48 protein-coding genes (2 of these 48 only partly in view) are annotated in these 56,515 nt (G+C 70.7%); 20 read left to right on the top strand and 28 right to left on the bottom strand.

The window, feature by feature from the left end:
• A protein-coding gene (locus GA0070561_RS11775) for a septum formation initiator (RefSeq protein ID WP_091399571.1) crosses the window boundary here: on the bottom strand, window positions 1–292 show its 5' portion. The gene continues 227 nt to the left of window position 1, outside the view; the window shows 292 of its 519 coding nt (coding positions 1–292); it begins with the start codon at window positions 290–292; its stop codon lies off the left edge, out of view.
• 102 nt (window positions 293–394) lie between these two features.
• Here GA0070561_RS11775 and GA0070561_RS11770 point away from each other — a divergent pair, with 102 nt between their 5' ends.
• The 4 genes from GA0070561_RS11770 (at window position 395) to GA0070561_RS11755 (ending at window position 3,575) form a co-directional block, all read left to right on the top strand.
• Window positions 395–1,090: a response regulator transcription factor gene (locus tag GA0070561_RS11770; protein WP_091399570.1), complete on the top strand. Its 696-nt coding sequence runs from the start codon at window positions 395–397 to the stop codon at window positions 1,088–1,090.
• Window positions 1,087–2,373, top strand: coding sequence for a sensor histidine kinase (locus GA0070561_RS11765; protein ID WP_091399568.1), 1,287 nt, complete (start codon window positions 1,087–1,089; stop codon window positions 2,371–2,373). The genes GA0070561_RS11770 and GA0070561_RS11765 overlap by 4 nt, the downstream gene beginning before the upstream one ends.
• Window positions 2,374–2,401: 28 nt before the next feature.
• Window positions 2,402–2,956 (top strand): DUF5872 domain-containing protein, encoded by a 555-nt coding sequence (locus GA0070561_RS11760; RefSeq protein WP_091399566.1) that lies wholly within the window; start codon window positions 2,402–2,404, stop codon window positions 2,954–2,956.
• A gap of 106 nt (window positions 2,957–3,062) precedes the next feature.
• Window positions 3,063–3,575: a PepSY domain-containing protein gene (locus tag GA0070561_RS11755; protein WP_091400203.1), complete on the top strand. Its 513-nt coding sequence runs from the start codon at window positions 3,063–3,065 to the stop codon at window positions 3,573–3,575.
• A 103-nt stretch (window positions 3,576–3,678) separates the two neighbouring features.
• On the opposite strand, the gene GA0070561_RS11750 is transcribed toward GA0070561_RS11755, so the two are convergent.
• The 5 genes from GA0070561_RS11750 to GA0070561_RS34515 all read right to left on the bottom strand — a co-directional run bounded on the left by GA0070561_RS11750 (window position 3,679) and on the right by GA0070561_RS34515 (window position 9,630).
• On the bottom strand, window positions 3,679–5,571 hold the full coding sequence (locus GA0070561_RS11750; protein WP_091399565.1) for an ABC transporter ATP-binding protein: 1,893 nt from the start codon (window positions 5,569–5,571) through the stop codon (window positions 3,679–3,681).
• Window positions 5,572–6,123: 552 nt separating this feature from the next.
• A complete protein-coding gene (locus GA0070561_RS11745) occupies window positions 6,124–7,374 on the bottom strand; it encodes an HNH endonuclease signature motif containing protein (RefSeq protein WP_091399563.1) in 1,251 nt (416 codons plus the stop codon).
• Between the two features lie 210 nt (window positions 7,375–7,584).
• A complete protein-coding gene (gene trxA / locus GA0070561_RS11740) occupies window positions 7,585–7,932 on the bottom strand; it encodes a thioredoxin (RefSeq protein WP_091399561.1) in 348 nt (115 codons plus the stop codon).
• Window positions 7,902–8,294 (bottom strand): MerR family transcriptional regulator, encoded by a 393-nt coding sequence (locus GA0070561_RS11735; RefSeq protein ID WP_091399559.1) that lies wholly within the window; start codon window positions 8,292–8,294, stop codon window positions 7,902–7,904. The genes trxA and GA0070561_RS11735 overlap by 31 nt, the downstream gene beginning before the upstream one ends.
• Before the next feature lie 130 nt (window positions 8,295–8,424).
• Window positions 8,425–9,630, bottom strand: a complete 1,206-nt coding sequence (locus tag GA0070561_RS34515; RefSeq protein ID WP_208603739.1) for a chitosanase — start codon at window positions 9,628–9,630, stop codon at window positions 8,425–8,427.
• Between the two features lie 285 nt (window positions 9,631–9,915).
• On the opposite strand from GA0070561_RS34515, the gene GA0070561_RS11725 reads away from it, so the two are divergent.
• Window positions 9,916–10,539 (top strand): hypothetical protein, encoded by a 624-nt coding sequence (locus GA0070561_RS11725; protein ID WP_091399557.1) that lies wholly within the window; start codon window positions 9,916–9,918, stop codon window positions 10,537–10,539.
• 46 nt (window positions 10,540–10,585) lie between these two features.
• On the opposite strand, the gene GA0070561_RS11720 is transcribed toward GA0070561_RS11725, so the two are convergent.
• Window positions 10,586–12,211: a glycoside hydrolase family 43 protein gene (locus tag GA0070561_RS11720; protein WP_091400199.1), complete on the bottom strand. Its 1,626-nt coding sequence runs from the start codon at window positions 12,209–12,211 to the stop codon at window positions 10,586–10,588.
• A 242-nt stretch (window positions 12,212–12,453) separates the two neighbouring features.
• Between GA0070561_RS11720 and GA0070561_RS11715 the strand changes: the two genes are divergently transcribed.
• On the top strand, window positions 12,454–13,434 hold the full coding sequence (locus GA0070561_RS11715; RefSeq protein ID WP_373861684.1) for a LacI family DNA-binding transcriptional regulator: 981 nt from the start codon (window positions 12,454–12,456) through the stop codon (window positions 13,432–13,434).
• Between the two features lie 36 nt (window positions 13,435–13,470).
• Here GA0070561_RS11715 and GA0070561_RS11710 read toward each other — a convergent pair whose 3' ends face one another.
• Entirely contained in the window at window positions 13,471–14,178 is a 708-nt protein-coding gene (locus GA0070561_RS11710) for a SanA/YdcF family protein (protein ID WP_091399553.1), read from the bottom strand.
• 520 nt (window positions 14,179–14,698) lie between these two features.
• Window positions 14,699–16,033: an extracellular catalytic domain type 1 short-chain-length polyhydroxyalkanoate depolymerase gene (locus tag GA0070561_RS11705; protein ID WP_091399552.1), complete on the bottom strand. Its 1,335-nt coding sequence runs from the start codon at window positions 16,031–16,033 to the stop codon at window positions 14,699–14,701.
• A gap of 427 nt (window positions 16,034–16,460) precedes the next feature.
• Between GA0070561_RS11705 and GA0070561_RS33560 the strand changes: the two genes are divergently transcribed.
• On the top strand, window positions 16,461–16,616 hold the full coding sequence (locus tag GA0070561_RS33560) for a hypothetical protein (RefSeq protein WP_167362375.1): 156 nt from the start codon (window positions 16,461–16,463) through the stop codon (window positions 16,614–16,616).
• 224 nt (window positions 16,617–16,840) lie between these two features.
• Entirely contained in the window at window positions 16,841–18,901 is a 2,061-nt protein-coding gene (locus GA0070561_RS11700; RefSeq protein ID WP_091399550.1) for a cellulose binding domain-containing protein, read from the top strand.
• Window positions 18,902–18,949: 48 nt separating this feature from the next.
• Here GA0070561_RS11700 and GA0070561_RS11695 read toward each other — a convergent pair whose 3' ends face one another.
• The 4 genes from GA0070561_RS11695 to GA0070561_RS11680 form a co-directional block, all read right to left on the bottom strand.
• Window positions 18,950–21,301 (bottom strand): VWD domain-containing protein, encoded by a 2,352-nt coding sequence (locus GA0070561_RS11695; RefSeq protein WP_091399548.1) that lies wholly within the window; start codon window positions 21,299–21,301, stop codon window positions 18,950–18,952.
• Window positions 21,298–21,900, bottom strand: a complete 603-nt coding sequence (locus GA0070561_RS11690) for a hypothetical protein (protein ID WP_091399546.1) — start codon at window positions 21,898–21,900, stop codon at window positions 21,298–21,300. The genes GA0070561_RS11695 and GA0070561_RS11690 overlap by 4 nt, the downstream gene beginning before the upstream one ends.
• A gap of 159 nt (window positions 21,901–22,059) precedes the next feature.
• The gene (locus GA0070561_RS11685) at window positions 22,060–22,311 is read right to left on the bottom strand and encodes a hypothetical protein (protein ID WP_091399545.1); all 252 of its coding nucleotides are present in this window, start codon (window positions 22,309–22,311) and stop codon (window positions 22,060–22,062) included.
• A gap of 259 nt (window positions 22,312–22,570) precedes the next feature.
• Window positions 22,571–25,375: a M14 family zinc carboxypeptidase gene (locus GA0070561_RS11680; protein WP_091399543.1), complete on the bottom strand. Its 2,805-nt coding sequence runs from the start codon at window positions 25,373–25,375 to the stop codon at window positions 22,571–22,573.
• 175 nt (window positions 25,376–25,550) lie between these two features.
• On the opposite strand from GA0070561_RS11680, the gene GA0070561_RS11675 reads away from it, so the two are divergent.
• Complete coding sequence (locus GA0070561_RS11675) at window positions 25,551–25,907, top strand: effector-associated constant component EACC1 (protein ID WP_244166200.1); 357 nt, start codon at window positions 25,551–25,553, stop codon at window positions 25,905–25,907.
• Between the two features lie 57 nt (window positions 25,908–25,964).
• On the opposite strand, the gene GA0070561_RS11670 is transcribed toward GA0070561_RS11675, so the two are convergent.
• A complete protein-coding gene (locus GA0070561_RS11670) occupies window positions 25,965–27,308 on the bottom strand; it encodes a glycoside hydrolase family 18 protein (RefSeq protein WP_091399539.1) in 1,344 nt (447 codons plus the stop codon).
• 145 nt (window positions 27,309–27,453) lie between these two features.
• On the opposite strand from GA0070561_RS11670, the gene GA0070561_RS11665 reads away from it, so the two are divergent.
• Window positions 27,454–28,338: a bile acid:sodium symporter family protein gene (locus tag GA0070561_RS11665; protein WP_091399538.1), complete on the top strand. Its 885-nt coding sequence runs from the start codon at window positions 27,454–27,456 to the stop codon at window positions 28,336–28,338.
• Window positions 28,339–28,397: 59 nt separating this feature from the next.
• On the opposite strand, the gene GA0070561_RS11660 is transcribed toward GA0070561_RS11665, so the two are convergent.
• The 4 genes from GA0070561_RS11660 to GA0070561_RS11645 form a co-directional block, all read right to left on the bottom strand.
• Window positions 28,398–28,817 (bottom strand): PPOX class F420-dependent oxidoreductase, encoded by a 420-nt coding sequence (locus GA0070561_RS11660; protein ID WP_030337921.1) that lies wholly within the window; start codon window positions 28,815–28,817, stop codon window positions 28,398–28,400.
• An 85-nt stretch (window positions 28,818–28,902) separates the two neighbouring features.
• Complete coding sequence (locus tag GA0070561_RS11655) at window positions 28,903–29,358, bottom strand: pyridoxamine 5'-phosphate oxidase family protein (RefSeq protein WP_091399536.1); 456 nt, start codon at window positions 29,356–29,358, stop codon at window positions 28,903–28,905.
• 11 nt (window positions 29,359–29,369) lie between these two features.
• The gene (locus tag GA0070561_RS11650; protein WP_091400198.1) at window positions 29,370–29,996 is read right to left on the bottom strand and encodes a VOC family protein; all 627 of its coding nucleotides are present in this window, start codon (window positions 29,994–29,996) and stop codon (window positions 29,370–29,372) included.
• A gap of 96 nt (window positions 29,997–30,092) precedes the next feature.
• Complete coding sequence (locus tag GA0070561_RS11645) at window positions 30,093–30,503, bottom strand: VOC family protein (protein ID WP_091399534.1); 411 nt, start codon at window positions 30,501–30,503, stop codon at window positions 30,093–30,095.
• A 69-nt stretch (window positions 30,504–30,572) separates the two neighbouring features.
• On the opposite strand from GA0070561_RS11645, the gene GA0070561_RS11640 reads away from it, so the two are divergent.
• Window positions 30,573–31,466, top strand: a complete 894-nt coding sequence (locus GA0070561_RS11640; protein ID WP_091399532.1) for an NAD-dependent epimerase/dehydratase family protein — start codon at window positions 30,573–30,575, stop codon at window positions 31,464–31,466.
• Window position 31,467: 1 nt separating this feature from the next.
• Here the strand turns inward: GA0070561_RS11640 and GA0070561_RS11635 are convergent, their stop codons facing one another.
• Window positions 31,468–32,565 carry a glycoside hydrolase family protein gene (locus GA0070561_RS11635; RefSeq protein ID WP_091399529.1) on the bottom strand — a complete coding sequence of 366 codons (1,098 nt, stop codon included), beginning with the start codon at window positions 32,563–32,565 and terminating at the stop codon, window positions 31,468–31,470.
• A gap of 194 nt (window positions 32,566–32,759) precedes the next feature.
• Window positions 32,760–33,713 carry an AraC family transcriptional regulator gene (locus GA0070561_RS11630; RefSeq protein WP_167362374.1) on the bottom strand — a complete coding sequence of 318 codons (954 nt, stop codon included), beginning with the start codon at window positions 33,711–33,713 and terminating at the stop codon, window positions 32,760–32,762.
• A gap of 224 nt (window positions 33,714–33,937) precedes the next feature.
• On the opposite strand from GA0070561_RS11630, the gene GA0070561_RS11625 reads away from it, so the two are divergent.
• From GA0070561_RS11625 to GA0070561_RS11610, 4 genes are all read left to right on the top strand, one after another.
• Window positions 33,938–35,479, top strand: a complete 1,542-nt coding sequence (locus tag GA0070561_RS11625; protein WP_091399525.1) for a flavin-containing monooxygenase — start codon at window positions 33,938–33,940, stop codon at window positions 35,477–35,479.
• Window positions 35,480–35,594: 115 nt separating this feature from the next.
• The gene (locus GA0070561_RS11620; RefSeq protein ID WP_091399522.1) at window positions 35,595–36,794 is read left to right on the top strand and encodes a low temperature requirement protein A; all 1,200 of its coding nucleotides are present in this window, start codon (window positions 35,595–35,597) and stop codon (window positions 36,792–36,794) included.
• Window positions 36,795–36,952: 158 nt separating this feature from the next.
• Window positions 36,953–37,849 carry an acetyltransferase gene (locus tag GA0070561_RS11615; protein ID WP_091399519.1) on the top strand — a complete coding sequence of 299 codons (897 nt, stop codon included), beginning with the start codon at window positions 36,953–36,955 and terminating at the stop codon, window positions 37,847–37,849.
• A 75-nt stretch (window positions 37,850–37,924) separates the two neighbouring features.
• Complete coding sequence (locus GA0070561_RS11610) at window positions 37,925–38,890, top strand: alpha/beta hydrolase (RefSeq protein ID WP_091399517.1); 966 nt, start codon at window positions 37,925–37,927, stop codon at window positions 38,888–38,890.
• A 147-nt stretch (window positions 38,891–39,037) separates the two neighbouring features.
• On the opposite strand, the gene GA0070561_RS11605 is transcribed toward GA0070561_RS11610, so the two are convergent.
• Complete coding sequence (locus GA0070561_RS11605) at window positions 39,038–40,126, bottom strand: aldo/keto reductase (RefSeq protein ID WP_091399514.1); 1,089 nt, start codon at window positions 40,124–40,126, stop codon at window positions 39,038–39,040.
• Window positions 40,127–40,258: 132 nt separating this feature from the next.
• Between GA0070561_RS11605 and GA0070561_RS11600 the strand changes: the two genes are divergently transcribed.
• Both GA0070561_RS11600 and GA0070561_RS11595 read left to right on the top strand, forming a co-directional pair.
• Window positions 40,259–40,870 carry a TetR/AcrR family transcriptional regulator gene (locus GA0070561_RS11600; protein ID WP_091399511.1) on the top strand — a complete coding sequence of 204 codons (612 nt, stop codon included), beginning with the start codon at window positions 40,259–40,261 and terminating at the stop codon, window positions 40,868–40,870.
• Between the two features lie 213 nt (window positions 40,871–41,083).
• Complete coding sequence (locus tag GA0070561_RS11595) at window positions 41,084–42,733, top strand: ABC-F family ATP-binding cassette domain-containing protein (RefSeq protein ID WP_091399509.1); 1,650 nt, start codon at window positions 41,084–41,086, stop codon at window positions 42,731–42,733.
• A 207-nt stretch (window positions 42,734–42,940) separates the two neighbouring features.
• On the opposite strand, the gene GA0070561_RS11585 is transcribed toward GA0070561_RS11595, so the two are convergent.
• The 4 genes from GA0070561_RS11585 to GA0070561_RS11570 form a co-directional block, all read right to left on the bottom strand.
• Window positions 42,941–43,534: a DUF305 domain-containing protein gene (locus GA0070561_RS11585; RefSeq protein ID WP_091399504.1), complete on the bottom strand. Its 594-nt coding sequence runs from the start codon at window positions 43,532–43,534 to the stop codon at window positions 42,941–42,943.
• A 71-nt stretch (window positions 43,535–43,605) separates the two neighbouring features.
• Window positions 43,606–44,520, bottom strand: a complete 915-nt coding sequence (locus GA0070561_RS11580; RefSeq protein ID WP_091399502.1) for a DUF1996 domain-containing protein — start codon at window positions 44,518–44,520, stop codon at window positions 43,606–43,608.
• Between the two features lie 236 nt (window positions 44,521–44,756).
• The gene (locus tag GA0070561_RS11575) at window positions 44,757–45,416 is read right to left on the bottom strand and encodes a C39 family peptidase (RefSeq protein ID WP_091399499.1); all 660 of its coding nucleotides are present in this window, start codon (window positions 45,414–45,416) and stop codon (window positions 44,757–44,759) included.
• A 767-nt stretch (window positions 45,417–46,183) separates the two neighbouring features.
• The gene (locus tag GA0070561_RS11570) at window positions 46,184–48,067 is read right to left on the bottom strand and encodes a Xaa-Pro dipeptidyl-peptidase (protein WP_091399496.1); all 1,884 of its coding nucleotides are present in this window, start codon (window positions 48,065–48,067) and stop codon (window positions 46,184–46,186) included.
• Window positions 48,068–48,393: 326 nt separating this feature from the next.
• Here GA0070561_RS11570 and GA0070561_RS11565 point away from each other — a divergent pair, with 326 nt between their 5' ends.
• The 3 genes from GA0070561_RS11565 to GA0070561_RS11555 all read left to right on the top strand — a co-directional run bounded on the left by GA0070561_RS11565 (window position 48,394) and on the right by GA0070561_RS11555 (window position 52,999).
• Window positions 48,394–51,735 (top strand): S8 family peptidase, encoded by a 3,342-nt coding sequence (locus GA0070561_RS11565; protein WP_091399493.1) that lies wholly within the window; start codon window positions 48,394–48,396, stop codon window positions 51,733–51,735.
• A gap of 128 nt (window positions 51,736–51,863) precedes the next feature.
• Complete coding sequence (locus tag GA0070561_RS11560) at window positions 51,864–52,511, top strand: DUF998 domain-containing protein (RefSeq protein WP_091399490.1); 648 nt, start codon at window positions 51,864–51,866, stop codon at window positions 52,509–52,511.
• Between the two features lie 44 nt (window positions 52,512–52,555).
• Complete coding sequence (locus GA0070561_RS11555) at window positions 52,556–52,999, top strand: DUF1801 domain-containing protein (protein ID WP_091399486.1); 444 nt, start codon at window positions 52,556–52,558, stop codon at window positions 52,997–52,999.
• 10 nt (window positions 53,000–53,009) lie between these two features.
• Here the strand turns inward: GA0070561_RS11555 and GA0070561_RS11550 are convergent, their stop codons facing one another.
• From GA0070561_RS11550 to GA0070561_RS11540, 3 genes are all read right to left on the bottom strand, one after another.
• Complete coding sequence (locus GA0070561_RS11550) at window positions 53,010–53,504, bottom strand: DUF2231 domain-containing protein (protein WP_141710360.1); 495 nt, start codon at window positions 53,502–53,504, stop codon at window positions 53,010–53,012.
• A 92-nt stretch (window positions 53,505–53,596) separates the two neighbouring features.
• Window positions 53,597–54,823, bottom strand: coding sequence for an SGNH/GDSL hydrolase family protein (locus tag GA0070561_RS11545; RefSeq protein ID WP_091399479.1), 1,227 nt, complete (start codon window positions 54,821–54,823; stop codon window positions 53,597–53,599).
• Window positions 54,823–56,515: the 3' portion of a glycosyl hydrolase family 95 catalytic domain-containing protein gene (locus tag GA0070561_RS11540; protein WP_208603738.1), read on the bottom strand. It continues 716 nt past the right edge of the window; the window shows 1,693 of its 2,409 coding nt (coding positions 717–2,409); the start codon falls outside the window, past its right edge; its stop codon occupies window positions 54,823–54,825. The genes GA0070561_RS11545 and GA0070561_RS11540 overlap by 1 nt, the downstream gene beginning before the upstream one ends.

Genomic DNA, 56,515 nt, shown 5'->3' with positions numbered 1-56,515 from the left:
AGCTGGCGCTCGGTGCGGGGCCCGTCGTGCCCGGCGCGGCCGAGGCGGTGCCCGTCGTGCCCGGCGCGGCCGAGGCGGTGCCTGTGGTGCCCGGCGGGGCCGAGGCGGTGCTCGTGGTGGGCGCCGGCTCCGGTGCGGCGAGCGCCCGCTCGATCTCGGCCTCGCTGCGCACCCCGCCCGGGGTGCCGGTGAGGCTCTCGCCCACCAACCGGATCGCGCCCAGGCCGATCACTGTGGCGATGGCGGCGGTGGCCACCCAACCGGTGGCGACGAGGATCGAACGACGGCCCATCCCCTGACTATCCCCGATCCGTCCTTGTCGTTTGCACATCCGTTCGCTAAGGCGTGGTTAACGTGCGCCGCGCTGCCAACCGCAGCGGTTAGCCTGCCAGCTGTGGCCCGCCTGTTGCTCATCGAGGACGACCTGACGATCCGTACCCCGCTGATCCGGGCCCTGCGCGAACGCGGCCACGCGGTGGCGGCGGCCTCGACCGCGATGGCCGGGCTCCGCGACGCGCTGGAGGACCGACCCGACCTCGTCGTGCTCGACCTGGGCCTGCCCGACCTGGACGGCCGCGAGCTGCTGCGGATGCTGCGCGCGGTCAGCTCGGTGCCCGTCATCGTGGCCACGGCGCGTGACGACGAGACCGAGATCGTCCGGGTGCTCGACGCGGGCGCCGACGACTACGTGGTCAAACCGTTCACCGCGGCGCAGCTCGACGCGCGCGTCCGGGCGGTGCTGCGGCGCGGCCCTTCCGGCGCCGACGGGCAGGTCCCGGCGCTCGTCGTCGGCGGGCTCCGCGTCGACCCCCGGGCCCGGCAGGTGACACTGGACGGGGTCGCGGTCGAGCTGACGCCCCGCGAGTTCGACCTGCTGCACCACCTCGCCGGCCGGCCGGGTCAGGTGGTCACCAAACGTGAGCTGCTCACAGAGGTGTGGCAGATCCCGTACGGCGGTGCCGACAAGACCGTCGACGTGCACCTGTCCTGGTTGCGTCGCAAGTTGGGGGAGAACGCCCAACAGCCCCGCTACCTGCACACCGTGCGTGGTGTCGGGGTGCGTCTCGAAGCCCCGGCGGCGCAGCCGTGAGGGCACGTCTCGCGCTGCTGGTCGCCGCGGTCAGCGTCCTCACCCTCATCGCGTTCCTGGTGCCGTTGGCGCTGCTGGTCCGCACCGTCGCCGAGGACCGGGCCACCGTCCGGGCCACCGCCGACGCACAGAGCCTGGTGCCGGTCGTCGGCACCGCCGACGCGGCGACCATCCGGCTCACCGTCGAGCAACTCGCCGCGGAGTCCGGTCGACCGGTGAGCGTCTTCCTGCCCGACGGCACGGTGCTCGGCGCCCAGACACCGCGTACCCCCGCGGTGGCCCTCGCCGCGCGCGGACAGAGCCTCACCGGCGAGTCGGCGGCCGGCCGGGAGGTCGTCATCGCCGTGCAGGGTCGGGCGGACGGCACCGGGGTGATCCGGATCGCGGTGCCGCAGCACGAGCTGACCGCCGGGGTCACCCGGGCCTGGCTGGTGCTGGCGCTGCTCGGCGTGATCCTCGTGCTGATCGGGCTGCTGGTCGCCGACCGGCTGGCGCGCACCCTGGTCCGGCCGATCAGCGACCTCTCGGCCGTCTCACACCGGCTGGCCAACGCCGAGCTGGACGCCCGGGTCACGCCGGCCGGCCCGCCCGAGCTGCGCGAGGTGGCCGGTGCGCTCAACCATCTCGCCACCCGCATCCAGGTGCTCCTGGTGCAGGAGCGCGAACAGGTCGCCGACCTGTCCCACCAGCTACGTACACCGCTGACCGCGTTACGGCTGGAGGCGGAGTCGTTGCGTGACCCGGACGACGCCGCCCGGATCACCGCCGCCGCCGACGGGCTCGAACGCGCGGTCACCGGGCTGATCCGGCAGGCCCGGTGGCGGCACGCGCCGGCGCAACCGGCCTCCTCGGACGCGGCCGCGATCGTCGCCGACCGGGTCGCGTTCTGGTCGGTCCTGGCCGAGGACACCGGCCGGGCCGTCACCCTCGACCTGACGCCCGGCCCTCTTCCCGTCGGTGTGGCCGCCGACAACCTGACGGCGGCCGTGGACGCCCTGCTCGGCAACGTCTTCGCGCACACCCCCGACGGGACGCCGTTCGCCGTCCGACTCGCCCGTGAGGCGGGCGAGGTGGTCCTCACGGTCGCCGACGAGGGCCCGGGCATGCCCGCCGGGGCGATCCGGCGGGGCGCCAGCGCGGCCGGGTCCACCGGCCTCGGCCTGGACATCGCCCGGCGCGCCGCGCAGGCCGCCGGCGGTCGACTGGAGTTGCGGGCCGGCCCGCAGGGCGGTGCGCAGGTGCTGCTCCGGCTCGGGCCTCCGACGTCGCCGCGGGACGCATAGCCGCTGCGGTGCCGGGTAGCTGCCAGTTATGGCGCGGTATACGAAACCCGAGCTCAGAGAGCAGATCAAGGAAGAGGTCAAGGCTTCCGACAAGGGCGGCCGGCCGGGGCAGTGGTCGGCGCGCAAGTCGCAGCTGGTCACTCAGGAGTACAAGAAGCGCGGCGGCGGATTCCTGGGCGAAAAGGACGAGCGGCAGAAGTCCCTCCAGCGCTGGGGCAACGAGAAATGGCAGACGAAGGAGGGCGATACCCGTGCGCGCAAGGGCGCCACGACGAGTCGCTACCTGCCCAAGAAGGCCTGGGAGGAGATGTCGGAAAATCAGAAGCGCGCGACCGACACGAAGAAGCGCGAAGCGTCCCGCTCCGGCAAGCAGTACGTCGCCAACACCGGGCCGGCCAAACGGGCGCGTCGGGACGCCACCACGGCCGGACGGATGACGGAGATGTCGGTCGCGGAGGCGGCCAAGCTGGTCCGTGGCCTCGACACGCGCCAGCTCAAGACCGCGCTGCGTAATGAGCGCGCCAGCAAGGACCGCAAGACGCTCGTCCAGCGCCTCGAAGCGGAACTCAACCGGCGCGGCTGACCCGGCCCTCGACCGCCTTAACCCGCCCTTAGCGTCCGGACAGCGCGGTGCTATCCACATCTGGCCGATCCTCGAAGTCGACAACCGAGGAAAGGTGGACACCACGATGAAGCGCACCAATCTGCTTCTGGCGTCGGTCGGCGGGTCGGCGGTGCTGGCGGTGGCCGGGGTCGCGCTCGGCGTCAACGCCGCGAACGACTCGCGGACCGGCGGCACGGCACTCGCCGCGGCAACCGTCGCGCCGACGGCCACCGACGCGCCGGTAGTCACCGGTTCGCCGTCGGCCGGCACCCCGTCGGGTACGCCGTCGAGCGGAACGCCGTCCGGTACGCCGTCGACCGGCAGCGCGCCCGCCGGTGGCGCTGTCGACGAGAAGCGCGCCGGTGAGATCGCGCTCGCCAAGGCCGGTGGCGGTCAGGTCGTCGAGGTCGAAGCCGAGCAGGAGAACGGCCGACCGGTGTGGAGCGTCGAGATCGTCGCCGGCGACACCGAGCACGAGGTGGACGTCGACCGGGACAACGGCTCGGTGGTCAAGGCTGAGCAGGAGCCGGTCGACGACGACGACAACGACGACGACGACGACGACGACAAGGACGATGACGACAACGACGACGACTGACGGCGATCGCCGCTCACCCCGGGTGCTTCCATGGGGTGAGCGGCGGCTCGCTGTGACGCGGTGGTCGGACTGTCCCTAGTTGGCGGACCGACCACCGCGTGCGTCATATGGCGACGCGTTGCTCCTGGACTGTCGGCTGGTCCTGGGCGAACTGGGTGCGGTACAACTCGTGGTAGCGGCCACCAGCCGCGAGCAGGTCGCTGTGTCGCCCGCGTTCGACGATGCGTCCCGCCTCCACGACGAGGATCTGGTCGGCCGCCCGGATGGTGGAGAGCCGGTGTGCGATGACCACGCTCGTCCGGCCGGTCAGCGCCTCGGCGAGTGCGTCCTGAACCGCCGCCTCCGAGGTGGAGTCGAGATGCGCGGTGGCTTCGTCGAGGATGACCACGCGCGGACGAGCCAGCAGCAGTCGCGCGATGGTGAGCCGTTGCCGTTCCCCGCCGGACAGGCGGTAACCGCGCTCGCCGACGACGGTGTCCAGCCCATCGGGAAGTGAGCGGATCAAGTCGTCGAGGCGGGCCCGCCGGAGCACCTCCCACATCTCGTCCTCGGTCGCGTCCGGCTGGGCGAACGCCAGGTTGGCGCGGATGCTCTCGTGGAAGAGGTGCCCGTCCTGGGTCACCACGCCCAACGCCGTCCGGATCGACTCGGCCGACAGCTCACGGACGTCGACGTCGGCCAGCTTCACCGCGCCGTCCTCGACGTCGTACAGGCGAGGCACGAGCTGCGCGATCGTCGACTTGCCCGCCCCGGAGGAGCCGACGAGCGCCACCATCTGCCCCGCCTCGGCGCGGAACGACACCCCGTGCAGCACCTCCTCGCCGCCGCGGGTATCGAGCTTCGCCACGTCCTCCAGGGACGCGAGCGACACCTTGTCCGCTGACGGGTAACCGAACCGCACCCCGTCGAACTCGACCGCGACCGGCCCTTCCGGAAGGGGCCGGGCGTCGGAGGAGTCGAGAATCAGCGGCTTGAGGTCGAGGACCTCGAACACCCGCTCGAAGCTCACCAGCGCGCTCATCACCTCGACCCGAGCACTGGCCAGCGAGGTCAACGGTGCGTAGAGCCGCGACAGGAGCAGCGCGAGGGCGACCACCGTCCCGGCGTCGAGGCTGCCCCGTAGGGCGTAGAGACCACCCAGCCCGTAGACCAGGGCCAGTGCCAGCGAGCCGACGACGGTGAGCGCGGTGATGAAGACCCACTGGAGCATCGCGGCGCGGATCCCGATGTCCCGGACCCGACGTGCCCGCGCCGCGAACTCGGCGGACTCCTCGGCCGGCCGCCCGTACAGCTTGACCAACGTGGCACCGGGTGCGGAGAAACGCTCCGTCATCCGGGTGCTCATGGCCGCGTTGTGCTCGGCCGCTTCACGCTGCAACTGAGCGAGCCTCGAACCCATCCGGCGAGCCGGGAGAACGAAAATGGGCAGCAGGACGAGCGCCAGCAGCGTGATCTGCCACGAGAAGGTGAGCATCACTGCCAACGTCAGCATCAGCGTGACCGCGTTGCCGACCACACTCGACAGGGTGTCGCTGAACGCCCGCTGCGCGCCGATCACGTCGTTGTTCAGGCGGCTGACCAGTGCACCCGTGCGGGTCCGCGTGAAGAACGCCACCGGCATGCGCTGAACGTGGTCGAACACAGCCGTCCGCAGTTGGACGATCAGCCCCTCACCGATGCTGGCGGAGAGAAATCGCGTCACCAGACCCAGCCCGGCCTCGGCGAGGGCGATCACGGCGATCAGTACGGCCAACCGGATCACCACGCTGCTGTCGGCGCCGTCCACGATCGCGTCGACCACCCGACCGGCGAGGACGGGCGCCGCCACCGTGAGGACCGCCGTCACCACACTCAACAGCAGGAACCTGACGATCAGGGCCCGGTGCGGCCGCGCGAACTCCGCGATGCGCTTCAAGGTGTCGCGGGACAGCGGTCGTTCTTCCTGCGCGTTCATCGCGTGGTGCAAAGACGTCCACGCCGTGAATTCCATGCTCATGCGTAACCTCCGATACCGGAGGCTAGGACCTCACCCGAGCTTGAGGTCAAGTCGCCACGCGAGTCTGTGGCTACGGGTTGTTCACGGTGCTCGTAGCCAAGGACCGCATCGATGCCGTCGACTGGCATGCGGTACCCCCAACGACGACGAGCTGGCGTCCGTGAAGCACTGGCCGCGTGGAGGTTGGTCGACGAGCCCGTCGCGGGTCGCTGTGGGTCGTCTTGGGCCGTCGCGGGCGGCTGCAGGCGTTGCGGATTGTGGTGGGCCGTCGCAGGCGGTTGCGAGCTGTTGCGGGTCGTCGGGCTTCTGCTGGCCGATGACGGCCTCACCTGGCTCCCAGACCGACGCGCACTGCGGCCCGCCGCAGGCCGTCGTGACCTGCTGCGAGCAGCTCTTTTCGCGACCCAGCCGGCATGCACCCGAGACGTGCCGCTCAACGCTCTGGCCTTCGCAGCGGGTGCCTGACCAACCAGCCTCCTAGGATGCCTTAGACGGTGTGGGATGGGCGACGGTGTCGACCCGGCATGGGGTGATCGTCTCGGCTGCCTGCCGCTACGTTCGTCGGTGGTAGTGGTTGCGGCGGGGGAGTTGTTCGGGGTCGAGCCAGGCGGGTGGGGTGAATTCGGGGTGGCCGTCGCTTCCGAGTTGGACGGTCCAGTCGCTGTGGTGCAGGTGTCGGTGGTGGTGGCCGCAGAGGAGGACGGCGTTGGTCAGGCTGGTGGTGCCGCCGTCGGCCCAGTGGTGGATGTGGTGGGCGTCGCACCAGCGGGGTGGGCGGTCGCAGCCGGGAAACGCGCAACCCCGGTCACGGAGCACCAGGGCGCGACGCAGCGGCCCGGAGATGAGACGGCGTTGTCGACCGACGTCAAGGACCTGGCCGGTGCCGCCGAGGACGGCGGGCAGGATGCTGGCGTCGCAGGCAAGCCGGCGCACCGTGTCTGGGGTGAGCTCTAAGCCGACGTCGAGCGCGCCGGTGGACAGCCGTCGGGTCAGCGCGTCGTAGTTGGTGGTGATGACGATCTGGGCGGAATCGCCACCGCTGTCGGGCAGCTCGCCGGTTCGGACGGCGAGTCGGCACACCTCGGCGAGGGCGTCGTGGCGGCGTTGCCCGGCAGAGCGTTGATCGTCGGGGCCGCAGTGTGCGCTCAGTGGGTCGATGGCGGCGCGCAGCAGACCGGCGGTTTCGGTGTCGAGGGTGCCGGTGAGTCGTAGTCGGCCGTCGGTTTGTTCGGACAGGGTGAGGTGGCGGTCGCGGGTGGCGCGGCGTGCTTCGGCGTCGAGGGCGGCTTGGGTGGCGGCGTCGGCGATGTCGGGGGCGACGTGGTCGAGGATGCGGGTGCCGAGTTTGCGCAGGTGGGTGGGGTCGAACTGGCTGGCCCAGTCGGTGAGCAGGCTGACGGCCTTGTCGGCGGCCTGCGCGCCGGCGGTGGCCTGCACGGTGGCGGCGGTGTCGGTGATGACCCGGGCCTGGTCGAGGCTGAGGTGCCCGTCGGCTAGGGCTTGTCGGATGCCGGGGTTGCCGGTGTCCAAAGCGGTGGCAAGGTCGATCAGGCGGCGGGCGGCGGGGACGGTGAGTCGCAGGCGTTCGCGTAACCAGACCGCGGTGCAGGAGGCTCCTTGGTTGCGGGCGATGCCGCGGCCGTCGACCTCACGGATCAAGGTGAGGGTGACGGCGGCAAGGCGTTGCTGAAGACGGTGCGCGGCGTCGAGCGCGGCGATCAGGTCATGTTCCGGCAGGGCCCAGGCAGCGGCATCGACGCAGGCAGCGATCGCATCGTCTGCCTGCGCCAACTCCTCGACCATGACCCGACACTAGAACAGGTGTACGACACTTTCAGTCACCAAGATCGATGTGCCGGCTGGTCACCGGAGACTTGTCGGTGCTGGACTCTTCCCAGCGGCGGTTGGGGACTGCCGTACGGGCCGAGCAACAGGGGTCAGTTCACCCGCAGATCACGATGCCGATGTCGGGGCCATCGGCAATCGTTCCCACCACTCGACCTGCGGTGACGGTCACAGGCCGGCGTGCATGGTCAGGCTCTGCCGCAGGTGGAGTTTCGGCCTGGACCCGACGACCGAGCCGACGACCTCGCCCTCACGGAACACCAGCAGCGTCGGCAGGGACATGACTGCGTAGCGCCGCGTGGTCTGCGGGTTGTCGTCGGAGTTGAGCTTGGCGATGGCCATCCGGTCGCCAAATTCCCCTGCCAGCTCGACGAGGCTCTTCTCGATCATCTTGCACGGCGGGCACCACTCCGCCCAGAAGTCGACGACCACGGGCCGGTCGCTGGCCAGCACCAGCTCGGCGAACGTGTCGTCGGTGACGGTGATCAGGGAGCTGACGCTCGTCTCCTGGGGCATGTTTCCTCCCGGTGCGCGATTGCGTGGGTGAGCTGGGTGTGCAACTGCTGACGGACCGCTCCGAGCCGATCGAGGTACTCGTCGACCTCGGCGAGCTTGCGCCGTAGCACCAGCACGGAATCCGGACAGACGTCGCCGGACGCGTTGCCCGCTCGTAAACAGGCGACGAACGGACGGACGTCGTCGAGGCCGAAGCCGACGTCGAGCAGCGCCCGGATCTCCCGGACGACCCGCAGCTCCGCCTCGTCGTAGACGCGGTAGCCGTTCGCCGAACGCTGCGGGTGTACCAACCCGTGGGCCTCGTAGTAGCGCAGCGTTCGAGTGCTCGTGCCTGCTCGTTCCGCCAGCTCGCCGATCAGCATCAGACCTCCTCGACCAGCCTGTCGCGACCAGGCTAAACCTTGTCGTCAGCGTCAAGGCAAGGCTGCTTCCGGTCCCGAGCGGGGCTCAGGGCGCCGCGAGGCGGCGCCCTGAGCGTCTGCGGGCTCCGAACTAGCCGATGCGGAACTGGTCGCCGTAGACGGCGAACACCAGTGGGGTGTTGAGGTTGAAGTTGCCGTTGTTGAGGAACACCCGCTGGGCGGTGTCGACGCGGGAGGTGTCCGAGTGGGCCTCTTCCTTCTTCATCTCGATGACCCGCTCGTCGAGGAACGCGTTGAGCCAGGTCCGCTCGTCACCGCCCTGGGCTGGCGGCTTGGCCCGGTTCAGGGCACGGTTGCGGATCTGGCGCATGCCCTCGTACCCGTGCATGACCGCCGCGTCGTAGTAGGCGAACTGGCCGAGTGCCCGGACCTGGTCGTTCTTGCCGTCGCGTACCGACGGGTTGAAGTAGACCCGGTCGCGTTCGGCCTCCTGGGCGGCCTGGAACACCGAGTCGGTGGCCGCGGTGCGCCAGTCGCGGGGGAAGTTGGGGTCGAGGCCGGCGTGCGACGGGGTGCCGTTGACGTTGCGCAGCGCCGGCAGGTAGCCGGCGAGCACGTTGCCTGGCTTGGTGCGGGTGTACGCCTCGACCAGTTCGAGCATGTCGCCGGTGCCGGAGCAGAAGCCGATGATGCCGGCGGTGTAGCCGCGCCCGTCGCCGATGTCCTCGATGTAGGAGAACTGCGCGCGCCAGTCGAGCGAGGAGTTTTCCGCGGCCGAGACGAGTTGCATGGCTACGTTCTTCTTCGCCGGGTCGTCGAGGTTGGTCCCGCTCGGGGTGGTGGGCGTGGGCGTGCTGCCGCCGCCCGGCAGGGTCCACCGCTGGTTCGTGGTGCCGCCGCAGGTCCAGATCTGCAACCGGGCGCCGTTCGCGGTGCTCCGGTCGGTGACGTCGAGGCACCTGCCGGAGCCGGAGTTGACGAGCGCGCCGTTGCTGGGGGTCCACTTCTGCGCGCCGGTGTTGTTGCAGTCGTACAGCTGCACCTTGGCGCCGTTCGCGGTCGACGCGGCGGTGACGTCGAGGCACTTGCCGAGTGCCCGGATCGAGTTGTCGGTGTTGCCGACGGTCCACGTCTGGGCCGCGCTGCCGTTGCAGTCGTAGAGCTGGACGGGCGTGCCGTTGGCCGAGCTGGCGCCGGCCACGTCGATGCACTTACCACCGAGGCCGGTGATCGGGCCGGCGGTCGCGGCGCTGGCCGACGGCAGGCCGTAGCCGACGGCGGCGACGCCAACCAGCAGGGTGCCCACGAGGTAGGCGGCTGTTCTCTTGTGAACCATGCGTGTTCCTCGGGGAAGGGGCGGCGTGCCGCCAGCCGGTCGGTGGCCTGGCGCGGCGGTTCGGCCCCGGCGGGCACCGCGAGCATCAGGAAACTGTATTAACAGATACCAGTACGTCGATTCCTCGTCAATCGACGACCGCGAGGCGTGACGGCGTCTGTTCATCCCGTCGTTGGCGGCACGTACCCGCCGGTGGCTATCGTCAGGCCGTAACTGATCAAGGGGCCGGTCCGTCGGAACCGAGCGAGACGGCCCGGGACGGCACCAAGACGCGAGGAGCGTTCCATGGCAGTCGACCTTCGCCGTACCCGGCCGCTGTGGGCCACGGCCGCCGCCGTGCTGTCCGCCGCGGCCCTGGCCGCCTGCGGCAGCGGCGGTGGCGCCGACCCGGCCGCCGCGCCCGCCCCGAGCAGCGCCGCCCCGAGCAGCGCGGCCACGCCGACCGACGTCGCGCCCCCGCCGATCAAGGGCAAGCTGCGTGGGTACGCCACAGTGCGACAGCTCAGCGACACCGCGGACCTGGTCGTACGCGGTGAGGTCGAGGCGGTCGGATTCCGGGTCGACGAGGTGCTGCGCGCGACGACCGGATCGACAGTGCGGGCCGGGGCGCGGATCACGCTCGCCCCGCTGCCCTCCGGTGTGCCGGACATGGTGCACATGTCGAAGCTCGAGGCCGGCCAGGTCGTGGTGCTCTACCTCGCCCAGGACCCGGCTGCCCCGACGTTCCGGACGCTCAGCGGCGACTTCGGCGTGTTCGACCTGACCGGGTCCGGCGCGGAGGCCGTCGCCACGACCCGCTCGCAGACCATGGCCGTCAGCGGCCTGAACGCCGAGGACCCGGCCGCGTCCGGCCACGGTTTCCGCACCACTCTCGGCCAGCTACGGGCCGTCGCCGCTCAGGCCAGGTAGGACGTGTGGGCACGCGGACGGCACCCGCCGAGTGCCGTCCGCGCGGTCACTGTTCCCGGTAGGTGGCCAGGTCGAAGTCGGCGTGCACGCCGTCGCCGCCCAGGTCCTGCACCCACAGGCCGAGAAACGCCCCGGTGAAGCCCCACGCCGCCGGCTCACCGTCGATGATCAGCGCGGCGTGCTCGTCGGACAGGATGGTCGCGTCCAGCTCGACCGGTAGCCGCTGCCAACCGGCGCCGAGGTCGTAGTCGAAGCGCACCGCCGGCCCGTCGAAGACGGCCCGCAGGCCGACCCGGGTGACGCCGTCGGCATCGACGGTCAGCTCGGGGTACGCGGTGCGCCGCCCGTTGTCGGAACTGAGCAGCTCCAGCACCGTCCGGCCGTCGTCGGCCCGGGTCAGGTAGAGGTGGTGCCAGTTGAGCGTGTTGTAGTAGGCGGTGATTCCGGTGAGCTGACGGTGGTCGGCCGGTTCGAACTCCACCACCGTCTCCAGCGAGCACTCCCTTGCCCCGACGCGTCGTCCGACCAGGCTGGGTGCCTGTCGACCGACCGGCGACTGCCCGCCGTGGACCCGCAGGTACGACGGGCGGGTGTGCAGGTCGACCCAGTCGGGGGTGGCCGGCCGACGCAGCGTCGACCAGCACCGGCCCAGCTCGGGGGCGTCGAAGTGGTCCGTCTCGGGCTCCGCCGGCCAGGGGTGCGCGGGCAGGTCGGGTGCGACGACGTCGTCCGCGGGCACCCCTCCGGCGATCCGCGGCCAGCCGCCCGACGGCCACTCGACCCGCTGGATCGCGGTCTCCCGACCCAGCACACAGTTGCCCAGCGGGGAGTACGGGCGGCCAACCAGGTGGGCCAGGTACCACTCGCCGTTCTGCGTGTGGACCAGGCTGCCGTGACCCGCCTTCTGCAACCGCAGGTCGGGCCGCCCGAAGGAGGTGAGCAGTGGCCCGTCCGGGTCCACCTCGTACGGTCCGAACAGCTCGCGGGACCGCGCCACGGTGACCTGGTGTTCCCAGCTGGTGCCGCCCTCGGCGGTGATCAGCCAGTACCAGCCGTCGTGGCGGTACAGGTGCGGACCCTCGGTGACCCCGACCGGGGAGCCGGTGAACAGGATGCGGGGGCTGCCGACCAGACGGCGTGCGGCCCGGTCGTACTGCTGGATCTCGATGCCACCAAAGCGGTCGCGGCCGGGTCGCCAGTCCGCGCTCATGCCCAGCAGCCAGGTGGTGCCGTCGTCGTCGTGGAACAGCGACGCGTCGAACCCGCGCCCGTGCAGTTTCACCGGATCGGACCAGGGGCCGGTGATGTCCTCGGCGGTGACCAGGAAGTTCTGCGGATCCCAGTAGCCGCTGGCGAAGCTTGCCACGTCGCTGTAGACGAGGTGGAACTGACCGTCGTGGTACGTCAGGTCTGGCGCCCACACCCCGTTGGAGTCGCCGCATCCGCGCAGATCGAGCAGGCGCCGATCGGTGATGATCCCACCCAGGCTGCGCCAGTTCACCAGATCACGCGAGTGGTGCACGAGGACGCCCGGATACCACTCGAAGGTCGAGGTGGCCAGGTAGTAGTCGTCGCCGACGCGCAGGATCGACGGGTCCGGGTGGAACCCGGCGAGGACGGGATTGCGGATCGACCGGGTAGCGGTCGCCACGTTAGCGATGTCGGTCGACACGAGCACTCCTCTGGACGGGCTGTCTGGAACTTCCGGAAAATCGTGGTCCCGGATCACTGGAAGCCCTGCTTACGCTAGCCGGTCTCTTCGCAATAGGACAGAGGTCTTGACCGCTGGGACAACAGCTCGTAGCGTGCCGGCCATCGATCGACATTACCGGCGAAGCATTGAAAGTTTCGGAGATCCATAGCTCCGCAGGGGGGACCGTGGGCACGGAGAACGGCCGAAACGTCACCATCGCCATGATCGCGCGGTTGGCCGGAGTCTCCGTGCCCACCGTCTCCCGGGTCATCAACGGCCGCTCCGACGTCGCCCCCGACACCCGCGAACGCGTCGAGGCGCTACTCAACCGGCACGGCTACCGCCGCCGCTCACCGGCCCGGCGCACCGACGCCGCCCTCATCGATTTGGTCTTCAACGACCTGGACAGCCCGTGGGCCGTGGAGATCATCCGTGGGGTGGAGGACGTCGGCCAGACCAGCGGCGTCGGCACCGTCGTGTCGGCCATCCACTGGCGCATCTCCTCGGCCAAGCAGTGGCTCGACAACATGCGCACGCGCTCCACCGAGGGAATCATCTTCGTGACCTCGATGGTGAACCCACCGTTGCAGGCCGAGCTGCGCCGGCTCCACCTGCCGGTCGTCATCATCGACCCGGCCGGGGTCGACCCGCAGGAGTCACCCACCATCGGCGCCACCAACTGGGCGGGCAGCCTCAGCGCCAACCAGTACCTGATCAGCCTCGGCCACCGTCGCATCGGCTTCATCGCCGGCCCGCCGCACCTGATGTGCAGCCGGGCAAGGATGGACGGCTACCGGGCCGCCCTCGGCGCCGCCGGGATCCCCGTCGACGATTCCCTGATCCGCCCCGGCAACTTCTACCACGAGGCCGGCTTCACCGCGGGTACGCAACTACTGGCCCTGCCCGACCCGCCCACCGCCATCTGCGCCTCCAGCGATCAGATGGCACTCGGCGTGTACGAGGCGGTCCGCAAACGGGGTCTGCGGGTGCCCGACGACGTCAGCGTGGTCGGCTTCGACGATCTGCCGGAGGTGCGCTGGTGCTCGCCACCGCTGACCACCGTCCGGCAACCCCTGGCCGAGATGGGCATGCTGGCCGCGCGGACCGTGCTGCGCCTTGCCGGCGGCGAGAGGACCGAGAGCCCCCGGGTCGAACTCGCCACCGAACTCATCGTCCGCGACAGCGCCGGCCCGCCCCGCTGAGCGGCGCGGTCGGCGCGAACGCGTTCGGTGCTGACGTCAGTCGTCGCGCAGAGCGTCGTCGACGCCCGTCTCCCGGCGGCCGAGGTGCGCCGGATCCCGACCGGAGAGCAGGTCCAGCGCGGCCTTCACGCAGGCGCCGTTCTCCCGGGACGAACTGAACCACCACGTCTGGGCGTACCGCTTCGCGCTGTCGTCGCCCACGCCGTTGGCGTCGATGCCGAGGCGCCGGCACAGCGCCACGGCGCGCGGAAGGTGGAAGGTCTGGGTCACCACTGTGGCTTGCCGCACCCCGAAGATCCGCTCAGCGCGCGCACACGAGTCGTACGTGTCGAAGCCGGCGTAGTCCGGCACCACCTTGTGCGCTGGTACGCCCCGCTGCACCAGCCAGTTCCGCATCGCGGCGGGCTCGTTGTAGTCGGCGTTCATGTTGTCGCCCGAAACGAGGATCGCCCGCACCTTGCCGGCGTCGAACAGCCGCCGCGCGATCTCCAACCGGGCGGTGAGGACGGGTGAGGGCGTGCCGTCCGCGTCCACCTTGGTGCCCAGGACCAGGGCGACCGGCGCGTCCGGCACCTCGGCCTCACCGTAGAGGTGGCCCTGCGCGGTGTCGCGGATCCACGACACGCTGGCCACAGTGCCCCCGGTCAGCGCCACCGCCCCCACCGCGAGCGCAAGGACTGTGCGACGGACCAACCGCCGGTGCTCCCCGTACCACCGCCTGGCCGCGCCGAATCGTCCCCGCATGCCGCAAGGCTATTCCGCCCGCGCTCCCGACTGTCGTCGGCGTCCCCGCGACCGTCCCGAGCAGCAGACGAAGGCCGTTGTCTATGGACAATCGCTCGCTGTTAGCGCTAACGTGACGGACAGTCGTCGATCCTCGACCGCCCTCAGGCCGCTGTGACGGAGCTGTCGCCATTGGCCCGAGGCGTGCTGGACGACGATCGTGGCGTGGGGCGGGTGGCACGTGGCCGGCGCGAGACGGCCCGAGACCACCACTGGGCGACCCGCGCGCCACGCGGCCGAGGCATGAACGGCCACCGAAATTCCAGGGCACGCAGCAGCCGGACGGTCGTGCGACGACAGCCGGTCCGCTCACCTGCCCAGCGAACCCGCTGGGCAGGAGCCCGCACCTGGGCCGCTCTGATGGCGACCGTCGCCCCCAGCCCTGGCCGCCGGGTCGCGTCCCGCTGTTCGGAGTCCGGGCCCGAGCAGCGGGACGCCACCCGCACGAGCAACCGACGGGTACGCGCCGTCGGTCACCGCGTCAGCTTCGGGTCCACCGCTGACTGTTCGTGCCATTGCAGCTCGACAGGACCGCAGGGGTGCCGTTGGTGGTTCCGGCGGCGTTGGGCGTCAGGCACAGGCCGGACTGCACGCCGGTGACCGTGCCATCGGTGTTGACGTTCCACTGCTGATTGGTGCCGCCGTTGCAGTCCCAGATGATCACCCGGGTGCCCGGCGAGGTCCCGGCGCCCTCGGCGTCCAGGCACTTCGTGCCGTACACCTGAAGTTGTTTCGCGGCGGTCGACGTCCACTGCTGGTTGGTGCCGCCGTTGCAGTCCCACAACGTCAGCTGCGTGCCGTTGGTCTGCGACCGCGACGGGACATCCAGGCAGCGGTTGGCACCGGTGTTGCGCAGCGGCGCCGACGTGCCACCGGGTGGCGGGGTGGTGGGGCTCGTGGTGTCGAAGCCGAGGAAGCGGACGGCCTGCGCGGCGTCGAACGGGATCGAGTGGCCGTACCCCTGGAAGCTGATCGCCTCGACGGGCGCCGTGCCGCCGGTGCCCCCGTACCGGGTACGGGTGGCGCTGGTCTGCGGGGAGTCGGTGAAGCTGGGCGTCTGCGACACGCCCTGCACGTTGGTCCACTGCTTGATCTGCTCGCCGAAGTTGACGTAGCTCAGGGTGGTGTCCGTGGTGCCGTGCCAGATCTGGAACCGGGGACGCTTGCCGGAGTAACCGGGGTAGGCGTTGCGCACCAGGTCACCCCACTGCTGCCCGGTCCTGACGATGCGTCCGCCGGAGCACTCGCTGTTCCACTCCGCGCCGTTGGTGGTGGCGAAGCACCCGAACGGGACCCCGGAGGAGCTGAACCCGGCGTGGAACAGGTCCGGGTAGAGGCCGACCATGACGTTGGTCATCATGGCGCCGGAGGAGAACCCACCCACACCGATCCGGCCGGCATCGATCGGGTAGCGGCTTCGGACGTGGTCGACCATGGACTTGAGGCCCACCGGGTCGCTGCCGCCGTCGCGCCGCAGGGCCTGCGGTGACGAGACGTCCCAACACTTGCTGCTCCGGGTCACCGACGGGTAGATCACGATGAAGCCGTAGCGGTCGGCGAGCGTGCTCAGGCCGAAGCCGCTGTGCACCGCCGGGCCGCTGCCGGTGCAGTAGTGCAGGGCGAGGAGCAGGGCCGGCTGGGCCGCGACCCGGTCCGGCACGTACAGGTGCATCTGAAGGTTCGTCGGGTTGGTGCCGAAGTTGGTCACCTGGGTGAGCGTCGCGGCCGACGCCGGGGTGGCGACCGTGACCACGGCCGTCACCGTCGCCAGGGCCGTCGCCAGCGCGGCGGCCAGCAGTGCGATCCTTGATCTCATCGGCGGTTCCTCTTGTCGTGAGTCGGGGACCCGGCGGCAGCACGGCGGTCCGGCGCAGGCGGTCGACGACGTCGCCTGGGCGGTCCCGAGGCGCGCGACGTCCGCCGCGCGTCACCGGCGGCTGCGGACAAATCCTGAATGCGACGTCCACCTGCCCAAGGACGTCCTGACCACTGAGGTCAGACCAGCGAGGGGGCCTCCCGGTGAGCCGCGGACACTGATCGCCTCGCATCGACTGTGAGCGATAACATGCCGTTCGTCAAGCTGTGACGTATGACGTCTATCGATCTCTCGTCGAGCGTTCGCGTCTTCCGCTCGGTGGAGAGTGGGTGCCACAATGAGGGCGGCGCTCAAGCGGTCACCGCTGGGCCCGGGGGAGGGCCTTCCGCAGGAAGCGGACGGTGGGCACGAACCCGGAGGCCGTCTCATGACCCATCTGCCAGACGCTACTGCCATCTCCGGCGTGGTCGATCTGCTCGGCGGCGTGCTGCAACTGGCCGCCGCGGTCGTCACTCTGCTGGCTGCCGTCAGTGTCCGTGGGCGTCGTTCAGGGCGCGGCGAGCGCGGCGAAGACGACGCCTGACGCACCTTGAGATTGTCGTACCGACAGTGCCATTGTGGTACGTCGATGAAGAGCCACGCGCGGGGCTGACGCCCGTCCACTGGGCAGCCGGGATCCAGATGTGATCTCCGGGGGACGGTGACACAAGCGATGGACCAACCAGAGTCTGCCGTCCACGAGATCGCCCGTCCCCGCGTCGCACCCTGACCGGTCGGGCGCCTCATCTGCGTGAAGGAACCCCGCCCATGCGTAAACCGAAGACCCGAGCAGCACTCCTGGCGGGCCTGCTGCTCGCAGCGAGTGCGCTCGCGGGCGTCAACCCGCCGACCGCCAGCGCGGCAGCCGACCCGGTCACCGTGACCGTCAACACCCGCGCGGGACTGGCGACCGTGCCGGACACCGCTCTCGGCGTCAACCACGCCATCTGGGATACGAACCTCGGCACCGCCGAGACGTCGGACCTGCTCAGAGATGCCGGCGTGCAGATGATGCGCTACCCCGGCGGCTCGTACGCCGACATCTACCACTGGAAGGACCACACCGCGCCCGGCGGTTACGTCGCGCCGGGGACCGACTTCGACACCTTCATGGCGGCCGTCCGGCGCGTCGGCGCGCAGCCGATGATCATCGCGAACTACGGCACCGGTACGCCCGCCGAGGCCGCCGACTGGGTGCGGTACGCCAACGTGACCAAGGGCTACGACGCGCGTTACTGGACCGTCGGCAACGAGAACTACGGCAACGGCCACTACGGGTCCGCGTGGGAGGCCGACGACCACCCCGACAAGAGCGCGACACAGTACGCGAGGCTGGTCGTCGAGTACGCCGACGCGATGAAGGCGGTCGACCCCAGCATCAAGGTCGGAGCGGTGCTGACCATGCCGGGCAACTGGCCGGACGGGATCACCGCCGGCAGCGATCCGGGCCCGTGGAACCAGACGGTGCTCTCCATCGCCGGCCCGAAGATCGACTTCGTGGATGTGCACTGGTACCCGGGCGGCACCGCGGCCGAGTCGCTGGCCCGCGTCAACCACCTTCCCGACGCCACCTACCTGCTGCGGCAGCAACTCGCCCGGTACGCCGGCCCGAACGCCGACCGCATCGGCATCAGCTTCACCGAGCTGAACGTCGACGCCGGCCGCAACACCCAACCGGCCGCGCTGTTCCTGGCCGACGTCTACAGCGGTCTGCTGGAGAACGGCGTCTTCACCGCCCACTGGTGGAACGTGCACAACGGCATGGGCACCGTGACGCAGGTGGCCGGTCAGACCGACTACGGCGACTTCGGGATGCTCTCCAGCGGGGCCTGCACCGAGGACGGCTCGGTCTGCCAACCGCCGCTGAACACACCGTTCGCGCCGTACCACGGGCTGAGCATGATGAAGCTCTTCGCGAAGACCGGCGACCAGTTCGTTCGCGCCGGCACCGACGAGCCTCTGGTCACCGCCCACGCCGTCCGCCGGAGCAACGGCGAGCTCGCCGTGCTGCTGGTGAACAAGGACCCGGACAACGACCACCCGGTCACCATCGACTACGCCGGGTTCACCCCGTCGACCGTCGCGCCGACGGTGTCCACTCTCACCAACGGCGCCACCGCCATCGTCACCAGCCAGTCCGGCTCGGCGACCAACCGGACGCTGCCCGCGTACTCGTTGACCACGCTCGTGCTGCGCCCGGCCGGCGCGACCGCCGGTCGGCCGGCGGCACCGGGCCAGCCGACCGCGAGCGGTGTCACCGACCGCGCCGCGACGATCACCTGGCCGGCGTCCACCCCGGGCGCCAGCCCGATCGCCAAGTACGAGGTGTACCGGCAGAACGGCGCGGTCAGCGAGCAGCTCGGCGAGACGGCGTCCACCTCGTTCCCTGTCGGCAACCTCGTGCCGGGCAGCAGGTACACCGTCAACGTGCTGGCCCGCGACACCGCCGGACGGGTCTCCTGGGCCTCACCGCCGCTCACCTTCGCCACCGGCAGCCCTTCCGCCAGTACGTGCACCGTCCGCTTCAGCGCCAACAATGACTGGGGCAACGGTTACATCGGCGGCGTAGAGATCATCAACAACGGGTCCCGCCCGATCGACGGCTGGACGCTCACCTGGACCTGGCCCACCGGTTGGCAGCAGGTGAGCAGTGGTTGGAGCGCCACCTGGGAGCAGGTCGGCACCGCGGTGCGGGTCACGCCCACCACCGACAACCGGCAGATCGCCGCCGGCGGCACCGTGAGCGCCGGCTTCGTCGGCGCGTACGGCGGGCCGAACGTGCTGCCCACGGCGTTCACCCTCAACGGCACCATCTGCGCCACCGGCTGACGCCGCGACGGTCGGCTGGCCCGTTCGTCGGGTCAGCCGGCCGTCCGGTCAACCGACCTGTCGAACGGTTACCGTGGCCGACCCGGTCTCGTCCGCCCACGGGTCCAGCACCAGGGCGTACGTGCCGCCGGTGGGCAGCGGGCCCATCTCGAAGCGCCCGGCACCACCGATGACGCAGCCACTGCCCACCGCTTCGCCGCCCGGGCCGGTGACGGTCAGAATCGCGCACCGGTCGGGAAGGCTGGCGGCGCTCACCTCGACGGTGAGGCGCTTGCCGCTGTCGACGGGAAACCGCAGACGGCTCACCGCACCGGGGCGGCTGACCGACACTGTGACCGCCCGTCCGTCCGCGACGGTGTCCCGCTGCTCGTCGGTGGCGTCGCGCAGCCGCACGTCCGCCGAGCCGGTGTCGGTGGAGGTCCCGTCGACCTCCAGCACGTACCGACCGGTGGCCGGCAGGACGAACCCGTCGACATGTCCCTGACCGCCGATCACGCAGCCGCTGGCCACCTGTTCACCGGCCGGGTCGCGCAGGCGCAGCAGGTTGCACCGGTCCGGCAGAGTGGCGTCGGTGACCTGGAGGAAGACCTTCTGACCGGCGCGGCCGTCGAAGGACAGGCGGCTGACCGCGCCCGGTTGGGCGAGCGTCGCCCGGACCGGGGGCCCGTCCAGCGTGAGCGTCTTCTCCTCGTCGGTCACCGCAACGACCCGTACCGTCGCTCGGCCGAGGTCGGCATCCCACGGGTCGAGCACCACCTGATGGTCGCCGGTGGCGGTCAACGTGGTCGTGTCGATGAAGCCGATGCCGGAGATGACGCAGCCGGTCGCCAGCTGACGGCCCTGCGGGTCGAGCAGCAGCAACACCCCGCAGCGATCCGGCACGGTGGCGGCGGGCACCTCCACGAAGATCTTCTGACCGGCCCGGCCCGGTACCTTCATCGCGGCCGTGGCGCCGGCCCGGGTCACCGCCAGGTCGACGTCACCGGCAGCGGGCGCGTCGCGCTGCGCGCGGGCGGCGTCCTCGGCGAACGCCACCTGCCCGGTGAGGCCGACGTCGAGCACACAGTCGGCGAGGATCTGCGGATCGGTGACACCGGCCCGCCGGCAGACGAGTTCGGCGGTGGCCCGGTTGGGCAGGTCCCCGACGGTGAGCAGTCGGTCCGGGAAACGCCGGTCGGTGAACGTGCCGGTGTTCTGCCCCGGCTCGTAGTCGAACAGCGACCGTTGCGCCTCGACCCGCCAACTGTCGGCGAAGCCGGGGTACAGCGCCTCGAACGTGGGTGGCTGCGCCACCCGCTTCCCGCCACGCACGCTCAGGTCGTCGCCGGGGACACCGTCGTGGTCGCCGAGCAGGCCCTCCAGCGTGCCGGTCCGGGCGGTGGGCGCGCTGACGCTCACACTCAACCCCCACACGCCGATCGGCTGCGCGGTCAGTCGGGCGCCGTCCGGCCACTCCACCGTCACCGTGCCCTCTCCCCAGGTGGTGACGGTGCCACCGCGCGGCAGCTTCACGCCGTCGGGCGCGGACACCGGCGCGGCGCCGTTCACGCGGACCGCCGGGCCGTCGGGTGTGACGTACACGCCGACCCGGTCGCCGGCCACCCGAACCGCGACGGCCGAGTTGACGGCCACCACCGAGCTGGCCGGGAACATCGTCTGTCGTACCTGGACCTCGAAGTCGTCTGTCGTCGAACGGGTCAGCACGAACTCCCCGGCGGCCTGGAAGTCGTACCGCAGACCGTCGTAGGTGAGCAGGTGCGGGTCGCCGTTGCTGTTCGCGCACCGGTAGCCCTTGCCGATCACCGAGATCGAACAGCCACCACCACCGGGTGGTCGGGGCTTGGGCTTGTCGCAGTCCTTGCCGTTCGACGGCAGCTTCTGACCGCTGTACGTCGTGCGCAGCGGCACCCCGACGGCCTTGCGGTACGCGTTCTCCGCCAACGTCGCGTGCACCTCGGCAGGGTCCACGCCGCTGGCGAACTGGCCCCCCTGCGTGCAGAACTGGCCCCGGTCGGTGTCGTTCACCTCATCGAGGGCGTGGTTCATCTCGTGGATGAGGGTGGCGCACTGGTCCTCGGTGAAGCCCGCGCCCTCCTCCGGCAGCGCCCGCCCGTCGTTCTCCGGCACCCAGTTGATCTGCACATCACTGCCCGGCACGTACGTCGTGGTGCTGCTCTCCGAGCCGAAGATGGGTCTGCGCACCTTGATCTGCTTGCCGGAGCGCTCCAACTCGTCGAGCACAGCGCCGTTTCCGGAGCCGCGGATCTGTCCGACGCAGCCCGCGTACTCCGCTTGCAGGTCGCTGTTGACGCTGACCACGGCGGACGCCGCCTGGGGGGCGACGAGCACCAGCACGCCTGCCAGAACCAGACCCGTCCGGATCACGCGCAACCCGGTCACCCGCCTCTCACCTCGAACGCGACAGCGCCCTGCTCGGCCGTCGCGGCGCAGGCATCCGCCGGCACACCGCGCAGCGGCGCCCGCAGGTAGCCCAGCACCAGCCGGTACGCCCCCGGTTGATCGACCGGCCACCAGGTGACGGTGGCCCCACCCCGCCCGTCCGGCGCACTGGTGGTCAGCGCCGCGCCGACCGGGCTCTGCGGGTCGCTGCCCAGCGTCAGCTCCACCGACCCACGCGGCGGCACCCGCACCAGGTTCTCGACCAGGTACGCGGTGAAGTCCCGGTAGTAGGCGGCACCGCCGACCGCGGGTGCCACCGCCGTGCCGTCGCGGGTCAACGACATGACCGTCACCGCCCCGTCCGGCACCCGACTGAGCTGGCACTCGGCGTCGCGATTGTTGACCAGCTTCAGCCGAAGACTGATCTGCTCACCCACCCGGTACGACGGTTGCCCGGCGCTGACGGTCAGGCCGACCGTCGCCGTGCCGCCGCTCGGGGCCGCCGACGGACGCGACCGTCTGCACCCGACCGTGGTGGCCATCAGCAGTAGGGCGAGACCACCGGCGAGCGCCGCCGTCCCTGCGCGGGGTGCACCCATGGGCCGTACGCCTCCTCCGGGTGCCGCCGGTCGGCACAGATCCCGGCCAGCCTGCGCCGACGGGTGCCGGGAGCGCTGTCGTGATCCGGCCCGGTGGATGTCCGCTAGCCGACCCGCGGGCGGGCACTGTCACATCCGGTGCCCGCCCTCCGGCTACCGTCAGCCGTCCACGCTGCGGAAGGTCCTGCTGGCGCAGGGGTAGCCCAAGTAGTCTTCCGGGCCGTTCGCCGTGCAGATATCCATCCGGACCACGTCGTTCGCGTAGACCTGAGCCGGATCCCAGATGACCGACGACCCGGATCCGCCGCCGTTGTACCGGGTGCCGATCAGGACGCCATTGACGTAGACGCGACCCAGGACTCCGTCACCATTCGCGCACGTGTCCGACACGACGAAGTAGTCGTCGTTCATGCCACCGCCGGGTGCGCCTTCGCCTTCCGCCGATGAGCGCCGCCTCACCCCCAGATCTTGGACAGTTTCCGTTCCGCCATAACGGAAACTGTCCAAGATCTACACGGGTTCCGGTACGAACGCGGCCGCCACGTTTCGGGGTCCTCCCGCCAACAGCGTCGTTGTCACTGAGGTCGCCCAGCGGTCGTAGCCGATCCCCGAACGCGCCGAAGCGCCCGCCCCCAGTCGAGGGGACGGGCGCTTCGCTGTGCGGGGTCCGTCAGCCCACCACCGACCGCAGTGGCACCTTGGCGGCATTCAGCGCGCGTACCAGATCACGCGCGAACGGGTGCTCGTCCACCTGGAGTCCCTGCGGGTTCGGGATCACGACGTACGCCGAGCCGTCCTTCTCGGACGCCTGCGCGTCGGCGGTGAAGCGTTCGACGATCGCCCGGGTGCGGGCCAGGTCGCCGGCCGCCACCTGGATGGTGATCGGCCGCCAGCCGCCGCCCAGGTCCGGTGGTACCGGCGCGGCGGCGGCGCTGGCGCGCGCCGCGTCGACGCCGGCCGGACGCCGGGCGTCGGGCGCGGTGGTCGCCGGGTAGAGCAGCGCGTTGGCGACCAGGTGCAGACCATTCTCGTTGTACGCGCGGAAGAGCGGATTGAACGCGAACAGCACCGCCCGACCGGCGCCGGTCGGCTCGTCGACGACGGCTGCGGTGCCCTTCAGCGTCTCCGCCCCGACGGTGAAACCGTTGGCCCAGAAGGTCTCACCAGTCGGGTAGGTGAGCACGTTCGTCCCGGTGGTGCTCGGGGTGAGGATCGGGTCGCTGTTGTTGAACTCGAAGTCCTCCGCCGGGCGACCCAGCGCCACCGGGCTGTCCTCGTCGACGTCGACGCGCAGGTGCGAGCCGATCACCAGGTAGTCCGCCGGCTTGGTCTTCTCCGTGGTCGAGGTCAGCCCGGCGGCCCGGGCCACCCGGGTGCCCTCGTTGCGCAGCCCGAGGTACGTGTGGCCCTGGCCGATCCAGTCGCGCAGGTTGGCCTGCCCGGTGGCGGTCAGACCGCCGGTGGCGCTGCTGCCGTCCGGCACCAGCAGCACGGTACGCCCGGTGAACGCCTCGGTGTTGTCGTTGATGTCGGCAGTGGTGACCGGTGTGAGGTCGAGGCCCCACCGCTTGCCGAGCACGTAGCGGGCCTCGCCGTGCGAGCCGGAGGTGGTGGAGATGCCGGTGCCCTGGAACAGCCCTACGTCGGGCAGGTCGAGGCGGGTGCCGGAGGGCCGACCGCCCGGGGTGAGGCTGACCCCGAGGGATTCGGCCAGCCCGTCCACAGTCCGGCTCACAGTGGCGGCCGGGATGGCGACAGTGCTGGTCGTGAGGTCACGGACCAGGGGTACGCCACGGCCGAGCAGGCTGAAGGTGAACTCCGCGGCGGCGGCCGAGTCGAGGGGGTACGTGTACGAGCCCCAGGGCCACGCCGCACCGGTGCGACCGCCGGAGACCTTGCGCACCAGTTCGGCCCTCGGCCGGACGGTGTCTCCGGTGTAGATGGTGTTGATGCCCATCAGCAGCGGGTTGCTCCAGGACGACACGTCGTAGAAGTACGGGAACGGGACGTACGGGTCCTCGCCCATGATGGCCTGGATCCAGTGCTTCTGCGGCTGGTCCATCGGGATCCAGTACGCGCCCTTGGGCACTGTCACGTTGGTGGCGCTGCGCCCACCGAAGACCCGCGCGGTGGGCACCCGGGTCGCCTTCTGCACCTCGTACACCTCGACGTCCATCCGGCGCAGCCGCTCGACGAGTTGGCGGACGTCGGCGAGCTGCCGGTCGGGCAGCAGGAAGTACGAGCGGATGGTGAGGTCCGGCACCGGGAACTGGACCTCGTTGGTGGGCTGCACCACCTCGTTCGGTTCGAGGGTGCCCGCCCTGCCCTGGGCGAGCGCGTCGGTCCAGATGTCGAAGTAGCCGTCCAGCACCTCGCGCTTGTTCGCGGCGGCCCAGCCGAGCGTCGACCACTGGGTGTGGAACTGCTGCTGGACCCGGTCGGCCACTGCCGACGCGCTGCCCTTCTCGTACGTCATGCCGGCCGCGCCGAAGCCGGTGGTCGGCACCGTGTCGCCGTAGCCCATGAAGAACATGTCGTACGTGTCGTAGTTGAAGTAGCACTCGGTGAAGGCGGTGTCGTCGCAGGCGCCGTTGAAGCCGAAGCCGGCCTTGTTGGCCTCGCCGATGCGGTTGATCCAGTCCACCGCCTCACCGGCGATCTCGTGGTGGATCGGGTCGGCGTTGGGTGGGAAGAAGTACTGCCGGCCGCCCATCTCGTGCGCGTCGATGAACACCTGCGGCGGGTAGCGGCGCAGCAGTTCGAGCTTGCCGTCGGTCTCCTGCTGGGTGCGGGCGAACCAGTCCCGGTTCAGGTCGAAGCCGAACTCGTTCTGCCGGCGGGTCGCGTCGCGGCCGTCGGGGTTCTGGGTGGGAACGATGATGGTGACCAGGTTGTCGTTGCGCTGGGCGACCGCGCAGGACAGGCCCGCCGCCAACTCGTACAGCGTCTTGAGCGCCGCGTCGGCGCCGCTCTTCTCGCCGCCGTGCACGTTCGCGGTGACCCAGACGATGGCCGGGCTGTCCTTCGCCGTCCGGGCGGCCGTTCGCGCGCTGGTCCGGCGTGGGTCGCGCAGGTCGCGGACGTCGTCGGCGATCTCGCGGAGCGCGGCGGGCCGCACGTGGCGTTCGTTGGACACCACCGCGTACGGCAACGGCTGGCCGAGCACGCTGGTGGTCATCACGCCGGTGACGACCCGGTTGGAGGCGCGATCGACGGCCCCGAGGTAGGTCCGGACCTCGTCGTTGGTGACGACCCGCTCCTGCCCGGCGCCGAGCGGGAAGCCGAGCACGTTCTCCGGAGTGGGCACCGTGCCCAACCGGGCGGTCGGGTCGTCGCTGCACCGGGAGGGTGGGGCGGCGCTCGCGGCCGATGTGCCGCCGAGCAGGGGGACCATGCCGAGCAGGAGGGCGATCGTGGCGGCACTCGCCAGCCGCCTGGCGGGGACCATCCGGAACGGACGTGTCGATGGGGCCATGAGTCGTGTTTCCCTTCTCGGGAACAACCTCGCAGTGGCCGGAGCCTATGAACAGCCGATACGACGGTCAAGGGTTGATCGATATTGCCGACTACTCGGCGTGCCGGTTCCGACGCGGACTGGCAGGATGGTGGCGTGGGCTTGTCGTCGTCTGGGAGGAGGAGACGTGCCGGAGATGATCACGCTCTCGGTCCATCCGGATCTTCCGTCCGCCGATGCTCGGCGTTCGCTGGCGTCCTGGCTGCGCGCTGAGGATCGGCTGCGGGAGGGGGTGACCACGACGTCCACCGACGGGACGTCGGCGGACACCACTGACGTCCTGCTGGTGGCGGCCAGCGACGCGGGCACCGCCATGGTGCTGGTGCAGGCGATCGCCGGTTGGCTGACCCACCGCCGCGACGATGTGACGGTGCGACTCACCCGGCCCGACGGATGGTCGGCCGAGGTGGACGTGCACCGGGCTCGGGACATGGACCAGGTGACAGCGCTCATCGAGGCCGCTGTGCGCGCGGTGACACCCGCACAGCGGTGAACGGCCCGCCGCCAGCCGAGGAGTCGGCCGGCGGCGGGCCGGGTGGCGCAGGTACGGCTACCAGGTGGTCAGGCCGAGGCCGATCGTCTTGGTCAGGGTGGCGTTGTCGTCGTCGCCGTCGAGCGACCAGATCATGGCGCCGGCCAGGCCGGCCCGTCGGATGTAGAGCATCTTCTGCATCACGACCGCCGGGTCGTCGTACGTCCACAACGTCGTACCGTCGAACAACCAGGCGTGCCCGGCGCGCAGGTCGCGGTGCACTGTGTAGCCGTTACCGGCCAGGGTCTTCAGCAACTTGTAGTCCTCGTACCCGGCCTCGAACGTCGCCGGAGCGGGCCCGGTGGCCGGCTGGAACAGGCCGTTGCCGCCGCCGGTGATGCCGGTCCAGCCGCGACCGTAGTAGGGGATGCCGAGCACGAGCTTGTCCCGCGGCGCGCCACGGGCGATCCACCCGTCGATGGCCACCTCGACGGAGAAGTCCGGGTTGTCCGGGGCACCCGCCGGGACGCGTAGCGCCGACTGCTGGTTGGCCCGCGCATCCCAGCCGCCGTGGAAGTCGTACCCCTGCACGGTGGCGAAGTCCAGGTACTTGAAGATCTTGCGGCCCTCGTAGCCGGCGTCCATGGTGGCCGGGCTGGCCGGCAGGAACGCGGTCAGCGGGTGGTGCGCGCGGGTCGTGCGCCCGTACGCGTCGAGCTGCCGGCGGAACTCGGCGAGGAGTTTGGTGAAGTTCTCCCGGTCCTCCGGGCGGATGACGTTGCCGGGCTCACCCTCCCAGTTGGGCCACTCCCAGTCGAGGTCGATGCCGTCGAAGACGCCGGCCCCGGCACCCGGGCCACCGGCGGCGCCGTCACCGCCGGGCAGGTTTCCCTTGAGGTAGAGGTCGATGCAGGACGTGACGAAGGCCTTGCGGGAGGCGTCCGTGCGGGCCGCGTTCGAGAAGTACGTCGACCAGCTCCAGCCGCCCAGCGAGATCAGCACCTTCAGTTTGGGGTGCTTGGCCTTGAGCTTGGCGAGCTGGCCGAAGTTGCCGTTGAGCGCCTGGCCCGGTGCGTCGGCGACGCCGTCGACGCTCTCCTCGGCCGGGACGGGACGCTGGTAGTCGGCCCAGGCGTCGCCCTCGCCCGGCCCACCGTCCACGTAGCAGCGGCCGTCCTCGCTGACGTTGCCGAAGGCGTAGTTGAGGTGGGTGAGGCGGCTCGCCGCCCCGGAGGTTTCGAGCTTCTTGACCGGGAAGGCCCGGCCGTAGATGCCCCACTGGGTGAAGTAGCCGACCCGGTGGTAACCGGTGCGGTGCTGCTGGTTGTCGCCCGCGCTGGCGGCGCTGGGCGGGGCGGCGGTGAACAGCAGGGCCGCCAGGGTGACCACGGCGGTGAGACGGCGGTGGCGGAATGGTCGCATCGGCACACTCCCACGAGGCATCAAGCAGAATTAGTAAAGAGACTTATCTGATTGATGAAGTTAAGCCGATCACAGTCCGGGGTCAAGAGCGTCCAGCCACATGGGGGATTGTTGCGGCGTTACCCGGTGGTAACGATGTTGTGCCATGGACTCCGCCCTGACTCTGATCGGCCTGCCCATCGCCCTCGGCATCATCATGCTCGGTCTGGGTCTCGGACTGACCATGGCGGACTTCCGCCGGGTGGCCCAGCATCCACGCGCCGCCGTCATCGCCCTGGTGTGCCAGGTGCTGGTGCTGCCAGCGCTCTGCTTCTGCCTCGTCCTCGCGTTCGACCTGGCACCCGAGCTGGCCGTCGGCATGATGCTGCTGGCCGCGTCCCCGGGCGGCACCACGGCCAACCTCTACAGCCATCTGTTCGGCGGGCACGTGGCCCTGAACATCACCCTGACCGCCATCAACTCGGTGCTCGCCGTGTTCACCCTGCCGATCCTGGTCAACCTGTCGGCGGCGTACTTCCTGCCCGACGGCAGGAGCATCGGCCTACAGTTCGACAAGGTGCTCCAGGTCTTCGCCATCGTGCTCGTTCCGGTCGCGATCGGCATGCTCATCCGGGCGCGGATGCCGCACCTGGCCGAGCGGCTGAACCGCCCGGTCCGGATCCTCTCCGTCGTCGTACTCGTCGCGGTGATCGCCGGCGCGGTGCTCGGCGAGCGGGAGAACATCGCCGACTACTTCGTCTCGGTCGGCCTGGCCGTGCTCGCCTTCAACCTGCTCAGCCTCGCCATCGGGTACGGGGTGCCGCGCCTCGCCGGTGTCGACCGGAGCGCCGCGACGGCGGCTGGCTTCGAGATCGGCATCCACAACAGCACCCTGGCCATCACGATCGCGCTCAGCCCGGCGCTGCTCAACAGCACCCAGATGGCGATCCCGGGCGCCGTCTACGGCATCGTCATGTTCTTCACCGCGGCGGCCTTCGGCTACCTGGTGACCCGCGTCGGCGCCCGGTCCACCACCGCCCTGACGCCCTGACGGCCGGTGCCCTGTCGCCCCGAGGGCAACCGTCGAGGCGACAGGGCGGACCGCAACGGTCAGCCGACCTGGTTGTTGTCCTTCTGCGCGCCCCAACCGTGCCAGCGGTCGATCTCGATCAGGGCACTGACCCGGGCACGTTCCCGGCGCGGGTACGCGTTGCCCGTGTAGTGCTTCGACAGCCGGTCGATGTCCGCCAGACCCTCGTCGGGGCGCAGCTCGGTGACGTGCCCGATGATGCTGACGTGGGTGTACCAGCCGGCCTCGTCGAGCACTGTGAGAGACACCCGGGGGTCGTTGCGGACGTGCTCCAGCCGGCGGCGGCTCTCGTCCATGTTCACCAGGATCCGGCCGTCCTCCCACAGGTACCAGGTGGCGGCGGACACCGGCTGGCCACCATTGCGAAGGGTGGTCATGACGGCGGGGTTCGGCTTCTGGAGCATGGCGACCGCGGCCTCGGGAAGCGGTGGCTTGGACATGAAGTCTCCTCGTCGCGACAACGTTTACCCCTGCACGTTACGCACCCGCCCGCCCCGATCATGGTGCTACAGGTACATCGCGCGCTCAGCCGAGCCAGCGGCCGTCACGCATGAGGACGCGTCCCTTCAGCTCGTTCGCCTCCCGCCAGGCCTGGATGCGCTGCGGTCGGATCAGAAAGTACTGGTAGGGCTCGTCTAGACCGCTCGGGTCGAAGCCCGTCTTCGTCGCGAACGCATCACCCGTCTCCGGGCCGAGGTCGGCGATGTCCACCGCCTCGGCGATGCCGTCGACGATGACGACGTCGCGCGTCGGCCCGAGGCTGAGTCGTACCCGGCCGTCGGCCACCAGGTTGCGGCCGGTGATCGAGGCGCGCGGCGTTGAGACGAGGAACGCGGTCCCGTCCCAGAGGAACGAGAGAGGGATGAGGTGTACGCCCCCGGGGGAGCCCGCCGTCGCGACCCAGAGGTCGATGTCGCTCTCCAGTCTGGCGCGAGTGTCCCGAAGCCTCTGCTCAAGCCCACGCGGCGGAACGTCCGTCATGCTTCCTCCAGTCACTTCGCGGTCGCCAGCGATGAGGCTTCCCAGGCGAACCCGTCCGGGTCGGTGAAGTGCCCGCCGTCGCCGCCGATCGTGAGTCGATGCGACCCGGTCCCGCCGGGGGCGACGCCGAGGTCCTTGGCGAGGGCACGACGTCGGTACAGCGCCAGCTTCACGGGGCTGGACCCGGCAACGAACTCGACGTACATGCGGCCGAAGCTCTTCGCCACGGCAAGGCCGTGCTCGACGTAGAAGCGCTTGCTCGCAGCCACGTCCGCGACTCCGAGCAGGAGCACCATCTCGTCGATCTGCCGGGTAGCCGGGCCGCTGTCCTTCTTCGCCGAGGTCGCGATCTTCCAGATCGTCCCGTCCGGGGCTTGCACGACACCGCCGTAGCCCCAGAGCGACTTCGCGGCAGGCTTCAGCGACGTGGCACCGGCGTCCAGGGCGGTGCCGATGAGGCCGTTGACGGTGGCCGGCTGGGACACCGTGAGCGCCAGCGTGAACCCACGGAAGCCGCTTGTCGGTGCGTCCGAGGCCCGCAGGCGTATCTGCGTGTCCAGACCGAATGCGGCGGTGTAGAAGCGCTGGGTGGCCGCAGGGTCGGCCACGTCGAGGGTGACGGAAGCGATGGATGTCATGGCGATCACGCTATTTGCGGCCGGGCGACCGGCGCTTCTTGAATCCTGACCGGTCTCGTCAGCGTCCCGAACGGCGCAGATCGAGGACCGGACGGCTCAGCGAAGCTCTTGGATGCGGACCAGGTTGCCGGCGGGATCGCGGAAGGCGCAGTCGCGGATGCCGTACGGCTGCTCGGTCGGCTCCTGGACGACCTCGGCGTCGCCGGCCTGCACCTTCTCAAAGGTGGTGTCGAGGTCCCGCGTGGCCAGCAGGATCCAGCCGTAGGTGCCCTTGGCCATCATCTCGGTGATGGTGCGGCGCTCGTCCTCGGTGGCCCCGGGGTCCGCAGCCGGCGGCGCCAGGAGGATGGACGTGCCGGGCTGGTCGGCGGGGCCAACCGTGATCCAACGCATCGTGCCCTGGCCGACGTCGCTACGGACCTCGAAGCCGAGGGCGTCGCGGTAGAAGGCCAGGGAGGCGTCCGGGTCGGTGTGCGGCAGGGAGCACGTGTGAATCGTGATGTCCATGTCGATCATGTTAGGGGGAACGCCGTACCCGCGTGTGAGTCCCCGTTTGTCCCCGGCGAAGATGGGGTCATGAGCGAATCCACCCTGCCCAGGCGTGTCGTCGTCACCGGTGCCACCGGCAAGCTCGGCCGTGCCGTGGTCGCCCACCTGCGCGCTGTGGGCGTCGACGTGCTGGCGGTGGACCGCGCCGGTGGCCGCGACCCACGCGACGTGGACGGCGAGTTCCTGCTGGTCGACCTGACCGACTACGGGCAGGTGGTGGAGGCGTTCACCGGGGGCGCCGACGAGCACGCGGGCGGCGTCGACGCGGTCGTGCACCTGGCGGCGGTTCCGGCCCCCGGGCTGATGTCGAACGCCGTCACCTTCGCGAACAACTCCGCCGCCACGTACAACGTGTTCGCCGCGGCCCGGGCGGCCGGAATCAAGCGGGTCGTGTGGGCGTCGAGCGAGACGGTGCTCGGGCTGCCGTTCGACAACCCGCCGCCGTACGCGCCGGTGGACGAGGAGTACACGCCGCGGCCCGAGTCGACGTACTCGTTGAACAAGGCCCTGGAGGAGGAGATGGCCCGGCACTTCTGCCGGTGGGACCCGGAGCTGGTCATGGTGGGGTTGCGCTTCTCCAACGTCATGGACGTCGAGGACTACGCGCCGTTCCCCTCGTTCGACGCCGACCCGCAGCTGCGCCGGTGGAACCTGTGGGGCTACATCGACGCCCGCGACGGGGCCCAGGCGGTCGAGCGTGCCCTCGCGCACGACCAGCCCGGTGCCGACGTCTTCGTCATCGCCAACGCCGACACCGTCATGAGCAGGTCCAGCGCCAGCCTGATGGCCGAGGTCTACCCGGGCGTCGAGATCCGTAAGGAGCTGGGTGAGCACGAGACGCTGCTCAGCATCGACAAGGCCCGTCGGGTGCTGGGGTACGAGCCGCAGCACTCCTGGCGGGACCACGTCGACGTGCTGTAGGTCAGCGCGCCGCCTGGTAGGCGCGGCCGACGGCGGTCGCGGTGCTGCCGGTACGGAACAGGCCGGTCTGATCCTTGTCCGTGGCGGGCAGGCCGAACCACGCGTACCGCTGTAGCCAGGACAGGCCACCCAGCATCCGGGTCGCCGCGGTGAGGAACGCGGCCTGCTGTGCCTGGGTGGGGAACCGAACGCCGTTGGAGAAGTCGATCAACGCGAACTCGGTGAGCCAGATCGGCAGCTCGTACCGGTCGTGCACGGCCTGGAGGTACGACCTGAGCTGGTTGACCGCGTTGGCGGTGGTGAAGTCGCCGCCGTACCAGTGCAGGGCGATGAAGTCGACGCGGTAGCCGCGCTGCTTCGCCCCGGCCATGAACCGGTCGAGCCATTCGCCCTGCCGGTCGCCGCCCCAGGCCACCGCCGGGCTACCCAGCGGAAGACCGGTGGCCTGCAACTGCGGCCACAGCTCCAACGCCTGCTCGACGGTCATCTCCGCCTGACCCTTCAGGTCCGGCTCGTTGAACCCGAGCAGGTAGCGGCCGTTCTTCTTGGCCTGTTGCAGGTTGGTGGCGGTGACGCTCTTCGCCCCCCAGATCATCGGGACGAACTCGGCGCCCTTCGGGCTGGTGACGCCCGGGTGGGCCACGTCCCAGGTGTAGTACCAACTCGCCCCGGAGCTGGCCAGCGCCTGGCTGACGCCGTCGAAGGTCCACACCCCGACGCCCTTGCGCTTCGAGGTCGCCACCGGGGCCGCCGGGGCGACCGGACGTCCCGTTGTCGGCTTCGCCGTCGGCGTCGGGGTCGCTACCGCCGGGCTCGTCGTGGCGGCGGGCGTGGTCGCGCTGGGTGCGCCGGGCTGCGGGCTCGTGGGCGGCGGCGCGTCGAGCGCCTGCGTCGCCGCCGGGGCGGGCGTCGGCCCGGTGGGCTGCACCACGACGATCACACCGGTCACCAGTACGGCGACCACGGCGGCCACGAGGAGCGGCCACAGCAGCCGCTGCGCACCGATCGGAAGGCGGGCGAGCAAACCGCGCCGGGGTTCCGCGTGGACGCCTCGGTTTCTGCTCGCGGCGTCCACTTCACCCTGGCCGGTTGCGCGCATCGTCTCGACTCCCTCGTGTGTGGTCGCAGCACTGTTCCATGCTGCGGTGGCGGGAGAACCCGCCAACGCCTCACCTCAGGAGACTCGCTGGCCGTACCCGGATAACAGTTTCGTCGGCCCGGAGCAGTGACCTACGAGGCTGGTCCACGCCTGGGCGCCCGGATCTGCGTGGCCCGGGCGGGCTGAATCACTCGTCACCGACGCAGGGTGGTGGACGGCGTCTCACCGAAGCGGCTCCGATACTCGGTCGCGAACCGACCGAGGTGCACGAAGCCGTGTTGCAGGGCAACAGCCGTCACGGACGCCCCCGGCGCGGCCGAGCGCAGCGTGCGGTGCGCCGCGTCGAGCCGGCAGGCCCGCAGGTACGCGGTCGGGGTGGTCTGCAACTCACGGCGGAAACAGTCCTGCAGTGTCCGAACGCTCACCCGTAGCGCCTCGGCGACGTCACCGACGGTCAGTGCCTCCCCGTGGTGTTCGGAGATCAGGATGCAGGCCCTGCGGACGAGACGCCCGGGGTGGGCGTGCTGGCCCGGCTCGGCCAGCAGGTGCGAGTGGCTGTGCCGATGGGCCAGCAACAACTTGCCGATGAGCCCCTGTTCGAAACGGGCGGCCACCTGCGGGTGGTCGAACAGGGACGCGTCGGCCGGCTGGGACAGCTCGTCGGCGAGGAACGCCACCCCGCGCGCCCACGCCCGCGCCGTCGGCGTGGTCATGAGCATGCCGACGTCGAGGCGGACCGGGTCGTCCACCGGGTGGCCCAGCAGGCGGGCGAGTTCCCGGTCGACGGTGCGTCGGTCCGCGTAGAAGATCCGGTGGGGCGATCCCTCGGACCACCGCATGTCCGAAGAGTCGTACGGGGACAGCACCGAGGCGACGTCCGGGGTCGAGGTCACTGTCTGACCGGCGTGCCGGACCATCGTGCTGCCGGCGCTGGGGATCTGGACGAGGTAGAAGGTCTCCAGCGCGGGCGGTTGGATGCGCACCGCCTGCCCGTAGTCCAGGTCGATGACGCCCACCCCACCCGCGCGGCGAGCCGCCATCCGCAGTTGCACGCTGTGCACACCCGCCTGCGGGGTGAGGCGGTGTGGACAGAAGACCCGACCCACCTCGGCGCGAGCCCGGTCGACGTCGTCCGTCCGGACCGTCACCGCATCCATCCGACACCTCCCGGGCGTCCCGTCGCGCTGACCGTAAGGCGCGACCGGCCCGGACCAGACCCGAAAGCCGTCGACCCGACAGGAAATGGGTCCGGCTGCGTAGCGCGGACAGCGCCCGCGTCGAGCGGATAGCGACCTTCCCGGCCTGCTCGCTAGCGTGCGAGCACCGCGGGCGGTCAGCGCCGGCACGGTTCGTACGTCCTTCGGAGGAGATCATGAGGATTGCCGTCGTCGGTGCCGGGTTCGCCGGTGTGAGCGCAGCGAAGGTGCTGCGCCAGAGCGGATTCGACGTCACAGTGTTCGAGCGCGCGCCCGACGTCGGTGGGGTGTGGAGTCGTACCCGCCGATATCCCGGCCTGCACACCCAGAACGACAAGGGCACCTACCACCTCTCCGACCTGCCGATGCCCGCCGACTACCCGCAGTGGCCGTCCGGAGAGCAGGTCCAGCGGTACCTGGAGAGCTACGTGGAGAAGTTCGGGCTGGCCAGCGCGCTGCGTCTGTCCACGGAGGTCGTCTCGGCCGAGCTGGTCAACGACGAGACCGGGTGGCTGGTCACCTCGCGGCCGGCGGGCGCCCAGGACCCGCTGACTGTGGAACGGTACGACCACCTGATCGTCGCCAACGGCATCTTCTCCGACCCGCTTGTCCCGTCCTTCGCCGGGCACGCGAGCTTCGCCGCCGCCGGAGGGCGCGTACTGGCGACGGGGGAGTTCCACGACATCGAGGCGGCCCGAGGTAAGAACGTCCTCGTGGTCGGATACGGCAAGTCGTCCTGCGACGTGGCGGTCCCGGTGAGCGAGGTCGCCGCCCAGACCCACGTGGTGGCTCGCCAGCTGCTCTGGAAGATGCCCCGCAAGCTCGGTGGAGCGCTCAACTACAAGTACCTGCTGCTCACTCGGATGGGTGAGGCGCTCTTCCGGTACCTGCACCTGAGGGGCTTCGAGCGGTTCCTGCACGGCCCGGGGAACGGTCTGCGCCGGCGCATGGTCGACAGCGTCGGCTCGGTCGCCACCCGGCAGTTGAACCTGCGCGAGCTGGGTCTCGTGCCCAACGGCAGCTTCGAGGACATCGCCCGCAGCACCGTCAGCCTCGCCACCGAGGGCTTCTTCGAGCGGGCCACCGACGGCCGCATCGCCGTCCACCGGGAACAGGTGATCACCGAGCTGCTGGTCGACGGTGGCCGGCCCGCCGCCCGGCTGGCCGACGGCACGGTGCTCCCCGCCGACCTGGTGATCTGCGGTACCGGCTTCCGCCAGCACGTGCCGTTCTTCGACGACGCGTTGCACGCCCGGCTCCAGGACGACGCCGGTAACTTCATGCTCTACCGGCAGATCCTGCCGATCGGCGTGCCGCGGCTGACGTTCGCCGGCTACAACTCGTCGTTCTTCAGCCCGCTCAGCGCGGAGATGGCGGCGGTCTGGACGGCCGCGTACCTGCGGGGTGGGATCACGCTGCCGACCGAGGTCCGGATGCGCGACGAGGTGCGCGCTCGACTGTTCTGGATGACGAAGCGCACCAACGGACGGCACGCTCGCGGCACGAACATCATCCCGTTCTCGATGCACAACGTCGACGAGGTGCTGGACGAGTTGGGGCTCAACGTCGGCCCGCTGACCCGGGCCCGGCAGTGGCTGTTCCCCGTCGACCCGGGCTCGTACCGCAGGGTGACGGCACAGATGATCCGGCGTACCGCCGACCCGGTATCCGCCATCAGCGACGGCAACCCGATAAAGATGGATAAAATACGCAGATAGGATCAAGTGGGGGCCGGTCGGCGAGGGAGGCTCGGGGACGATGGCAGCGGAACAGGGTCACCACAGTGGTGTGCCCGTGCCGGCGGCCCTGGCCGGCTGAGCTGTCTCGCCGTCCGTGCTGACGCGCACCGAGTTCTTTCGTGGGCTCGGGGACAGCAGGAGCCCCCGCTCGGCGACCGTCCTGGAACTGCTCTTCGACATCGTCTACGTCTTCGCGCTGGCCCGCCTCGCCGGGCGGGTCGCGGACGACCTGACCATCGTCCGGCACACGCTGCTGTCCGAGGCGGGCCAGACCGTCCTGTTCTTCACTGCGATGTGGATGATCTGGTCGCTCAACGCCCTCCTGGCGAGCACCTACGACCCCCGGCGCCCCGATCTGCAGGCCGTCCTGCTGGCGACGATGTTCGGCACGCTGGTGCTGGCGGTCACCCTGCCGCAGGCCTTCGGCCAACGCGGCGTCGTCTTCGCCTGCACCTACGTCGTCATCCAGGTCGGCCGACCGCTCTTCACGTCGCTCGCCCTGCGGGGTCACGCGGGCCAGGCGTTCGCGCTCCGGGTGCTGACCTGGCACCTGGCGTCCAGCGTGCTCTGGATCAGTGGCGGCATCAGCGGTGGCCTCGGTCGGGGCGTCTTCTGGACCCTCGCTCTCGCCATCGAGCTGATCGGCGCCGCCGCCACCTACCCCCTGCCCCGGATGGGAAGGAGACACCTCACCAGCTCGGGGGTCACCGTCTCGCAGGAGCATCTCGCCGAGCGGTACAACCAGTTCTTCATGATCGCTCTTGCCGAGGTGGTGCTCGAAGCCGGCGCGGCGGTCAGCTTCCCGGGCTTCACCACCGAGGGAACCATCGTCCTCGTCGCCGCGTTCGTGGCGGTCGTCTCGTTCTGGCGGATCTACTTCTACCACGTCAGATCCGGCCATGCCTCGACCCCGAGCGGGGAGGGGATCGAGCTGTCGCGGTGGGCGAGCTACAGCCTGCTGTTGATCGTCGGTGGCATCATCTGCACCGCCGTCGGCTTCGGGCAGGTCATCGAGGACCCGCACCCGCCGATCGACTGGGCTCTGGTGACCATCATCTTCGGCGGCCCGGTGCTGTTCCTGATCGGGCGGAGCACCCTGGAGCGGGCGGACCGATCCGCGCCGCGGTGTCGGGCGCTGTACTTCGGCGTGGTGGCCCTGGTCGTGGCGGCCCCGCCGATGGTGCTGCTCCCGCCGGTCGCCGTGGCGGCCGTCGCGGCGGTGATCCTCGCCGGCATCACCGTGTACGACCAGCGTGCCCACAAGCGTGGATCGGAGACCAACCCGACGCTGTGACGATCCGTTGCGAGCCGGCGACCCCTGCGCGTATGGTCGTCGGGCACGCCGTCGAGCTGGAAGGAGGTCAGAACAATGTCCGATGTTCTGCGCCCCCTCCGCGCTCCGGCGTCCGCGCGGATCTGATCCGGGGCGCGCGCTTCCCGGAGGTCCAACACATGACTGATCTGGTCATCCGTCCGCTCGTCGCGGGCGAGGAAAACCTGTTCGACTCCATGCCTGATCCGCTGCCCCAACTGCGCCAGGTCGCGTACGCCGACGGGATCGCCGGCGGCGGCTACCGGCCCGAGAACACCTGGGTCGCACTGCGCGCCGGCCGGTTGGTGGGCCGGGCCGCCTGGCTCCTTCCGCCGGGCGCCGTCGGTGCCCCCTGGCTGGACCGGTTCGATCTGGACGCCGAGCCGGAGGTGGGCGCCGAGCTGCTACGCGCCGCCCACGAGGCACTCGGCGGTCCCGGTCTGTACTACGCCGCACTGCCGGCGCACTGGCGGCGTCGGCCCGAGGTGCTGGCCGTGGTGCGGGCGCCCATGGAGGCCGCCCGGCTCGCCGGGCTGGTCGAGCGGGGGGAGCGGCTCCGCTGTTCCTGGACGGGCACCCCCCTGCCGGCATCCTCCGGGCGGTACGACTTCCGCGCGCCCGTCGACGTGGCGGAGGTCAAGGCCCTGGTCGCCAGGGTCGTCGAGCCGGACGTGCTGACCGGCGTCGAGATCGCGCGGGTCGTCGGGGGCGTCGACCTCGCCACCGACCCGCTGGCCTGGTTGGGCGACAACACCGAGGAGTGGCGCATCGCCCTGGCGGCCGGCAACCCGGTCGGGCTGGTCGGCACGGCCGGAGACGCCTGCTACCCCCTGCTCGCCTATCTCGGGCTCCTCGACGAGGCGGCCCGGCCCGAGCTGTTGGCCGAGGCGGTGCGGGTGCTGGCCGACGGCGGTGCCCGCGAGGTCATCGCCGATGTGGAATCGCACCGGGTGACGGTGCTGGCGGAGTTGGAGCGGACCGGCTTCCGGCAGTTGCGCTCCCGGGTCGTCTTCGCGCCGCCGAACAGCCAGGAATAGCTGACCGGGTGCGCCCGGTCACCCGGGCGCACCCCCTCAGCCAGCGTCCAGCGTGGCCCCTGTCAGCATCTGACCATGCCGGAGATCATCGCGCTTCTCGTCGGCGGGTTGGCGCTCGTCGGGGCGGCGGTCGCCGGGCTCTACCTCTGGCCGGTGGGCCGCCGTGGGCTACGGGTCGCGCCGGCCCGACCACTCGACTTCGACACGGCCACCCGTGCCGCCGCGGCCGTCATCGCCGCCGACACGGCCGACCCGGAGGTCCGACCGGAGTCACGCAGTCGCCTGCTGAGCCACGGTTGCCGTACCGGCCGGGCCGTGCTGCTGTTGCACGGGTACACCCTCGCGCCCGAGCAGTACGCGGGGTTGGCCGAGGAGTTCTTCGACCGCGGGTACAACGTCTGGGTTCCCCGGGCGCCCCAGCACGGGACCGTCGACCGGCGGGCCCATCACCGGGTCGAGGCCGGTGAGCTGACGACGTACGCCGCGCAGGGATGGGCCGTCGCGGCGGCCCTGGGAGACGAGGTCGGCGTCGTGGGGATCTCCGGGGGCGCCGTGCTGGCCGCCTGGCTGGCCCAGGTGCCGGGCAACGTCGTACGGCATCTGCTGTTGCTGTCGCCGTTCTTCGGTCCGAATCCGCGACAGGCGCCGGCCTACGCGGTGAAACCGCTCATCGTGCTGTACGGGCGTCGCGTTCTCCGCGACCGCGTCACGTCGCGCGGATATTCGCTCGCCGCCGTCACCCAGTACCTGACGATCGCCCGTACCCTGCCGAATCCGCCCCGGCGGACCGGTCTGCGGACCGCGGCGGTCGCGATCAGCCCGCTCGACGGTGTGGTGGACCTCAGGGCAGCGGTCGACGTGCCGCGCCGGATCGCCGACGCGAACGCGATAACGCTGCGGGTGTGCACCCTGCCGGAGAGGTTGGGCGTCGAACACAACACCCTCAACCTCGGGGCCCACGGCGACGAGTGGCGCCGGCGGTACGTCGCGCTCTACGAGGGCGAGCCAGTGCCGACGACCGACGCGCCAACCCATCGATAGCCCCGCCACCCCCACCCTGCCCCACCCCGCCCCCGCCGATCTTGCACTTTTGGTTGTCGACATGAGTGGGATGCCCCTTATGTCGGGACAGCAAGTGCAAGATCGCGGGGCAGGAACAGGGTGGGCGCGATGTTGCCTGGCGCGGTTCTACCTGCCGTTGAAGATCGGAGGGGCGTAGCCGGCCGGCTTGTCGCCGATGCCGAGGCCGGGGCTCACCACCCAGGACTGGTACTGCGGGGTGAACATGGAGTAGAGCAGCGGGACCTTCGGGGCGCTCGCCTCGTCGAGCCGGCGGCGGGCGTCGGCCGGGATCTCGAAGTCGAGCGCACCGAAGTTGCTGGCGAGCTGTTCGGGACTGCTCGCTCCGATCACCACCGAACCGACGGCGGGCTGGGTGGCCACCCAGTTGATCGCCACCTGCGCCATGCTGCGCCCCAACTCGACGGCCACGCTTTCCAGCGCCTCGATCACCTGCCAGTCACTGGGGCTGATCTCCCGACCAGCGGCGTCGGGGTTCGTCAACCGGCCGGTTCCGGTCATGCCCTCGCCGGTGCGCCGGTACTTGCCGCTGAGCAGACCACCGCCGATCGGGCTCCACGCGGTGACCCCCATGCCCAGGGTCTGGGCCATCGTCACGTGCTCCGCCTCGATGTCACGCGTGACCAGGGAGTACGGCAGCTGCACGTTGATCATCGGGGCGAGTCCGTGTGCCTCGGCGTAGCTCTGCGCCCGAGCCGCGTACCAGGCCGGGACATCGGAGAGCCCGGCATAGCGGATCTTGCCGGAGCGCACCAGGTCGTCGAAGGTGTGCACGACCTCCTCGACCGGGGTGATCCGGTCCCAGGTGTGCAGCAGGTACAGGTCGATGTAGTCGGTGCCGAGCCGGCGCAGCGACGCCTCCACGGCCCGCATGATGTGCTTGCGACCGTTGCCGCTGGCGTTCGGGTCGGACGGGTCGACGGTGTTGGTGGCCTTGCTGGTGAGCACGAGCCGCTCGCGTACGCCGGCCCGGTCGATCAGACGGCCGAGGATCTTCTCGCTCTCGCCGGCGGTGTAGAAGTCCGCCGTGTCGATGAAGTTCCCGCCCGACTCCAGGTACTGCCGGAAGATCGGCTCGGCCTCCTCCTCAGTCTTGCCGTACGCGGCGTGGAACCCGTCGACGCCGAAGTTCATCGTGCCCAGCGCCAGCCGGCTCACCCGCAGACCGGACCGCCCGAGCAGGTAGTAGTGGTTCATCGTGGTGCCCTCCCGATCGTGGTGTCGGCCCGCTGCGGACCGCGCGTTCCCGACCTTTGCTCGGCAAAAATGGACCTGCAAGTCCAAAAATCGAGATAGGGTTGGACCCGCAGGTCCAGACCAGGAGGTCTCATGACACGGGCTCTGACCCGCAAGGGCGAGGCGACCCGGGCGCGGATCGTCGCCGGCGCCGCCGCCGAGATCCGCGAGCGCGGCGTCGACGAGGTACGCCTCGAGGATGTGATGGCCCACACCGGCACCAGCAAGGGCCAGCTCTTTCACTACTTCCCTGACGGGAAGGAGGGGTTGCTGCTCGCGGTGGCCCAGCACGAGGCGGACGAGGTGCTCATCGACCAGGAGCCGATGCTGAGCAACCTGACGTCCTGGCCGGCCTGGCTCGCCTGGCGCGACCGGCTGATCGAGCGGTATCTCGCGCAGGGGGTGAAGTGCCCCCTCAACGGTCTGCTCGGTCAGACCGGCCGGCGGGCGCCCGGCGCGCAGGCCATCGTGACCGGGCTCATGTGGCGCTGGCAGAAGGCGATCACCGAGGGCATCCGGCACATGCAGTCGACCGGCGACATCGCCCCGGACCTCGACGCCGACCGGGCCGCCGCGGCACTGCTCGCCGGCATCCAGGGCGGAGTGCTGCTGCTGCTCTCCACCGGAAAGATCGACCACCTCGAAGCTGTCCTCGACCTCACCATCGACTCGCTGCGGGCTGGCGCCCGGACGGGCGGGAGCTGAGCCGAGGCCGGCGACGGCCGCGTTATCCTTGCGCCCGAGTTGTCGGAGATCGGAGCAGACGTGGCAGGTGACGACGACATCTCCGGGTGAGCACCCGGACCGGCCGCCGACGGGCGCGTGACAGCGCCTTTGTCGCCGCGGCCTCCGTCGTCATGTCCTGCTTCCGCCGGGGTGCCGGTGCGCGCCCCGGATCGTCGTTCTCCGAGGTTCCCCATGTCTGTTCGACCTGCTCTCATCGCCCATGACCTCGTGCGGGTCCGCGGCGACCGCCGGGTGCTCGACGGCGTCTCCCTGACCGCCGCGCCCGGCCACCGGATCGGCCTGATCGGTGAGAACGGCACCGGCAAGACGACAGTGCTGCGGGTCCTGGCCGGCGTCGACGTACCCGACTCCGGCACCGTCACGCGCCCACCGGACGTCGGCTTCCTCCACCAGGAACTGCCCTTCCGGGCATCCACCACCATCGCCGCCGTCCTCGACGACGCGTTGCGCGAGGCTCGTGCCGATCTCGCCGAGCTGGACCGGATCGGCGTCGCGCTCGCCGACTCGCCGGAGGGCACCGAGCAGCACGACCGGCTGCTGGCCGCGTACGCCGAGGTGCTGGAGCGGGCGCAGGACCGCGACGCCTGGGACGCCGACCGGCGTGCCCGGACGGTCCTCGACGGCCTCGGTCTCGGCGGGCTGCCCCACGACCGCATGGTGGGCGTGCTCTCCGGTGGGCAACGTGGCCGCCTCGCCCTCGCGGCGATGCTGATCCGCCGGCCGAGCGCGCTGCTGCTCGACGAGCCGACCAACCATCTCGACGACGCGGCGGCGGCGTTCTGCGAGGGCCAGCTTCGTGCCATGCCGGGGGTGGTCGTGGTGGCCAGTCACGACCGTGCCTTCCTGGACGCGGTCTGCACCGATCTCATCGACCTGGACCCGGCGGTCGACGGGCCGGTCCGCTTCGGCGGCGGCTACACCGCGTACCTGACGGCGAAGCGGGCCGAGGCGCAACGGTGGCGGCGGCGCTACGACGACGAGCAGGCACTCCTCGCCGACCTGCGCGCGGCCGCCGCCGTGACCGGGCATCAGGTCGCCCACGGCCGGGGCCCGCGCGACAGCGAGAAGATGGGGTACGGGCACACCGCCGGCCGCGTCCAGAACCAGATCTCCCGTCGCGTCCGCGACGCCGCCCGTCGACTGGAGACGATCGAGCGCGACCCCATTCCGGTGCCGTCGGAGCCGTTGCGCTTCCACGCGCCGGCGCTCGCCGTCGGCGACAGCGACGGGCTCATCGTCACGGCGGAGCGGCTGGAGGTTCCCGGCCGACTGCGGGTGGAGCACCTGGAGATCAAGTCCCGCGACCGGCTGTTGGTGACCGGCCCCAACGGCGCGGGCAAGTCGACACTGCTCGCCGTGCTCGCCGGCCATCTGGCCGGTGCCGGAGCGCTCTGGCGACGACCGGAGCTGCGGGTCGGCCTGCTCGCCCAGGACAGCGTCTTCGCGGATGCGCGGCGGACGGCTCGGCAGGTCTTCGACGTGGCCGTCGGCGTGGAGCGGGCCGCTGTCGTACCGCTGTCGTCCCTCGGGCTGCTCGCTCCGGCGGACCTGGACCGCCCGGTGGCCGACCTGTCGGTGGGGCAGCGCCGTCGGCTCGCCCTGGCGGTGCTCGTTGCCGATCCGCCGGAGCTGCTCCTGCTCGACGAGCCCACCAACCACCTCTCGCCGACGCTCTGCGACGAACTGGAGGACGCCCTGGGCGCCGGCCCGGGTGCCATCGTCGTGGCCAGCCACGACCGCAGACTCCGCTCCCGCTGGCCAGGTCGGGAGCTCTCGCTCCCGGGAGGTGGAGGATGCCGTGCTCGGATCTGGGGTGAGTGACGACGACGGGCTGGGCCGGGGGGTGGTCGCGCAGATCACGGCACCGACACCGGGAGTTCACCCGCCTCGGGGTGGTCTGCGGGGGGAGCCCGCTATCGTTCAGCTTCCACGGCGTGCCGGACCCGGTCGAGACCGACGTGTTGATCCCCATCAGCGGCGACCGGCGGACGGCGTTCTACGGCGACCTGTCGGACTGAGCGCGCGCGGCTACGCGGGGTCGAGGTGGTCGAGTCGTTCAAGGTCGGCGGTGCCGGACCGGACCACGGCCGCCGCCAGCGCCACGGTCGCCGGCTGGACTCCGTTCTGCTGCTCCGCGGTGGCGATCCGGACCGACTGCGCGAGATGCGCCCGCAGGTGCCCGGCGAGCAGGCGGTGAAACGGCTGCCCGTTGGCCGCCCGCAGCGTTGTCATCTCCTGCGCGGTGGCCATGCCCGGCATGTCGTGCCCCTCGTGCGGGTTCGTCGTCGGGGCGGCGGCGTCGGCCAGTAGCCGGCGGGCGCGGTCCAGATCGGCACGCCGGGTGGTAGCGACCTGGGTGGCCGTCTGCCGCCAGGCCGGGTCGGTGGTCCGCGCCGGCACCAGATCGAGTACGGGCAGCAGGCGTTCGGTCATCGCCACAGTCAGTTGCAGCCAGGCGATGTCGGTGGGGTTGAACGCCGTACCCGTGGGTGTCGGCGCGACCGTCGCCGGTGGCGCGGTCACGGGTGGTGTGGCGGTGCTGGCCGCGTCCCGTGGCCCGGTGCCGCAGCCGGCGACGAGCAGCACCGCGATGAGGACTGTGGACGCGGTGGGCTGGCGCATCCGATCTCCCTTCCCAACCAGGGCGGCGGGCCCGGGTGACCGGACCCGCCGCAGTGGTGTGGACCTGTCGCTCAGATCGGTCGGCCGTCGTGACCGCACTTGATGACGGGACGGATGCAGTCCTGGACCCGGCGGGCCAGCTCCGCCACCGGCCAGGCGTTGAAGAAGTCGCCGTGCATCGTGTAGCCCGGCCCGGAGGCCAGCCGGAACCGCGACGGGTCGCCGGTGACCGGGTACCGCAGCACCTGGCGCAACTTCGGCACGTGCACGGGGTGAGTGCTCGGGCAGGCCTGGTTCACCGGGTACGCCAGGTGGCTCTTGTGGTCCGGCGAGTCGAGGTCACGGCCGTTCCAGCACTGCGGGAAGTCCAGGTACGACTCCAGCATCGTGCCCGACGGGCAGTTGACGAAGTCCTTCGACGGCGGCACGTGCCCAGCGTGCAGGCAGGACCAGCGGGCGATGCTGTCATTCGGCCCGGTGGCCTTCGCGTTGCCGGCGACGAGCCGCAGCCCCTGCGGGAACGGCTGGGTGTTCGCGACGACGTCGGCGCGTACGCCCTCGCCCAGGTAGTAGAACGTGGCGATCGCCGGCTCCACGGCGACGTTGTCCCGATACAGGGTCGGCACCCAGTACGACGAGACGTCCACCCGCGGGTTGCAGGTGGTGGGCGAGTTGACCAGGTCGGGGAGCGTGGTCTTGGCGTTCGTCACAGTGCTGCCGAAGAAGCTGTGCATGTGCGATGCCCCGGGCAGCCCGGGGAAGACGATCGGGTCGTCCGGCAGTCGGTGGCTGTAGGTGCAGTCGGCGGGGAACTCGGCGACCCGGATGGCGTTGGCGCCGAAGTCGGCGCCGGCTCGGCCGGGGGCGGCGTCGGCCCGGTTGGTGGTGGACACCAGGTACGTGCCGAGTAGCACCAGCAGTGCGCCGATCGCCGTGGCGAGGCGCAGTCGGCGGGGGATGCCGGAGAGGGGTGCGGCCCTGTCCATCGTGACTCCTGTCGGGGGACGGGTCAGGGACAGCTCCGGCGCCGCCGCCGAAGGCATCGGAGTTGTGCCTGGCCAGACTGGGTGGTGGCCGGTTGGGCCGGTGCGAGAGAGCGCTCTCACTGCTCCCAGCCTCACGCTGAAGTCGACAATTGTCAATACGTGCCGCAGTTGGTGGAAAAGACGCCGAAGGGCCGGGCCCCGTGGTGGGGTCCGGCCCTTCGGTCATGTGGTGCGGGTCAGCTGGTGGCGTAGCCGCGGGTGGCGATCCAGTCGGCGAGGTGCTCGACGGTGACCTCGTAGGAGGCGGTGTTCGCATCGGCGGAGTCGGCGATCTTCACCACGTTCCCGCCGTCGCGGTAACCCACGACACTGATGTAGTGCCCGCCCTCGAAGGAGTGCACGCCGCCGTCGGTGTCGACGCTGGTGCCGGCGATGTTCGCGACCACGGCCCGGCCGTCGTCGACGGTGCGCACGATGTCGGCGCGCAGCCGGTCGGTCTGCTTACCGTCAGCGTTGGGGCTGGAGATCTCCACGCTGTGGTAGGCGTCGTTCTTACCGGTCTCCTTGTTCAGCACGGGGGTGATGTCGTTGATGGAGTTGGTGCCGGCCTCGGTGGTGCCCATCTCCTTGGCCATGGCGTCCACGCTGATCTCCTTGCCCTGCACGGACAGGGCGTTACGCGTGGCGGCCGGGCCGCAGTAGTAGAAGTTCGGCTGAGCCTCGTAGCGCACACCGAGCTGACGCTCACCGGCGGGCTTACGGTCGCTCTGCGTCTGGGTGGCCGGCTTGGCATCCGACGCGGCGTACGCGGCGGTCACCGGCCCGGCGATGGCCCCACCGGTGAACGCGAGGCCAGCAGCGGTCAGGGCGGTCTTACGGATCAGATCGGTACGCATGATGGCGTGCTCCTCTGCATCGGGGGAACCCGCACGGCACTCAACGGGGGGATCAGTGCGACCGTGCGGGGAAAGTTCGAGGGGTTCTGCCCGGTGACCCGCGAAGGGGGTCGGCGTCGGGACAGGGTGTAACCGTTCGCGGTGGCAGGTCATTCCGCCCACCCGCAGGGGTCGGCCGGTTGTGGTGCTCGGCCGTGCGGGGGATGTAACCGGGGCGGCCTGGCGGGTGTTCCCGGCGGCTGCCGGCGCACCATGACCCGGACTGTTGCGGTGGTCTGCCAGGTATAACGACCCGGCCCGGCCGCCGATTCCGCCGCCGGGGTGGCCCCGACCACCCGACACCCGGCACCAAACCCGACAAACCCCCTACCCCGCCGGCCTGGCGAACCCGACACGGCGGTCACGACGGCGTGATCCACTCGGGTTCCTGGAAGTCGCGGTGTCGTGGCGCCGGGGATGCCCCGACTTCATGAAAGCCGAGTCGATCATGTCGGTCTGCGCCGATCGCGCGCCCCGGACCGGTCCGACCCCGAGGTCAGCGCGCCGTGTGGCCCGGCCTGGCCCGGGTCAGCGCGCCGTTACGGAACCTCGCGTCCCGCAAGATCGTGCTCGATCCAGGAAACAGGCCCCTCACCATGCGACGAGGCCACTACATCCAGGATCGAGCACGATCATGCGGACTCGGGCAGGGCAGCGCAGTGGTCCCGACATGCGGGTGGGGCAGCCCGAACGTGTCGGACTGCCCCACCCGGGAGCGCAGGGACGAATCAGAACCCGAGGACGCTCCGCCCGCCGACAACCGGCAGTCGCAGTTCGCTGTCGTTCGGTGCGACCCGCAGTTCGGTGCCGCCCAACGGCAGCAGGGTGTACTCCTGGTCGCTGGAGAAGACGACAACGCCGATCCGGTGTCCCGCCGGGAAGATGTAGTCCTTCGGCTCCATGGTCCACCTGTAGTCGTACAGCTTGCCCTGCTTGACCGGCTCGGTGCGCGCGGCGCTCTTGCGGTTCTGCGGGTCCATCCACCCTCGCGTCACCACTGTCGGGGCGGCGGTCGATCCGGCCGGGCCGTAGTCGACAAGGTACGCGGTGAGGTTCGCGTCCGGCTTGTTGTCGATGGCCATCCGCAGTCGCATCTCCGGACGTCCGGAGATGCGCACACTCTGCGTCAGCTCGGGGGAGCGGTAGGCGAGTCGGTTGGCGCTCGCGGTGTCCGGATTGGACACCAGGGTGTCCGGGTGGATGGTCCGGCCCTCGTCGACGAAGCTCTGCTCGACCTTGGCCTTGGGCGGCTTGCCGGTGGTGAGCGCGCCGGGTGCGGTGGTGTCGGTGGCCGCGAAGCGCAGGCCGACCTCCCGCGCCGCCGGGTCGGGCCAGTTGGCGTACGTGGTGTAGGCGCGGTCCTCGCGCTGGAGCACCGCCGTCGGCTCGTCCATGATGCCGTTGCGCACGTTCCACAGCCAGAAGTCGAACCAGCGGTTCTCGGTCTGCTTGTACGTCCACGTCTGGCCGCTGGGCAGGGTCACCGACGCGCTGCTGCCGGGACCACCGTGGCCGCCCTGGTGCAACCAGATCTTGCGGGGGACGTCGCGCTTGGCGAGCTGGTCCCACCAGCCGGCGAAGTGCTCGGTCTTCACGTTCCAGTCGTTGAGGCCGTGCACGACGAAGACGCTGGCCTCGACGTCCCGGGCATCGAGGTAGTCGCGGTCGCGCCAGAACTTCGAGTAGTCGCCGGTGACCCGGTCCTGCTTCGCGGTGATATCCGCCAGCTCGTCGGCGCAGGGCCCCTCGGCGCGGGCCTGCCCGGCGGTGTACTGGGCCAGGATGTCGAGGTCCTCGCCCTGGAACGTCCCGGGCGCGACCACCAGACCGTTGGCCCGGTAGTAGTCGTACCAGCTGCTGATCGCGGAGACCGGCACGATGGTCTTGAGCCCCTTGACGCCCGTGGTGGCCACCTGGTTGGGCAGCGTCCCGTTGTAGGAGACACCGGTCATGCCGACCGCGCCGGTGGTCCAGCCGGCGGTGACCGGGGCGCCGTTCGCGTCGTACCCCTTCGCCCGGCCGTTGAGCCAGTCGATGACCGCCTTGGTGCCGAGCGTCTCGGCCTGGTCCCCACTGGTCGGGCAGCCCTCCGAGTCGCCGGTGCCGACGCTCTGGCCGAGCACCACCGCGTACCCGCGGGGCACGTAGTAGTCGTCCAGCGAGCCGGGCAGGTTGGCCTTCGCCTGGGCCCGTTGCGCGCCGGCGTCGAGTGCGCGGCGCCCGTTGCGGTCGGTCAGGCCGTTCTGCGGCAGGTCGTCGACCAGCACGCTCGGGTACGGCACGTCACCCCAGGTGCCCTTGCGGTACGGGCTGTGCTCGAAGATGACCGGCACCTTGAAGCCCTGCGTGGCGGTCTCCCGGGGGCGGGAGATGTCGATCGCCACCCGGTCGGGCCGACCGTCGTGGTCGGTGTCCACCGGGGTCTGGACGAACACCCGCTCCTCGATCGCGTCGGCGAGCGAGAACACCGGTTGGGTCATGCCGTCGCTGACCACGATGCCGGTGGGCGTGGTGGGCGTGGGCGCAGCGGCAGCCGCGGGTGGGGCTGCACTGAGGACCAGGGCGCCGGACACGCCGACGCTCAGGAGTGCCAGATGACGGGGTCGACGCATGCGCGTCTCCCTTCGGTTGGGCTGGTTGCCGGGGTCGGCAGGGGCCAATCTCGAAGATCCATTCGTCGCCATGCTAGGTCCGGGTCGGCGTCCCGTCGATCCCTTCGGCCAGGGACGCATGCGCCGTCCACACCGTCGCTGCCGGACTGCCGGGCGGCAATCGAAACGACATCGAACTGAGCGCGGCGGCGAAACAACGCCGAAATCCTCAGCGCGCGGGCCGGAAAACCCCTCGTCACGGGGTGCCCGGAAGATCGTTTCCCTGCATATGATCTTGCCGAAGTCGCCCGAAGAGGCGGGTTCGTCCACATTAGACGAGGAGCGACATGCTCAGGAAAACGCGATGGTTGTTGGCCGTCGCCGTCACGGCCACGACGCTGACCGCCCTACCGGGCGGCACCGCCACGGCCGGACCCAGCGACATCGGTCAGACCGGCGCACCCGCAGCCACTGCTGACGGGAAGACGCACACCGTCACCCTGCTGACCGGGGACGTGGTGACCGTACGAGACAGCGGATCGGGCTGCCCACAGGCCACAATTCGGCCGGCGGACGAGAACGCGGTGATCCACCAGAGCTGCGGCCCCGACGGTCACCTGCACGTCGTCCCCGCCCGCGTCGCGTCCCAGCTCGGCTCGGTTCTCGACCCCGACCTGTTCGACGTCACCACGCTGATCGCCGACGGCTACGACGACGACAATTCCGCCGAGCTGCCGCTCATCGTGCAGCCCGCCACCGCGTCCGCCCGGGTGGCCGCGCTCGGTGACGTACTGCCGTTGCCCAGCATCGGTGCGGTCGCCGGCCGCGTACCCAAGAAGAGCCCGGCCACGGCGAAGCTCGCGACCAACTCGCTGCTCGCCGGCGCGAAGAAGGTCTGGCTCGACCGCAAGGTCCGGGCCACCGCCCTGACCGGCGGTGGGCGCCCGGCCGGCCTGGACCGCAACCTGGGCCAGATCGCCGCGCCGGACGCCTGGAAGGCCGGCTACACCGGCAAGGGCGTCCGGGTAGCGGTGCTCGACACCGGTGCCGACTTCACCCACCCGGACCTGGTCGGCCGGGTCGCCGACCGGGCCGACTTCACCGTCGAGGGCGGTGACGCCGTCGACCACAACGGCCACGGTACGCACGTCGCCTCGACCATCGCCGGCACCGGCGCGGCCGCCCAGGGTCAGCGTCGCGGCGTGGCGCCGGACGCCAAGCTGGTGATCGGCAAGGTTCTCGACGACCACGGCTACGGCGACGACTCCGGCATCATCGCCGCCATGGAGTGGGCCGCCACCCGGGCCGACGTCATCAACATGAGCCTCGGCGGCAGCGACCCGGACGACGGCAGCGACCCGCTGTCACTCGCCGTCGACGCTCTGAGCAGGTCCACCGGCGCGCTCTTCGTCATCGCCGCCGGTAACAGCGGCGGCGCCATCTCCTCGCCGGGCTCGGCCGCCAGCGCGCTGACCGTCGGCGCGGTCGACCGCAACGACAAGCTCGCCGACTTCTCCAGCCGTGGGCCGCTGGTCACCAGCAACGTGGCCAAGCCGGAACTGGTCGCGCCCGGTGTCGACATCGTCGCCGCCCGGGCCGCCGGCACCAACCTCCAGGACCCGATCGACAGGTACTACGAGGCGATCAGCGGCACCTCGATGGCGAGCCCGCACGTGGCGGGCGCCGCCGCGCTGCTCGCCCAGCGCCACCCGGACTGGAGCGGTGAGCGACTCAAGGCCGCCCTCGTCGGCGCCGCCGACCCACTCAGCGGCATCGACCCGTACGCCGTCGGCGCCGGCCGGCTCAACGCGGCCCGGGCCCTCGGTGGCCCCACCAGCAACCAGCCGGTGGTCAACCTCGGCACCTTCGCCTACCCGCAGTCCGGGACCAGTGAGACGAAGCTGAGCTGGACCGGTGAGTCGACGGCCGTTCTCGACCTCGACGTGTCGATCGTCAACCACGACGGCCAACCGGTGCCGCGCGGCTCGGCGTCGCTGTCGACGAGCCGGCTGACGCTCAAGCACGGCACCACCGCCTCGGCGACAGTGCGGGTCAACCGTGCGGCGCTGGCCGCCCGACCGGGCTTCTACCTGGCCACCGTCACCGCCCGTTCCGGCCGCAAGCTGGTCGCGACGACCCCGGTGAGCTTCCACGTCGAACAGCCCAGCTACGACCTGACGATCCAGACGAAGCCGCTGCCGGGCCTGAAGGACGGCGCGGAGAGCTGGATCAACCTGCTGGTCACCAACCTCACCGACCCGGTCGTCTACTACGACGGCGCGGGCGGTACGCCCGGAGACACCTTCACGCTGCGGGTGCCGGCCGGCCGGTACGCGATCCTCGGCTCCTCCGTCGCCTACTACGTAGACAGTGACGTGCTGGAGACGACGCTCGCCGCCGAGGTCGACCTGGACGTGCGCGGCGCCCGGAGCGTGACGCTCGACCCGGCGCGGGCCAGGCCGGTGACGGCGACGGTCGACGGGGTGCCCACCACGCCCACCCGGACCGACCTCACCAACGTCCAGACCGCGCCGAACGGGCTGTCCTGGTGGCACCAGATCAGCGGGTACGGGGCGAAGACGACGGTTCGCACCACCGCGCTGCCCCAGCCCACCGTCGGCTCACGGCGCACCTGGGCGGCGGTCAACCTGGACTCGCCAGCCGGCACGGCCAAGCCGTACCGCTACAACCTGGTGCACGAGTACGCGGGCGGCGCACCGGCCGACCCCGCCTTCCGGGTGAACAAGGCTGAGCAGGCGAAGCTCGCCCGGATCGAGGAGCGCTTTCACCAGGTGGACTCGGAGGGGATGGTCACTCAACTGATCCGCAGCGGCTTCACCCCGGACGGGGTGCCGGTGACGCAGACCCACGAGGGGAACCTGCCGCCGTACCGCACCGACTACCTCTCGGCCGGCTACCGCTGGGCCGACGAGGGTGTCTACGGTGGCCTGTCGGCTCAGGAGGCGCCCCGCACCTACCAGCCGGGCAGTCGGCAGACCAAGGTCTGGGCGCGCCAGCCGCTGCACTCCGGCTGGTACGACGACCCGGCCGGCGTGGACCACAGCTGTGCCACCGCGCCGTCGCGGACCCGGGGCAACCTGCACATCGACCTGGTGTCGCTGACCGACCAGCACCAGCGGGCCGACTGCCTCCAGGGCTCCTCGATCGGCGTGAACCGCAAGCTGTCGTTGTACCGCAACGGGAAACTGGTCGAGGAGCGGGACCGCCCGCTCGCCGACTTCACAGTGCCGCAGCAGGCGGCCGACTACCGGCTGACCCTCGACGTCGACACGAGCCTGATCCTGCCGATCTCCACCACTGTCAACACGTCGTGGACGTTCCGGTCGGCCGGACCGGACGGCACCGGGAGCGTGCCGCTGCCGCTGCTCGCGGTGGACTACGCGCTGCCGATGGACACGAACAACCACGCCACTGGCGGAACTGCGGAACTGGCCGTCCGGCAGATGCGGGGCATCAAGGCGCAGAAGGTGACGTCGTTCCAGGTCTGGACCTCGACGGACGACGGTGCCACCTGGACGTCGGCCCGGGTCACCGGCAGCGGCGACAGCTACCGGGTCGCGTTGCCGACGGCCGCCGCCGGGCAGTCCGTGTCGTTGCGGGTGAAGGCCGCCGCCAACGGCGGTAGCGGAATCGACCAGACCATCATTCGGGCGTACCACGCCGGCTGACCGTCGACAAGGGTGGTGCGGTCCGGCTCCGGCCGGATCGCACCACCTCTTTGCGTCGCGGTGTCGATCCGGCCCCACCTCGTTCGTCGTGACGGTGAACCGTGACGCCGACAACGAGAGGCACGCCCATGACGTCCGTCGCCGAGACATCGCTGCGCCGAACCCGTTTCCTGCTGGGTTGTGGCACGGTCGCCGGCCTGCTCTTCCCCGTCCTGTCGTTCGGGCAGGCGTTCACCCGGTCCGGATTCGACCTGCGCCGGCACGCGATCAGCTCACTCACCCTCGGCGATCTCGGCTGGTTGCAGGTCATCGCGTTCGTGGGCACCGGCGTGCTGGCCGTCGCCTTCGCGGTGGGCCTGTGGCAGGCACTGCGACCGGGCCGGGCCGGCACCGTGGTGCCGGTGCTGGTCGGCGTGTACGGGGTGGCGATGGTCGGCGGTGGGATCTTCGTGCCCGATCCCGCGCTCGGCTGGCCACCCGGCGCCCCGGCGGGGCTGCCCGAGCAGGCCAGCACGGGCAGCGTCCTGCACACGGTGTGCGGCGCGGCGGCGTTCCTGTCGCTGATCGCGGCCGGCCTGCTGCTCGCTCGACGGTTCGCCGCCCAGGGGGACCGGAACTGGGCGCTCTACAGCGCCACCAGCGGTGCCGTCGCGTTCGTGCTCACCGCCCTGCCGTGGAGCGAGGGGAGTGCGAGCATCCGCTTCGCCGTCGGAGCGGTGTTCATCTCGGGGTGGCTCGTGGCGCTCTCCTGGCGGACGCGCGACGAGGTTTCCTGACCGTTGAGGCGATTCTCGTCGTAGGCAGGTGACAGCATCACGTCGTGGCCACAGCGAAGCAGCCGGTAACCGTTCCGACCGTGATCAGCGTCGACGACTTCCTGGCCAGCAACCCCGACGAACGTAGGCGGGCCGACGCGGGGCGGCTCCGCGCGATCATGGGCGAGTTGACCGGGGAGCCGGCGGTGATGTGGGGCCCGAGCATCGTCGGCTTCGGCAGCTACCACTACACCTACGAGAGCGGGCGTAGCGGCGACGCGCCCCTGGTGGGGTTCTCGCCGCGCAAACAGCACCTCGTCGTCTACCTCACCGGCGGCGGTCTCGAGGAGCGGTACGGCGCGCTCCTCGCCCGGCTTGGCCCGCACCGCGCCGGAAAGGGATGCCTCTACCTGAAGCGGCTCGACGACGTCGACGAGAGTGTGCTGCGGCAGTTGATTGAGCGCACCGTCCGGGTGCACAGGGGCGTCGACCGGGCCAGCCGCCGATGAGCCGCCGACGTCACTGGCCCTCCCAGACCGCCTTCGCCCCGGAGTCGCCGGTGCGCACCACGTAATACACGGTGACGGCGGCGGCCACCAGCGACAACACCTGCAACGCCAGGGTCAGCGGCCGACCGGGCCGTCCGTCCGCGCTGGCGTCGGCGGCCCTCGGCGGGACGAGCCGGACCAGCGCCAGAGCCACCACCCCCAACCCGATGCTGGCGTAGAGCGTGATGTCACCGAACTCCTGGTGCGCCTCGAGCTTCGGCAGGAACTCGGGGGTGACCCGGTTGGCGGAGCGCATCCGCTCGAGGAAGGCGTCGCCGGAGAGCTTCGTCAGCAGGGCGGCGACCGGCGTACCCACGGCGAGCAGCCCCAGCACCCACCGGGTGTGCGGCCGGATCAGCGGGACGAACGCGTAGCCGACAGTCAGCAGGGCCAGCAGCGGCACGAACGCGACAGCGGTGTGCAGCAGCAGAGGATGGGCCGGGATGCCCATGAACTCCTCGAACATCGGCGTCTCCTCCGGTGACATCGGCCTGGACGTTGATCGTCCACACAGGGACGCTATCGGTACCACGCGGGCGTGTCATCCCCGTCGATTGCTCACCTGTCGCAGCGCAACGCGGCCAGGTCGACGGCGTCCGCCATCGCCTGCATGCCCTTGTCGTTCGGGTGGACGTGATCCCCGCTGTCGAGGAACGGCAGCAGCGCCTGCCTGTCGTACGGGCTGCGGGTGATCCGGTCGAAGTCGACCACGGCGTCGAACACGCCGCTGTGCCGGATCCACTCGTTGACGCCCTGGCGCACGGCCTCACCTGCGGCGTCGTACTCCGGCCAGCCCTTGTACGCCATCACCGTGGCCCCGACGACGCACTTGCCGGCCGCGTGCGCCCGATCGGCCAGTTCCCGATAACCAGTGGTCAGGTCGTCCACCGTCACGCCGGTGTGGGCCTTGATGTCGTTGATGCCCTCGTACACGAAGATCGTGTCGACGCCGGGCTGGGAGAGCACGTCCCGGTCGAAGCGGCGCAGCGCGGCCTCGCCGGCGCCGTCGGCGAGCACCTTGTTGCCGGAGATGCCGGCGTTGGCCACGCCCCTGACCGGGCTGTCCGGCGCGGCCTGGAGCCGCCGGGAGAGGTAGTCGGGCCAGCGCCGGTTCGCATCAGTGCTGGAGGCCCACCCGTCGGTGATGGAGTCGCCGAGGGCCACCACCGAGCCGGTCGCGGTGGACGTCCGCACGCTGACCGCGTCCAGCCAGTACCAGGAGGTCATCGAGTCGGTCCAGTTGGTCGCCGCCTCCTCGGCGGCGTGATCACCGGAGGTGGCGTACGACGTCTGCATGGCCATGCCGTGCCCGCTCGTCGGGCCCTGCGCTCCGGTGACGTACAGACTCACCACGAGATTGCTCTGGGCGGCCAGCCGGCCGGGCAGCGGGTCGCTGAGGATCGTCTCCCCGGCGGCGACGGTGACCGACCGCTGACCGCCGAACGTCAGCCGCCGGTTGCTGCCTCCGACCAGCTCGGCGCCCTGCCGCTGCAACCCGGCGTACGCGCTGCTGAAGGTCACCGGGTGCTCGCCGAAGGCGTTGGTGAGACGGATCCGCAGCGCGTCCCCGCCGACGCTGGTGCGTACCACCAGCCGGTAGCTGCGCTCGGCGGGCCCGGCGCCCTGCCGGTCGGCACTGGCGGCCCAGGTGACAGCGAAGTGCCGGCCGGCACCGGCCGCCGGGTCGTGCCGCGTCCGCGCCTGCGCCGCCGACCCGACCACTGGTACGCAGAGCAGCGCGGCGACGGCGGCGGCCGCCCCGCGCCGGGCGAGACCGGCCCGCATCAGAGGTTCCTCAGGGTGACCGACTCGCCGGGGCGCAGGTTGACCTGGCGGGAGCGGCCGTTGGCGAGCACGGTGGTGCTGCGGCCACCGACGCTCGTCAACCGCGCCTGGGTGACCCGCCCGTCGCGCCAGCTGAGGTCGGCGGTGAAACCACCGCGTACGCCGACGCCGGCCACCGAACCGGCGGACGCCCAGGCGGCGGGCAGCGCCGGCAGCAACTCGACGTGACCGGGCCGGGAGTAGAGCAGCATCTCGACGATCGCGGCGGGGGTGCCGAGGTTCGCATCGATCTGGAAGATGCCCCGGCCGGGGTTCGTCTCGTAGATGTCGAAGAGGTTCATGGCGCTGCCGTTGCTGCCGTTCGTCGACGGCCGCAGGTTGTTGACGACGAGCTGGTACGCCTTCTCCGCGTCCTTCAGCCGCGCCCAGCACAGGCTGCGCCACGCGTTGGCCCAGCCGAAGCTGTTCATGCCGCGCGCGGTGAGCAGGGCGGTGGCACCGGCGACGATCGCGGCGGGGGTGGAGCCGTCCGGGCGGATCCGGTCTCCGGGGAAGAGACCGATCAGGGGGGAGAGGTGCCGGTGGGTGGTCTCACCGAGGTTGTCCGGTGACATCCACTCCTGCAACCAGCCCGTGGTGGGACTGACCTCGGGCAGGTAGAGGCGCTTGCGGAGCGCGTCGACGCTGCGGGCGTGGTCGGCGTCGCGACCGAGCACCCGAGCGGCGGTGTGGTAGTTCTCGAAGAGGTTCCACACCAGCTCCTGGGAGTAGGTGTTGCCCCGGGTGTCCTGCGGCCCGTGCTCGGCCGACCAGTCCCGGTCGGCGACCAGCACCTCTCGGGTGGCGCCGGACGCGTCGGTGACGGTCGCGGTGACGAGTCGGGTCTCCCAGAACTCCACGGCACCCTTGACGACCGGGTAGATCTTCGCCAGGTAGCCGCGGTCCTGGGTGTACTCGTAGTGCTCGAACAGGTTCTGGCAGAGCCACGCGTTACCGCTGGGGTGCCACCACCAGCCGCTCCCGCCGTACGGGTTGGTGGAGAAGGCGACGGCCCACCCGGCGACTCGGCCGCTGGTGTTGCGGAACCGGTTGGTCGAGGTGTTGAAGAGCCGCTGGGTGACCTCGGTCCAGACCGGCAACTGCGCCACGCAGTAGTCCGCGTACGCGTCGAAGGTGTCGGTGAGGCCGGCCCGGTCGGCCGGCCAGTACGTCATCTGGATGTTGACGTCGCTGTGGTAGTCACCCATCCAGTCCGGGTCGTTGCCGTCCAGCCACGGGCCCTGCAAACCGATCGGCAGGCTGCCCCGCGACCCGGAGATCAGCAGGTACCGGCCGAACTGGAGGTACGCCGCCTCCAGCTCCGGGTCGGGAACGTTGTCGCGCCAGCGCGCCTGCACCCGCTCCCAGGTGTCCAGTTCGCGCTGGCCGGCGGACGACGCGCCGAGGTCGATGGCGAACCGCTCGAACGCCGGCCGGACGTCGGCGACATGGGTGTGCAGCAGCTCGCGGACCGACGCACGCGCCGCTGCCAGGACCTTGTCCCGGGCCAGCCGTTGCGGCTGTACCGATTCGTCGCGGAACCCGGTGGTGGCGGTCGGCGCGTAGTTGGTGCCGCCGCTGACGATGACGGTGAGGTCCCGGCAGTCGGTGAAGGAGATCGACGTGCCGCTCACCGCCACCGTTCCGGTGCCA

This window comes from Micromonospora saelicesensis, assembly GCF_900091575.1.
In the GTDB taxonomy this organism is placed as follows: Bacteria; Actinomycetota; Actinomycetes; order Mycobacteriales; family Micromonosporaceae; genus Micromonospora; species Micromonospora saelicesensis.
Note: the sequence above shows the minus strand (reverse complement) of the source record. Positions and strands in the feature narration are given on the sequence as shown.

Bases quoted from the DNA above. Each gene is read 5' to 3' on its own strand.
- GA0070561_RS11760 (WP_091399566.1), top strand. From the start codon at position 2,402: ATGGCGCGGTATACGAAACCCGAGCTCAGAGAGCAGATCAAGGAAGAG.
- GA0070561_RS11755 (WP_091400203.1), top strand. From the start codon at position 3,063: ATGAAGCGCACCAATCTGCTTCTGGCGTCGGTCGGCGGGTCGGCGGTG.
- GA0070561_RS11750 (WP_091399565.1), bottom strand. From the start codon at position 5,571: ATGAGCATGGAATTCACGGCGTGGACGTCTTTGCACCACGCGATGAAC.
- GA0070561_RS11745 (WP_091399563.1), bottom strand. From the start codon at position 7,374: ATGGTCGAGGAGTTGGCGCAGGCAGACGATGCGATCGCTGCCTGCGTC.
- trxA (WP_091399561.1), bottom strand. From the start codon at position 7,932: ATGCCCCAGGAGACGAGCGTCAGCTCCCTGATCACCGTCACCGACGAC.
- GA0070561_RS11735 (WP_091399559.1), bottom strand. From the start codon at position 8,294: ATGCTGATCGGCGAGCTGGCGGAACGAGCAGGCACGAGCACTCGAACG.
- GA0070561_RS34515 (WP_208603739.1), bottom strand. From the start codon at position 9,630: ATGGTTCACAAGAGAACAGCCGCCTACCTCGTGGGCACCCTGCTGGTT.
- GA0070561_RS11725 (WP_091399557.1), top strand. From the start codon at position 9,916: ATGGCAGTCGACCTTCGCCGTACCCGGCCGCTGTGGGCCACGGCCGCC.
- GA0070561_RS11715 (WP_373861684.1), top strand. From the start codon at position 12,454: ATGATCGCGCGGTTGGCCGGAGTCTCCGTGCCCACCGTCTCCCGGGTC.
- GA0070561_RS11710 (WP_091399553.1), bottom strand. From the start codon at position 14,178: ATGCGGGGACGATTCGGCGCGGCCAGGCGGTGGTACGGGGAGCACCGG.
- GA0070561_RS11705 (WP_091399552.1), bottom strand. From the start codon at position 16,033: ATGAGATCAAGGATCGCACTGCTGGCCGCCGCGCTGGCGACGGCCCTG.
- GA0070561_RS33560 (WP_167362375.1), top strand. From the start codon at position 16,461: ATGACCCATCTGCCAGACGCTACTGCCATCTCCGGCGTGGTCGATCTG.
- GA0070561_RS11700 (WP_091399550.1), top strand. From the start codon at position 16,841: ATGCGTAAACCGAAGACCCGAGCAGCACTCCTGGCGGGCCTGCTGCTC.
- GA0070561_RS11690 (WP_091399546.1), bottom strand. From the start codon at position 21,900: ATGGGTGCACCCCGCGCAGGGACGGCGGCGCTCGCCGGTGGTCTCGCC.
- GA0070561_RS11685 (WP_091399545.1), bottom strand. From the start codon at position 22,311: ATGAACGACGACTACTTCGTCGTGTCGGACACGTGCGCGAATGGTGAC.
- GA0070561_RS11680 (WP_091399543.1), bottom strand. From the start codon at position 25,375: ATGGCCCCATCGACACGTCCGTTCCGGATGGTCCCCGCCAGGCGGCTG.
- GA0070561_RS11675 (WP_244166200.1), top strand. From the start codon at position 25,551: ATGATCACGCTCTCGGTCCATCCGGATCTTCCGTCCGCCGATGCTCGG.
- GA0070561_RS11670 (WP_091399539.1), bottom strand. From the start codon at position 27,308: ATGCGACCATTCCGCCACCGCCGTCTCACCGCCGTGGTCACCCTGGCG.
- GA0070561_RS11665 (WP_091399538.1), top strand. From the start codon at position 27,454: ATGGACTCCGCCCTGACTCTGATCGGCCTGCCCATCGCCCTCGGCATC.
- GA0070561_RS11660 (WP_030337921.1), bottom strand. From the start codon at position 28,817: ATGTCCAAGCCACCGCTTCCCGAGGCCGCGGTCGCCATGCTCCAGAAG.
- GA0070561_RS11655 (WP_091399536.1), bottom strand. From the start codon at position 29,358: ATGACGGACGTTCCGCCGCGTGGGCTTGAGCAGAGGCTTCGGGACACT.
- GA0070561_RS11650 (WP_091400198.1), bottom strand. From the start codon at position 29,996: ATGACATCCATCGCTTCCGTCACCCTCGACGTGGCCGACCCTGCGGCC.
- GA0070561_RS11645 (WP_091399534.1), bottom strand. From the start codon at position 30,503: ATGGACATCACGATTCACACGTGCTCCCTGCCGCACACCGACCCGGAC.
- GA0070561_RS11640 (WP_091399532.1), top strand. From the start codon at position 30,573: ATGAGCGAATCCACCCTGCCCAGGCGTGTCGTCGTCACCGGTGCCACC.
- GA0070561_RS11635 (WP_091399529.1), bottom strand. From the start codon at position 32,565: ATGCGCGCAACCGGCCAGGGTGAAGTGGACGCCGCGAGCAGAAACCGA.
- GA0070561_RS11625 (WP_091399525.1), top strand. From the start codon at position 33,938: ATGAGGATTGCCGTCGTCGGTGCCGGGTTCGCCGGTGTGAGCGCAGCG.
- GA0070561_RS11615 (WP_091399519.1), top strand. From the start codon at position 36,953: ATGACTGATCTGGTCATCCGTCCGCTCGTCGCGGGCGAGGAAAACCTG.
- GA0070561_RS11610 (WP_091399517.1), top strand. From the start codon at position 37,925: ATGCCGGAGATCATCGCGCTTCTCGTCGGCGGGTTGGCGCTCGTCGGG.
- GA0070561_RS11605 (WP_091399514.1), bottom strand. From the start codon at position 40,126: ATGAACCACTACTACCTGCTCGGGCGGTCCGGTCTGCGGGTGAGCCGG.
- GA0070561_RS11600 (WP_091399511.1), top strand. From the start codon at position 40,259: ATGACACGGGCTCTGACCCGCAAGGGCGAGGCGACCCGGGCGCGGATC.
- GA0070561_RS11595 (WP_091399509.1), top strand. From the start codon at position 41,084: ATGTCTGTTCGACCTGCTCTCATCGCCCATGACCTCGTGCGGGTCCGC.
- GA0070561_RS11585 (WP_091399504.1), bottom strand. From the start codon at position 43,534: ATGCGCCAGCCCACCGCGTCCACAGTCCTCATCGCGGTGCTGCTCGTC.
- GA0070561_RS11580 (WP_091399502.1), bottom strand. From the start codon at position 44,520: ATGGACAGGGCCGCACCCCTCTCCGGCATCCCCCGCCGACTGCGCCTC.
- GA0070561_RS11575 (WP_091399499.1), bottom strand. From the start codon at position 45,416: ATGCGTACCGATCTGATCCGTAAGACCGCCCTGACCGCTGCTGGCCTC.
- GA0070561_RS11570 (WP_091399496.1), bottom strand. From the start codon at position 48,067: ATGCGTCGACCCCGTCATCTGGCACTCCTGAGCGTCGGCGTGTCCGGC.
- GA0070561_RS11565 (WP_091399493.1), top strand. From the start codon at position 48,394: ATGCTCAGGAAAACGCGATGGTTGTTGGCCGTCGCCGTCACGGCCACG.
- GA0070561_RS11560 (WP_091399490.1), top strand. From the start codon at position 51,864: ATGACGTCCGTCGCCGAGACATCGCTGCGCCGAACCCGTTTCCTGCTG.
- GA0070561_RS11550 (WP_141710360.1), bottom strand. From the start codon at position 53,504: ATGTTCGAGGAGTTCATGGGCATCCCGGCCCATCCTCTGCTGCTGCAC.
- GA0070561_RS11545 (WP_091399479.1), bottom strand. From the start codon at position 54,823: ATGCGGGCCGGTCTCGCCCGGCGCGGGGCGGCCGCCGCCGTCGCCGCG.